The 57,671-nt window shown below is 32.9% G+C and carries 47 protein-coding genes, 1 pseudogene and 1 other annotated feature (2 of these 49 cut by a window edge); of the genes and pseudogenes, 10 read left to right on the forward strand and 38 right to left on the reverse strand.

The window, feature by feature from the left end; genetic code table 11:
• From eno to GMA06_RS00325, 8 genes are all read right to left on the reverse strand, one after another.
• Nucleotides 1–1,059: the 5' portion of a phosphopyruvate hydratase gene (gene eno, locus GMA06_RS00290; protein ID WP_163546740.1), read on the reverse strand. The gene continues 240 nt to the left of window position 1, outside the view; 1,059 of the gene's 1,299 nt are visible here — the first part of the coding sequence; the start codon lies at nt 1,057–1,059; its stop codon lies off the left edge, out of view.
• 96 nt (nt 1,060–1,155) lie between these two features.
• Nucleotides 1,156–2,691 carry a 2,3-bisphosphoglycerate-independent phosphoglycerate mutase gene (gene gpmI / locus GMA06_RS00295; RefSeq protein ID WP_163561306.1) on the reverse strand — a complete coding sequence of 512 codons (1,536 nt, stop codon included), beginning with the start codon at nt 2,689–2,691 and terminating at the stop codon, nt 1,156–1,158.
• Nucleotides 2,691–3,446, reverse strand: coding sequence for a triose-phosphate isomerase (tpiA, locus tag GMA06_RS00300; protein ID WP_163561307.1), 756 nt, complete (start codon nt 3,444–3,446; stop codon nt 2,691–2,693). The genes gpmI and tpiA overlap by 1 nt, the downstream gene beginning before the upstream one ends.
• 17 nt (nt 3,447–3,463) lie before the next feature.
• A complete protein-coding gene (locus tag GMA06_RS00305; protein WP_163546737.1) occupies nt 3,464–4,687 on the reverse strand; it encodes a phosphoglycerate kinase in 1,224 nt (407 codons plus the stop codon).
• 102 nt (nt 4,688–4,789) lie between these two features.
• Entirely contained in the window at nt 4,790–5,797 is a 1,008-nt protein-coding gene (gap, locus tag GMA06_RS00310) for a type I glyceraldehyde-3-phosphate dehydrogenase (protein WP_163561308.1), read from the reverse strand.
• A gap of 31 nt (nt 5,798–5,828) precedes the next feature.
• The gene (locus tag GMA06_RS00315) at nt 5,829–6,866 is read right to left on the reverse strand and encodes a sugar-binding domain-containing protein (RefSeq protein WP_163561309.1); all 1,038 of its coding nucleotides are present in this window, start codon (nt 6,864–6,866) and stop codon (nt 5,829–5,831) included.
• A 158-nt stretch (nt 6,867–7,024) separates the two neighbouring features.
• Nucleotides 7,025–7,198, reverse strand: coding sequence for a hypothetical protein (locus tag GMA06_RS00320; protein ID WP_163546734.1), 174 nt, complete (start codon nt 7,196–7,198; stop codon nt 7,025–7,027).
• Nucleotides 7,198–7,836 carry an NAD(P)H-dependent oxidoreductase gene (locus GMA06_RS00325; protein ID WP_163561310.1) on the reverse strand — a complete coding sequence of 213 codons (639 nt, stop codon included), beginning with the start codon at nt 7,834–7,836 and terminating at the stop codon, nt 7,198–7,200. Before GMA06_RS00325 ends, GMA06_RS00320 begins: the two co-directional genes overlap by 1 nt.
• Nucleotides 7,837–7,912: 76 nt before the next feature.
• Here GMA06_RS00325 and uvrC point away from each other — a divergent pair, with 76 nt between their 5' ends.
• Together uvrC and GMA06_RS00335 are read left to right on the forward strand one after the other, a co-directional pair.
• The gene (uvrC, locus tag GMA06_RS00330) at nt 7,913–9,703 is read left to right on the forward strand and encodes an excinuclease ABC subunit UvrC (RefSeq protein WP_163561311.1); all 1,791 of its coding nucleotides are present in this window, start codon (nt 7,913–7,915) and stop codon (nt 9,701–9,703) included.
• Between the two features lie 63 nt (nt 9,704–9,766).
• On the forward strand, nt 9,767–10,693 hold the full coding sequence (locus GMA06_RS00335; RefSeq protein ID WP_163561312.1) for a peptidylprolyl isomerase: 927 nt from the start codon (nt 9,767–9,769) through the stop codon (nt 10,691–10,693).
• 138 nt (nt 10,694–10,831) lie between these two features.
• Here the strand turns inward: GMA06_RS00335 and GMA06_RS00340 are convergent, their stop codons facing one another.
• Complete coding sequence (locus GMA06_RS00340) at nt 10,832–11,743, reverse strand: pseudouridine-5'-phosphate glycosidase (RefSeq protein ID WP_163546664.1); 912 nt, start codon at nt 11,741–11,743, stop codon at nt 10,832–10,834.
• A gap of 1 nt (nt 11,744) precedes the next feature.
• Entirely contained in the window at nt 11,745–12,839 is a 1,095-nt protein-coding gene (locus tag GMA06_RS00345; RefSeq protein ID WP_163561313.1) for a carbohydrate kinase, read from the reverse strand.
• Between the two features lie 265 nt (nt 12,840–13,104).
• Between GMA06_RS00345 and nrdD the strand changes: the two are divergent.
• Nucleotides 13,105–14,970 (forward strand): annotated as a pseudogene (gene nrdD / locus GMA06_RS00350) (anaerobic ribonucleoside-triphosphate reductase); the annotation flags it as partial.
• Nucleotides 14,951–15,469 carry an anaerobic ribonucleoside-triphosphate reductase activating protein gene (gene nrdG, locus GMA06_RS00355; RefSeq protein ID WP_163546666.1) on the forward strand — a complete coding sequence of 173 codons (519 nt, stop codon included), beginning with the start codon at nt 14,951–14,953 and terminating at the stop codon, nt 15,467–15,469. The pseudogene nrdD and the gene nrdG, both read left to right, overlap by 20 nt.
• A 151-nt stretch (nt 15,470–15,620) precedes the next feature.
• Here the strand turns inward: nrdG and GMA06_RS00360 are convergent, their stop codons facing one another.
• The 5 genes from GMA06_RS00360 to GMA06_RS08555 all read right to left on the reverse strand — a co-directional run bounded on the left by GMA06_RS00360 (nt 15,621) and on the right by GMA06_RS08555 (nt 24,967).
• Nucleotides 15,621–18,257, reverse strand: coding sequence for a valine--tRNA ligase (locus GMA06_RS00360; RefSeq protein WP_163561314.1), 2,637 nt, complete (start codon nt 18,255–18,257; stop codon nt 15,621–15,623).
• Nucleotides 18,258–18,441: 184 nt separating this feature from the next.
• Nucleotides 18,442–18,612: a hypothetical protein gene (locus tag GMA06_RS00365; RefSeq protein ID WP_205426127.1), complete on the reverse strand. Its 171-nt coding sequence runs from the start codon at nt 18,610–18,612 to the stop codon at nt 18,442–18,444.
• Between the two features lie 181 nt (nt 18,613–18,793).
• Complete coding sequence (locus GMA06_RS00370) at nt 18,794–19,402, reverse strand: GNAT family protein (RefSeq protein WP_163561316.1); 609 nt, start codon at nt 19,400–19,402, stop codon at nt 18,794–18,796.
• A 9-nt stretch (nt 19,403–19,411) separates the two neighbouring features.
• Nucleotides 19,412–19,978, reverse strand: coding sequence for a flavin reductase family protein (locus GMA06_RS00375; RefSeq protein ID WP_163546225.1), 567 nt, complete (start codon nt 19,976–19,978; stop codon nt 19,412–19,414).
• A gap of 68 nt (nt 19,979–20,046) precedes the next feature.
• Nucleotides 20,047–20,242, reverse strand: a binding site (T-box leader).
• Nucleotides 20,243–20,281: 39 nt separating this feature from the next.
• Nucleotides 20,282–24,967 (reverse strand): S8 family serine peptidase, encoded by a 4,686-nt coding sequence (locus GMA06_RS08555; RefSeq protein WP_163561317.1) that lies wholly within the window; start codon nt 24,965–24,967, stop codon nt 20,282–20,284.
• Between the two features lie 203 nt (nt 24,968–25,170).
• On the opposite strand from GMA06_RS08555, the gene GMA06_RS00385 reads away from it, so the two are divergent.
• The 4 genes from GMA06_RS00385 to GMA06_RS00400 are packed head-to-tail and all read left to right on the forward strand — an operon-like array spanning nt 25,171 to nt 29,002.
• Nucleotides 25,171–26,292, forward strand: coding sequence for an ABC transporter ATP-binding protein (locus GMA06_RS00385; protein WP_163546223.1), 1,122 nt, complete (start codon nt 25,171–25,173; stop codon nt 26,290–26,292).
• A gap of 12 nt (nt 26,293–26,304) precedes the next feature.
• Entirely contained in the window at nt 26,305–27,120 is an 816-nt protein-coding gene (locus GMA06_RS00390; RefSeq protein WP_163561318.1) for an ABC transporter permease, read from the forward strand.
• A complete protein-coding gene (locus GMA06_RS00395) occupies nt 27,113–27,904 on the forward strand; it encodes an ABC transporter permease (RefSeq protein WP_163561319.1) in 792 nt (263 codons plus the stop codon). The genes GMA06_RS00390 and GMA06_RS00395 overlap by 8 nt, the downstream gene beginning before the upstream one ends.
• A gap of 24 nt (nt 27,905–27,928) precedes the next feature.
• Nucleotides 27,929–29,002, forward strand: coding sequence for an ABC transporter substrate-binding protein (locus GMA06_RS00400; RefSeq protein ID WP_163561320.1), 1,074 nt, complete (start codon nt 27,929–27,931; stop codon nt 29,000–29,002).
• Nucleotides 29,003–29,221: 219 nt separating this feature from the next.
• Here the strand turns inward: GMA06_RS00400 and GMA06_RS00405 are convergent, their stop codons facing one another.
• The 23 genes from GMA06_RS00405 to GMA06_RS00515 form a co-directional block, all read right to left on the reverse strand.
• The gene (locus GMA06_RS00405; RefSeq protein WP_163561321.1) at nt 29,222–32,296 is read right to left on the reverse strand and encodes an SNF2-related protein; all 3,075 of its coding nucleotides are present in this window, start codon (nt 32,294–32,296) and stop codon (nt 29,222–29,224) included.
• 74 nt (nt 32,297–32,370) lie between these two features.
• The gene (locus GMA06_RS00410; protein ID WP_163546218.1) at nt 32,371–33,048 is read right to left on the reverse strand and encodes an MgtC/SapB family protein; all 678 of its coding nucleotides are present in this window, start codon (nt 33,046–33,048) and stop codon (nt 32,371–32,373) included.
• A 167-nt stretch (nt 33,049–33,215) separates the two neighbouring features.
• The gene (locus tag GMA06_RS00415; RefSeq protein WP_163561322.1) at nt 33,216–33,908 is read right to left on the reverse strand and encodes a nicotinamide mononucleotide transporter; all 693 of its coding nucleotides are present in this window, start codon (nt 33,906–33,908) and stop codon (nt 33,216–33,218) included.
• Nucleotides 33,909–33,918: 10 nt separating this feature from the next.
• A complete protein-coding gene (locus GMA06_RS00420; protein WP_163561323.1) occupies nt 33,919–34,455 on the reverse strand; it encodes an NUDIX hydrolase in 537 nt (178 codons plus the stop codon).
• A gap of 14 nt (nt 34,456–34,469) precedes the next feature.
• Complete coding sequence (gene hemW / locus GMA06_RS00425; RefSeq protein ID WP_163561324.1) at nt 34,470–35,600, reverse strand: radical SAM family heme chaperone HemW; 1,131 nt, start codon at nt 35,598–35,600, stop codon at nt 34,470–34,472.
• Nucleotides 35,597–36,541: a riboflavin biosynthesis protein RibF gene (gene ribF / locus GMA06_RS00430; RefSeq protein ID WP_240328810.1), complete on the reverse strand. Its 945-nt coding sequence runs from the start codon at nt 36,539–36,541 to the stop codon at nt 35,597–35,599. The genes hemW and ribF overlap by 4 nt, the downstream gene beginning before the upstream one ends.
• Entirely contained in the window at nt 36,538–37,443 is a 906-nt protein-coding gene (gene truB / locus GMA06_RS00435) for a tRNA pseudouridine(55) synthase TruB (RefSeq protein WP_163546214.1), read from the reverse strand. The genes ribF and truB overlap by 4 nt, the downstream gene beginning before the upstream one ends.
• Nucleotides 37,444–37,922: 479 nt before the next feature.
• Nucleotides 37,923–39,623: a sensor histidine kinase gene (locus tag GMA06_RS00440; RefSeq protein ID WP_163561325.1), complete on the reverse strand. Its 1,701-nt coding sequence runs from the start codon at nt 39,621–39,623 to the stop codon at nt 37,923–37,925.
• Entirely contained in the window at nt 39,623–40,369 is a 747-nt protein-coding gene (locus GMA06_RS00445) for a response regulator (protein ID WP_163546212.1), read from the reverse strand. The genes GMA06_RS00440 and GMA06_RS00445 overlap by 1 nt, the downstream gene beginning before the upstream one ends.
• Before the next feature lie 171 nt (nt 40,370–40,540).
• On the reverse strand, nt 40,541–41,656 hold the full coding sequence (msrB, locus tag GMA06_RS00450; protein ID WP_163561326.1) for a peptide-methionine (R)-S-oxide reductase MsrB: 1,116 nt from the start codon (nt 41,654–41,656) through the stop codon (nt 40,541–40,543).
• Between the two features lie 11 nt (nt 41,657–41,667).
• Nucleotides 41,668–42,351 (reverse strand): redoxin family protein, encoded by a 684-nt coding sequence (locus tag GMA06_RS00455; RefSeq protein WP_163546210.1) that lies wholly within the window; start codon nt 42,349–42,351, stop codon nt 41,668–41,670.
• 32 nt (nt 42,352–42,383) lie between these two features.
• Nucleotides 42,384–43,094, reverse strand: coding sequence for a cytochrome c biogenesis CcdA family protein (locus tag GMA06_RS00460; protein WP_163546209.1), 711 nt, complete (start codon nt 43,092–43,094; stop codon nt 42,384–42,386).
• A 434-nt stretch (nt 43,095–43,528) separates the two neighbouring features.
• Entirely contained in the window at nt 43,529–45,325 is a 1,797-nt protein-coding gene (locus tag GMA06_RS00465; protein WP_163561327.1) for an oligopeptide ABC transporter substrate-binding protein, read from the reverse strand.
• Nucleotides 45,326–45,385: 60 nt separating this feature from the next.
• Nucleotides 45,386–46,291 (reverse strand): ABC transporter permease, encoded by a 906-nt coding sequence (locus GMA06_RS00470; protein WP_163561328.1) that lies wholly within the window; start codon nt 46,289–46,291, stop codon nt 45,386–45,388.
• A gap of 14 nt (nt 46,292–46,305) precedes the next feature.
• Complete coding sequence (opp4B, locus tag GMA06_RS00475) at nt 46,306–47,268, reverse strand: oligopeptide ABC transporter permease (RefSeq protein WP_163546206.1); 963 nt, start codon at nt 47,266–47,268, stop codon at nt 46,306–46,308.
• Nucleotides 47,269–48,222, reverse strand: coding sequence for an ATP-binding cassette domain-containing protein (locus GMA06_RS00480; protein ID WP_163561346.1), 954 nt, complete (start codon nt 48,220–48,222; stop codon nt 47,269–47,271). It lies immediately after the preceding gene.
• A complete protein-coding gene (locus tag GMA06_RS00485) occupies nt 48,222–49,220 on the reverse strand; it encodes an ABC transporter ATP-binding protein (RefSeq protein WP_163546205.1) in 999 nt (332 codons plus the stop codon). The genes GMA06_RS00480 and GMA06_RS00485 overlap by 1 nt, the downstream gene beginning before the upstream one ends.
• Before the next feature lie 238 nt (nt 49,221–49,458).
• Nucleotides 49,459–49,695, reverse strand: coding sequence for an acyl carrier protein (gene acpP / locus GMA06_RS00490; protein ID WP_163546204.1), 237 nt, complete (start codon nt 49,693–49,695; stop codon nt 49,459–49,461).
• Nucleotides 49,695–50,708: a phosphate acyltransferase PlsX gene (plsX, locus tag GMA06_RS00495; RefSeq protein WP_163561329.1), complete on the reverse strand. Its 1,014-nt coding sequence runs from the start codon at nt 50,706–50,708 to the stop codon at nt 49,695–49,697. The genes acpP and plsX overlap by 1 nt, the downstream gene beginning before the upstream one ends.
• Before the next feature lie 19 nt (nt 50,709–50,727).
• Nucleotides 50,728–52,749 (reverse strand): ATP-dependent DNA helicase RecG, encoded by a 2,022-nt coding sequence (gene recG, locus GMA06_RS00500; RefSeq protein WP_163561330.1) that lies wholly within the window; start codon nt 52,747–52,749, stop codon nt 50,728–50,730.
• Between the two features lie 133 nt (nt 52,750–52,882).
• Nucleotides 52,883–54,547, reverse strand: a complete 1,665-nt coding sequence (locus tag GMA06_RS00505; RefSeq protein WP_205426130.1) for a DAK2 domain-containing protein — start codon at nt 54,545–54,547, stop codon at nt 52,883–52,885.
• Nucleotides 54,548–54,598: 51 nt separating this feature from the next.
• The gene (locus GMA06_RS00510) at nt 54,599–54,961 is read right to left on the reverse strand and encodes an Asp23/Gls24 family envelope stress response protein (RefSeq protein ID WP_163546201.1); all 363 of its coding nucleotides are present in this window, start codon (nt 54,959–54,961) and stop codon (nt 54,599–54,601) included.
• A gap of 218 nt (nt 54,962–55,179) precedes the next feature.
• Entirely contained in the window at nt 55,180–55,785 is a 606-nt protein-coding gene (locus GMA06_RS00515) for a superoxide dismutase (protein WP_163561331.1), read from the reverse strand.
• A 236-nt stretch (nt 55,786–56,021) separates the two neighbouring features.
• Here GMA06_RS00515 and GMA06_RS00520 point away from each other — a divergent pair, with 236 nt between their 5' ends.
• Entirely contained in the window at nt 56,022–56,987 is a 966-nt protein-coding gene (locus GMA06_RS00520; protein ID WP_163546199.1) for a rhodanese-related sulfurtransferase, read from the forward strand.
• Between the two features lie 207 nt (nt 56,988–57,194).
• A protein-coding gene (recU, locus tag GMA06_RS00525) for a Holliday junction resolvase RecU (protein ID WP_163561332.1) crosses the window boundary here: on the forward strand, nt 57,195–57,671 show its 5' portion. It continues 126 nt past the right edge of the window; 477 of the gene's 603 nt are visible here — the first part of the coding sequence; its start codon is at nt 57,195–57,197; its stop codon lies off the right edge, out of view.

Below are 57,671 nucleotides of genomic sequence, written 5' to 3' on the forward strand. Positions count from 1 at the left end.
TTCAAATGTTTCTGTTAATGAACCAATTTGATTTACTTTGATTAAGATAGAGTTAGCAATACCTTTTTCGATACCTTCAGATAATTTTTTCGTATTTGTTACGAATAAATCATCCCCAACTAATTGAACACGTTTGCCTAAACGTTCTGTTAATAATTTCCAACCGTCCCAGTCGTTTTCATCCATACCGTCTTCGATTGTGATAATTGGGTATTTGTTTACTAATTCTTCTAAGTAGTCAACTTGTTGTTCAGAAGTACGTTTTGCACCTGTTGAACCTTCAAATTTAGAATAATCATAAACACCATTTTCATAGAATTCAGATGATGCACAGTCAAATCCTAAGAATACATCTTTACCTGGTTCTAAACCAACAGCTTTAATTGCTTCTAAAATTGTTTCAACAGCATCTTCTGTTCCTTCAAATTTAGGAGCGAAACCACCTTCATCACCAACAGCTGTTACTAAACCACGAGATTTTAAAATTTTAGCTAAGTTATGGAAAATTTCTGCTCCCCAGCGTAATCCTTCTTTAAATGATGGAGCCCCTACTGGTAAAATCATAAATTCTTGGAAAGCGATTGGTGCATCTGAGTGAGAACCACCATTTACAATGTTCATCATTGGTGTTGGCAATACTTTTGCATTGAATCCGCCTAAGTATTGGTATAATGGTACATCTAAGTAATCAGCAGCTGCACGAGCAACAGCAATAGATACACCTAAAATAGCGTTAGCACCTAATTTTTCTTTGTTTGGTGTGCCGTCTAATTCAATCATTGTTTTATCAATAGCTAATTGATCACGAACGTCAAAACCTAATAAAGCTTCAGCAATGACATTGTTTACATTATCAACAGCTTTTTGAACACCTTTACCTAAGTAACGAGATTTATCTCCGTCACGTAATTCAATAGCTTCGTATTCACCTGTTGATGCTCCAGATGGAACCATACCACGACCAAATGCTCCACTTTCTGTGTACACTTCAACCTCTACTGTTGGGTTACCACGTGAATCTAACACTTCTCTTGCTAAAATATCTGTAATAAATGGCATTTTTATATCTCCTTTATATTGTAAATTTTTCATTTTATTTACATGCTTATTGTATTGAATTTAGTTTTATTATGCAACTAATATCTATCTAAGTGATTATTTTTTAATTAAACTTTCACCTGTCATTTCCACAGGTTTTTCAATGTTTAATAAGTCTAACATTGTTGGCGCTAAATCGGCTAAACGACCACCGTCACGTAATGTTACACCTTGTTTTGTCACAATAACAGGAACAGGATTTGTCGTATGTGCTGTCATTGGTTTTCCATCTAATGTTAATACTTCATCAGAGTTTCCATGGTCTGCTGTAATAATCGCATAACCACCTTTAGATAAAATCAAATCAACCACTTCACCTAAGCACTCATCTACTGCTTCAATGGCTTTGACTGTTGGTTCTAACATACCTGAATGCCCAACCATATCTGGATTCGCAAAGTTTAAAATAATCGCATCTAATTCATCTTTGTTGATTGCTTCAACTAATGCATCTTTCACTTCATAGGCACTCATTTCTGGTTTCAAGTCATACGTCGCAACCTTTGGAGAAGGAATCAAAATACGACTTTCTCCCTCAAACTCCTCGTGACGTCCACCACTCATAAAGAATGTAACGTGTGGATATTTCTCTGTTTCAGCAATACGTAATTGTTTTTTTCCTGCATTAGATAATACTTCACCGATTGTATTTTTTAAATCTTCTTTTTTGAATGCAATCTCTGCTAGAACATCATCACTATAAAGTGTAAATGTTACAAAGTTTAAATGTGTTGGAGCATTATCTCCTCTATCAAATCCATTAAATGTAGGATTTGTTAAAGCTGTTCCTAATTGAATAGCTCTATCTGGTCTAAAGTTAAAGAAAATCACTGAATCTTCTGATTGGATTGTTGCAACAGGATTATCTTCTTTATCTACAACGACAAATGGAACAACAAATTCATCGTATACTTCTGAATGATAAGAAGCTTCAATACCTTCAACAGCACTTGAAAATTTAGGACCTTTTCCACGAACCATAGCATCGTATGCTAATTCAACACGTTCCCAACGTTTATCACGATCCATTGCGTAATAACGTCCAGAAATCGTTGAGAATTGTCCAACACCAACTTCTTCAAAAACGGTTTGTGTATGTTTTACAAAATCTAATGCTGAAGAAGGAGCTACATCACGACCGTCTAAAAATCCATGAACATATACTTTTTCTAATTCGTACTGTTTAGCTAAACGTAATAATGCAAATAAATGTTCATAATGAGAATGCACACCACCGTCTGACACTAATCCCATTAAATGTAATGCTGTTCCTTTTTCTTTTGCCGTTTTAACAGCTTTTACGAGTTCAGGAATATCGTAAAAAGCACCTTCACGAATTGAAATATTGATACGTGTTAAAGACTGATAAACAATACGTCCTGCACCAATATTCAAATGTCCTACTTCAGAATTTCCCATTTGTCCGTCAGGTAAACCTACATCTTCTCCACTTGCAGCTAATTGATTATGTGGAAATTGAGCGTAGTAACGATCAAAATTAGGTTTATGTGCTGCTTTTACAGCATTTCCAAATTCTTCTTCACGGTTTGCAAAACCATCTAAAATAATTAAAGCTACTGGAGATTTTGTCATTATTTTACTCCTTCTAATAACGCTAAAAATGATTCAGGAACTAACGATGCTCCACCAACTAATGCGCCGTCAACATCTGGACATGCCATGTATTCTGCAATATTTTCAGGTTTTACAGAACCACCATATTGGACACGAACAGCTTCTGCTGCATCTTGACCAAATAATTTTTCAACAACAGAACGAACAGCTTTACACATTTTTTGTGCATCATCTTGTGTGGCAGATTTTCCAGTTCCAATTGCCCAAATTGGTTCATAAGCAATCACTGTTTGTTTTACTTGTTCTTGTGTTAAACCATTTAAAGCTGCACTTACTTGACGAGATACAACTTCTTCAGCTTGGTTTGCTTCATATTGTTCTAATGTTTCACCACAGCAAATAATTGGTACCATACCATTATTAAAAATAGCATGTGCTTTTAAGTTAATTTCTTCATCTGTTTCATGGAAATATTCACGACGTTCAGAATGCCCAATAATGACATAGTCAACGCCCATTGCTGATAATGCCTTTGGACTTGTTTCGCCTGTATACGCACCTTCGTCTTTCCAAAAACAGTTTTGAGCTGCTACTTTTAATGGACTGTCTGCACTAAAGAATTTCACACCATTTAATAATAAAGCTGGTGCACCAACAACAGACTCAACGATGTCTGATGAAGGCAATTTATCTTTTACAGCTTCAACAAAACGAACCGCTTCATCCACTGTTTTGTTCATTTTCCAGTTTCCTGCAATAATTGGTTTACGCATCTGTTTTTTCTCCTTTATTATGCTTTCTTTTTACCACAACCACAGCTTGATTTTTTCTCTGTAATTGCAGCAACACCTGGTAATTCCTTACCTTCTAAGTATTCAAGAGAGGCACCGCCACCTGTTGAAATATGAGTGAATTTATCAGCAAAACCTAATTGAATAGCTGCAGCTGCTGAATCTCCTCCACCGATAATGGTTGTTGCATTGTCTAATTCAGCAATAGCTTGACACACACCAACTGTTCCTTTAGCAAAATTAGGGAACTCGAATACACCCATAGGTCCATTCCATACAACTGTTTTTGCATCTTTTAAATAAGAAGCGAATAATTCAACTGTTTTCGGTCCAATATCTAACCCTTCTTGATCTGCTGGAATTTCAGTAGATGCAACAATGGTTGCTGGTGCATCATTGCTAAAGTCTGGTGCAACTGTTGTGTCAACTGGTAACACTAATTTGTCACCTGCTTTTTCTAAAATAGATTTTGCCAATTCAATACGATCTTCTTCTAATAAAGATTTACCAATTTCTCTACCTTGTGCTTTGAAGAATGTATAAGCCATACCGCCACCGATAAGCACTTTATCTGCTTTATCTAACAAGTTTTCAATAACACCAATTTTATCAGATACTTTTGCACCACCTAAAATTGCCACAAATGGACGCTCTGGTGTATCTACCGCACCTCCAATAAATTTGATTTCTTTTTCCATTAAGAAACCTGCTGCTGTTTTCAAGTGTGTTGAAATACCAACGTTTGATGCATGTGAACGATGTGCTGTACCAAAAGCATCGTTAACAAATACGTCACCTAAACTTGCCCAGTATTGACCTAACTCAGAATCATTTTTAGATTCTTTTTTACCGTCAATATCTTCAAAACGAGTGTTTTCAAATACTAAAACTTCTCCGTCTTGTAAAGCATTGATAGCATTTTCTAAAACTTCTCCTCTTGTTTCAGGAACAAATGTAACATCTTTATTTAATAATTCTGATAAACGTGTTGCTACTGGACGTAAAGATTTTGTTGCTTTGTCTTCTTCTGTCTTCACTTTACCTAAGTGAGAAAATAGAATAACTTTTGCACCTTTTTCAATTAAATATTGAATAGTTGGTAATGCTTGAACGATACGGTTATCATTTGTGATAACACCGTCTTTCATTGGAACGTTAAAGTCTGCACGAACCAATACTTTTTTACCTGCTACATGCAAATCTGATACGATTGTTTTTGCCATAAAATCCTCCAAATTTTGTCAAAATGACTTTTATTTTATACATGAAAATAGCGGAGAAGCATGCCACCTCTCCACTATACTCTATCGCGACATGCGACGTTATTATTTACCTAAGTTTGCAAAGTATTCTAAAGTACGTACTAATTGAGCTGTATAAGACATTTCGTTGTCATACCAAGCAACAGTTTTTACTAATTGTTTGTCACCAACTGTCATAACTTTAGTTTGTGTTGCATCGAATAATGAACCATAAGTAATACCAACAATATCAGTTGATACGATTGGGTCTTCTGTGTATCCATAAGATTCATTTGCTGATTCTTTCATCGCTGCGTTGATTTCTTCAGCTGTTACAGTTTTTTCTAAAACTGTTACTAATTCTGTTAATGATCCTGTTGGCACTGGAACACGTTGAGCCGCACCGTCTAATTTACCATTTAATTCTGGAATAACTAAACCGATTGCTTTAGCAGCACCTGTTGTATTAGGTACAATGTTTGCTGCTGCTGCACGAGCACGACGTAAGTCACCTTTACCATGTGGAGCATCTAATGTGTTTTGGTCACCTGTATAAGCGTGAATTGTTGTCATCAATCCTTCAACAACACCAAATTTATCTTGTAACACTTTAGCCATTGGCGCTAAACAGTTAGTTGTACATGAAGCACCAGAAATAACTGTTTCTTCACCTGTTAAAATGTCATGGTTAACGTTGAATACAACTGTTGGTACATCATTACCACCAGGAGCAGAAATAACAACACGTTTTGCACCTGCTTGTAAGTGTAATTCAGCTTTTACTTTAGATGTGAAGAAACCAGTACATTCTAACACGATGTCAACACCTAATTCACCCCATGGTAATTCTTCAGGGTTGCGGTTTGCTAAAACTTTAACCTCTTTACCATTTACACGGAATGCTCCATCTAATACTTCTACTTCGGCATTGAAACGACCTTGTGTTGAATCATATTTTAACAAATGTGCTAATGTTTTAGCATCTGTTAAGTCGTTGATTGCAACCACTTCAATTCCTTCTACTTCTTGGATACGGCGGAATGCTAAACGTCCGATACGTCCGAATCCATTGATACCAACTTTAACTGTCATATTCTTTTCCTCCTAAGGATGTTTTTATTTTTTAAAGAGTTTCCTCTTTCAAAACCATATTTGCTAATGCCTCATCTAATACTAAAATGGTATTTTTTGGGGCGAGTGTCATATAGGCATTCAATGCTTTTGCTTTTTGACTACCTACCACGACTAAAATTTCATTTGGCAAGTGATGTAAATCTTCTAAGACTAATCCAATTCTTGCCAACCGGTGCACGATGCGTCCTTTTTCATCAAAGAAAACACCTAGCGCTTCACCAACGGCACCTTTTGTTAATATACGTTCAATATCCTGTTTGGATACGCCACGTCTACCTGCCATTATTTTGGCATTTCCAATACTATAAATCAAACAATTTGTCTTTTTTAATAAAGAAATTGTTTCAGAAATAGCAGAATCATTTAATAGAGCTTGATGTAATTCAGCTGTCAGTATATCTGGCACAAACAATGACACACTATTACCTTTTAATTTTTGTGCCAACATATAAGAAACCATATTCGCTTCAATCGTTAACGAAGCATTGCCTCCACCTCTTGCAGGAACAACTGTAAAATAACGATCTTGTGATAAATCACTATTTACATATTCAACTGTTTTTGATAAAGTTGTGCCACCTGTAACGGCTAAAACATTCAACTCTAGTGGTAAAATATCATTTAAAATATCTGATATAGCTTTCCCTAATCGTTTAAAAAACATTTCATCTTTATTAGCATTTCCAGAAACAATGCGACATTGTTTGATGCCAAATTTTTGTTGAATGTCATACTCTTTTTGACGTAAATATTCTTCCAACTGAAAAATAGGTCTTAATGTATCCAATAGCTGTTTTGATTTATTCGTTAAAGAAATACCACTTTTTGATACAATGACTAAGTCAACTTCTCTTAATTGTTCTATTTCTGTACGAAGCGTTCTTTCAGATAATCCTACTTCTGATGCCAACAAACGTCTGCCTATTGGCTCATATAATGAAATTGTATCTAAAATTTTCATACGCTTGGCCACATGACCAATAAATTCAGGAACCAAACTTTCTAATAAAGATATTGTCTGTTCCATTTTTACACCTCTGTTCTTTGGGTCTTTTATCGACCCTCTTGACACAAGTAATACTTACCTCTTATCAAGCACACCATTATTATACCATTCATATTTTCTTTATTCAACAGTTTTAATGTGATTTTAAAAAACAATATATCAGGGACAAAAAACGACCCTTACCATTTGCTTGGACTCCACATATTCCCTTCTAACACCCCTTTAGATTGTTCAATACGTTCGTATTGTTTTTCAATATATCGCTGTACTTGTTTTAGTATTGCCCTATTTTCATATTGCAACTCTTTTTGTATCATATCTTCTAATACACGGTAAATCCATTGCTGTTCCATTACATCATTTCCTTTAACAATTCTTGTAATTCTTCCAATTCTTCTTGATTATGTTCAATCACATCAATAACGGTCTGTATCTCTTCATGTACTATTTTTTTCAACGTATGCACATACCATTTTCCTTGTTCTTGAAACGTCATTGGATATATTGCACTCGTATAATGCATATACTCTACTAATAACGCTTGCTTTTCCTGTTCACTCATATAAGAAAATTGATGTATGGATAATGGTGGTAAATACGTCATTTTTAAATGTCTTGCTAGCATTTCAAACGGTCTTAGCATTTCTGAGACAGTATACATTTCTTTTCCACCGGCTTGATATTGTTTTTGTGCCCCACCCATTAAAGCAACAATTCCAAATTCTTTCCCTTCTAGTTCGTGCATTTGAAACGAAAAAACAGTATCTATCCATTCTTTTAATAGGGAAGGACAACTATACCAATATATAGGAAACTGTAAAATAATTCTATCTACACTTTTTAATAACGCTCTTTCTTGTTCAACATCAATCTGACGATTGGCTAACACATGCCATATAACCTCTTCAATCTGTGCCACACTTTCTTTCAAAAAAACATTTACGTGTGATTCATTTGGTTTTGGATGTCCAATAACCACTAGTGTTTTCAATTATCAGCACCTCCTTTATTGCTTTTTATTGATTATAGCATATACTTAAACATGAAAACATTTTTTAGGTGATAATATGGACTATAAAAAACACATTAAAGAAAAACTATCGTTACTACCAGATTTACCTGGATGCTATATGATGAAAGATGCATTCGGAGAGATTATTTATATTGGTAAAGCAAAAAATTTAAAAAATCGTGTCAATAGTTATTTTAGAGGTGCTCACGACGGAAAAACATTGCTTTTAGTCAATGATATTCGCACATTTGAAACTATTGTAACACGGACAAATAAAGAAGCTCTTTTACTCGAAATAAATTTAATTCAGAAATACCAACCAAAATATAATATTAAGTTAAAAGAAACAACGATGTATCCTTATTTAAAAATCACAAAGGAAAAAGACCCCCAGATGATGATTACAAATCATGTCGAAAAAGACGGCGGTTTATATTTTGGACCTTATCCAAATGTAGGAGCAGCAAATCAGACTTTACAATTACTACAAAAGAGCTATCCGTTGAGAAGATGCTCCAAACAAGAAAAAAGAGCCTGTTTTTATTACCACATCCATCAATGTATTGGTTGTTGTGACCACCCTGTCCCAAAAGAAGAATACGATAAACGCATTAAACTTATCCAACGCTTTCTAAACGGGGATGTATCACAAATCAAAAAAGAATTACGCATGAAAATGCAAGAAGCTGCTGAAGAACTTGCCTTTGAACGTGCTGGAGATTACCGAGATCAAATTCACTATATTGAAACAACTGTTGAAAAACAAATTATTTTGTCAAAAGACTATTCAAACCATGATGTTTTTGGGTATTTCATCAAAAATGGTCTTTTATCAATTCAAGTCTTTTTATTAAGACAATCAAGTATTATTAAACGTGAAGCTACCATTTTTGAGTGCTATGGTAACCCAGAAGACGAGGTATTATCTTATATCTTACAATTTTATCTCGATAAAGGACATATTTTACCAAAAGAAATTATTGTTCCAGACACTCTTGATAAAGACTTATTAGCTGATACACTCGGTGTCAAAGTCATCACACCAAAACGAAATAAAAAACGTAGTTTACTCGATTTAACGATTAAAAATAGTGAAATTGCTGTTAATGAACGCATTCATTTAGAAACATTGAAAGACACTAGAAGTATTAAAGCCGTAGATGAACTAGCGCATTATTTAGGTATCCAAAGTGCAAATACGATTGAATCATTTGACCATTCTAATACTCAAGGAACAAATCCTGTATCAGCCATGGTCGTTTATAAAAATGGTATCCCTGACAAAAAAGCTTATCGTAAGTTTAAAATTAAAACCGTAGTAGGAAGTCATGAATTTGCCACAACACAAGAAGTCATTAGAAGACGATACTCTCGTTTACTAAAAGAAAATAAACCTATGCCTGATTTAATTTTAATGGACGGTGGTGCTATTCAAGTAAATGCCGCTAAAGAAGTTTTAGAAGACGAATTAGGCTTACAGATTGCTATTGCTGGAATGGTAAAAAACGATAAACATCAGACAGCATCTTTAATTTTTGGAGATGATTTACACGTCGTTGATTTACCTATTCAAAGCCCAGCATTTAGACTAATCCAACGTATACAAGAAGAAGTCCATCGTTTTGCCATTACATTCCATAGACAATTACGAAGTAAACACTCTCTTTCATCACAATTAGACAATATTGAGGGAGTTGGACCAAAAACAAAGAAAAAATTACTAGTGCATTTTAGAACATTAAAAGAGTTAAAAGAAGCTTCTCTTGAAGATTTCAAACATCTTGGTATATCAAAAAATGTAGCGAATAATCTTTATCATTATTTTAAATCTATTGATAATGGATAAACCTTGACAACATGTGATATAATATCTAAAGGGCAATAACAATTTTTAGAATAGGAGTCTTATATGAAGAAAAAATGGTTAGTTTTAACAACTGCCGCAGCAGTTGTTACATTATCTGCATGTTCAAACGAGAATATTGCAACAACAAAAGCAGGTAATATTACAAAAAATGAATTATACGATTCAATGCGTACAACAGCTGGTAAACAAGCACTATATAGTTTGCTTGTTCAAAAAATCGCTGTTAATTCAGTAAAAGATAAAGCCGCTGTCACAAAACAAACAGATGAGCTTATCGCTACTCGTAAACAAACTGCTGGTGGGGATGCAGCATTTAAAAAAGTATTATTACAAAATGGCTATGATTCAGAAGAAGCATTTAAACAAACTATCTATGCAAACTACGCTGTTTTACAAGTTGTAAAAGAACATGTTACACCAACAGATGAAGAATTAGAAAAAGCATATGAATCATGGGAACCAAAAGTAACAGCATCTCATATTTTAGTAAAAGATGAAGAAACAGCTAAAAAAGTACTTGAAGAATTAAACAATGGTGGCGATTGGAACGCTTTAGCGAAACAATACTCAACCGATAAAAGCAATAGTGAAAAAGGTGGTTCTTTAGGTTCATTTAAACCGAGCGCTATGGTTGCTGAATTTGCAACAGCTGTGAGAGATATGAAAGAAGGCGAAACATCTTCTACACCTGTTAAAACAACATTTGGTTACCACATTATTAAAATGGAATCAAAACCAGCTAAAACAACATTTGATGCTGATAAAGAAAAATTTAAAACAGAATATATTGATGACCAAGCATCTGATAAAACAACACAACAAAATGTCATTGAAGAATTGTTAAAAGATGCTGATATTAAAATCTCTGATGTCTTTTTAAATGAAGCATTAAGCTCACTTTTACAAAAACCAACAGCTAATGAACAATCTGTATCACAACAAGGAACAACAACTGAAAGTAAAAAATAAAACTCAAAACACCGGACAGTCGTTTTTACGACTGTCCGGTGTTTTATTAGTGTCCCCAAAAAGTTAGATTTTCTATCTAACTTTTTGGGGACACTATTCAAAATTTATTCACAACACAATTTTCTATAAAGTTAGTTTTTAATGATTAAAATAATGTACCGCTAATTGTGTACCGATTTTCGCATTGTTTTTCACTAATTTAATATTTGCTTCTAAGCTTTTTCCGTCTGTTAATTCAACGATTTTTCCTAATAAGAATGGTGTAATATCTTTTCCAACAATACCTTTTTCTTCTGCTTCTTTTACAGCAGATGCGATAATACCATTGATGTATTCTGGATCCATTGCATCTTCTTCACGAATTGGATTTGCTACGACAACGCCACCTTCTAAACCTAATGCCCATTTTGTGCGAATCATATCAGCAATATTTTCTAATTTATCATGTGATAAAGCTAATGGTAATCCACTATCACGTGTAAAGAATGCCGGTAAGTTTTTCACACCATACCCTACAACTGGTACACCTTTTGTTTCTAAATATTCTAATGTTGCTGGTAAATCTAAAATAGATTTAGCACCTGCACAAATAACAGTAACGCTTGTTTGTGCTAATTCGTCCATATCAGCTGAAATATCCAATGTTGTTTCCCAGCCACGATGCACACCACCTAATCCTCCTGTAACGAAGAATTTGATACCTGCTAAAGCTGCACAAATCATTGTTGAAGCAACAGTTGTTGCACCTAAACGTTTGCTTGCCACAACATCTGCTAAATCACGTCTTGATACTTTAGCAATGCCTTTACTACTACCAAACATTTCTAATTCTTCATCGGATAAGCCGATTTTAATTTTACCATCTACAATCGCAATCGTTGCTGGAACACCCCCATTATCACGAACGATTTGTTCTACTTCACGAGCCATTGCAACGTTTTGTGGATATGGCATACCATGTGAAATAATTGTTGATTCTAATGCAACAATTGGTAAACCTTTTTGCATCCCTTCTTGTACTTCTTTTGAAAACACTAAATATTTTTCCATATTAATACTCCTTCATTTCTTTTAATAAACGATTTTTTGTTAATTGTGGTCTAACAGTTTGAATAGATTGAATCGTGTGATAAGAATTTGTTCTTCCCGCCAATGCACACGTATCATCATCTTCATCTAAGAGCCATGCATCAATATACGCCGCAGTAAATGAATCTCCTGCACCAGTCACATCAATGATATTTTCTGCATTTAATGCTTTAATAGGATACCATTTAGGGTTTGGTGACATCACAAGTAAATCATTTGAACCTTGTGTTAAAACAACTCTTTTGACACCAAGAGATAACCACTTCTCTCCCGCTTTTTCTAAGTCCTGTTTTGTGTTGTATTGTTCATTAAAAAAGGCTTGTGTTTCACCTTTATTCACAATTAAACAATCAACAGCTTGCAAATTTTGTGGTAATCTTTCCATTTTTGGCTCAGATACGGTTATTAATACGAGTTTTATATTATTTTTTGCAGAAAAAGAACATATAAACTCAATAGATTCTTTAGGACAATTTAAATCCATAATAATACAACTAGCGTGTTGTAAAATCGCTGTTTGTTTCATCAATAATTCAGGCGTTAAATAATCATAAATCGACATATCTGCCAAACCTAAATACATTTCTCCGTCTGCATCTAATAAAGCGGTATACGTTCCAGTAGACTGCCCTTCAATCGTGACAACACTATTCGTATTCATGAACGGACTAGACATTTCACGAATACGTGCCCATTCTGCATCATTCCCAGAAACAGATAATAACGACACTTCATTACCTAATCTTCCTAAATTTTCTGCGACATTTCTAGCAACACCACCTACTGATGCCATGGATGTTACGGGATTAGACGTATAGCTAATGAGTTTTTCTGTAGTTTTAATCTTCTTATCGACATTGGCTGCTCCGATACAAACAATACCATTGCGTTCATTGACAATATAGGCTTTCCCTAATAAATATTTTTTCTTTACTAAAGATGAAATAATATTGGCAACAGCCGGTCTAGATAAGCCTACGATGTCTGCAATTTCTTGTTGAGAAATATAGGGATTTTGTTCAATTAAACGAAAGATAATTTTCTCATTTTCTTTCATATTCCCGCCTCCTCTCTTCAAACAAATGTTCAGTTTTAAAAACTTATGTTTAAATAATACGCTTTATTTTAAAAAAAGTCAATACTTTTTCACAAGATAAAAGACGGTTTTATTCATTTTCTGACAATATTCTTCTCTTTTTTCACAATCTATATATACGTACATAACTTTAGACAAGATACTATATATTGTGTTTTTAGTTGATTTTTTTATTTTTTTGTTTAAAATGATAGATGAGGTGAAAGCAATGACTGATTTACTAGAAAGAGCAACTAATATTGAACAGGCTATTGATAAATTACGAAATAATGATGTGACAATCGTGAATGAAAACGCAAATAAAGACAGTAGAGTTTATAATACTGAAAGAGATTTAACGGCGGGCATTGTCGGAAAAACATTGGGGTTAAAAATGTTACCAAAACATGTTGCTCATGCCCATTTAAATGGAGATATTCATTACCACGATTTAGACTATCATCCCTATCAACCAATGACAAATTGTTGCTTAATTGATTTTAAAACAATGTTTGCACAAGGATTTCAAATTGGGAATGCACAAGTTGATTCTCCAAAATCTATTCAAACAGCGACTGCTCAAATGGCACAAATCATTGCCAATGTTGCCTCTAGTCAATATGGAGGTTGTAGTGCTAATCGAATTGATGAAGTGTTGGCTCCCTACGCACAATTAAATTACAATAAGCATTTAAAAACAGCTGAAAAATGGATTGATGATACATCTAAACATCATGCTTATGCACGTGAAAAAACAGAAAAAGATATTTATGATGCAATGCAAAGTTTAGAATATGAAATCAATACACTCTATACATCCCAAGGTCAAACACCTTTCACAACATTAGGATTCGGACTTGGTACAAACTGGATAGAACGTGCTATCCAAAAAGCAATTTTAACGGTACGTTTAATTGGTTTAGGAAAAGAAAAACGGACGGCTATTTTCCCTAAATTAGTTTTCACATTAAAAGACGGAACAAACTTAAAACCAAAAGACCCTAACTATGATTTAAAACAATTAGCTATTGAATGTGCGACACATCGTATGTACCCTGATGTCTTAATGTACGACAAAATTATTGATATTACTGGTAGTTTTAAAGCACCAATGGGTTGTCGCTCTTTTTTACATGGCTGGCAAAATAAAGACGGTATTTCTATCAATTCGGGTCGTATGAATTTAGGTGTTGTGACTTTAAATTTACCTCGTATTGCTTTAGAAAGTAAGTCTTTAGAGGAATTTTGGACACTTTTAATGGATAAATTAACCATTTGTCACGATGCACTTGTTTATCGTATCGAACGTGTAAAGCAAGCCCGTCCAACAAATGCACCTATTTTATATCAACATGGTGCATTTGGTGTAAAGCTAAATCAAAACGATAAAGTTGATACACTTTTCAATCAAGATAGAGCAACTATTTCTTTAGGTTATATTGGTTTATATGAAGTGGCAACAAAATTTTTTGGTGAAAACTGGGAATCTAACACTTCTGCTAAAGCGTTCACCATTGATATTTTAAAAGCACTTGATACAAAAACAAAAGAATGGAGTAAACAATACGGATATCATTTTAGCGTGTATGCAACTCCTAGCGAAAGTTTAACGGATCGTTTTTGTCGATTGGATAAAGAGATGTTTGGAGATGTTCCTAATATTACAGACAAGGGATACTACATGAACAGTTTCCATTATGATGTGCGTAAAAAGCCAACTCCGTTTGAGAAAATTTTATTTGAAAGTGAGTATCCTAAATATTCACCTGGTGGTTTTATTCATTATTGTGAATACCCTAATATGATACAAAATCCGAAAGCTTTAGAAGCCGTATGGGATTTTGCATACGATAAAGTGGGCTATTTAGGGACGAATACACCTATTGATAAATGTTATGAGTGCGCATTTACTGGAGATTTCAAACCGACAGAACATGGATTTGAATGCCCAAGCTGTAGAAATAGAAATCCCGAGACATGTGATGTTGTCAAACGAACATGTGGGTATTTAGGAAATCCTCAAGCTCGTCCAATGATTGCCGGTCGACACAAAGAAATTGTGGCACGACAAAAGCATTTGGAGATACATATTTATGAAAACAAAGATTGCTGATTATAAACCATTTAATTTTGTAGACGGCGAAGGTGTTCGTTGTAGTTTATATGTGAGTGGTTGCTTATTTAATTGCAAAGGATGCTACAATAAATGTGCACAAGACTTTCAATATGGGACCGATTATTCTGATACTTTAAAATCACAAATTTTACAAGACATTGGACAAAGTTATTGTCAAGGCTTATCTTTACTAGGTGGTGAACCATTTTTACATACGTCAGTTTTAACTGATTTATGTCGTGACATACGATCATTATACGGTCATTCAAAAGATATTTGGCTTTGGAGTGGCTATACATGGGAGGAACTACAAGAAGAAACTACAGATAAACAAGAATTACTATCTTATCTTGATATTTTAGTAGACGGTCGCTTTGTACTGTCACAATTAGATTTAACATTACAATTTAGAGGTAGCAGAAACCAACGTATTATTGATGTGCAGCAATCCTTAACATCACAAACGATCAAATTATGGGAACATTTAAAAAAATAAAGACTGACACTAAGAATAACGAAAATGGACATATAACACTATAAATCAAATGAGATTAACTCAAAATACCACCACAATTTATTATAGAACACAAAAACGCTTGACGTCAAAAAAGGACGTCAAGCGTTTTTGATTTTTAAAGTATGGCAGACTACATTTGTTTCAAATCAGAAATACGTTTGATTACAGTTTCTAATTGTTGTTTGTAATCATCGCCTTTTTGTTTTTCGGATTCAATGACATGTGCGGGTGCTTTCGCTACAAAACCTTCATTTGCTAGTTTATTTTCGACACGCGCCACTTCTTTTTCTAATTTTTCTTTTTCTTTTTCAAGACGTTTGATTTCATCTTCAATATTGATTAAGCCAGCCAGTGGTAATAATACTTCTGCACCACTGATAACAGCTGTCATCACTTCCTCATCTAAGGAAATCTCTGTATCAATCGTTAGTGTAGACGGATTGCAGAAACGTGTGATGTAATCTTTATTGTCGATGAGTAAATCACTGATTTCTTTTGTATTTGCTTTAATGTATATTGGTACTGCTTTGGACAATGGCGTATTTACTTCGTTACGAATATTGCGTACCGTACGAATTAACTCGATTAAGCGTTCCATACTATCTAATGACACAGCGTCTATTTGCGCTTCATTTACAACTGGATAGCTTGCAATAACAATGGATTGCTCAGGATATAATTGTTGCCAAATTTCTTCTGTTACAAATGGCATCATTGGGTGCAACAAACGTAATGTATTGTCTAAAACATAGAGTAAAATACTGCGTGTTGTATGTTTTGCTTGTTCATTGGTACCATTTAATGTTTCTTTCGACATTTCAATGTACCAATCACAAAAATCATCCCAAACAAAGTTATATAGTTGACGTCCCGCCTCACCAAATTCAAATTTATCAAATAAATCTGTCACACGTTCTACTATTTGATTAAATCGTGTTAAAATCCAGCGATCTGCTAATGTTTTTTCACCAGATAAGTCAATATTTTCTGGTTTTAAGCCTCCTAAGTTCATCAATGTGTAACGACTTGCATTCCAAATTTTATTGATGAAGTTCCAAGCAGCTTCGACTTTCTCTTCCATATAGCGAACATCTTGACCTGGAGCAGAACCATTTAATAAGAACCAACGTAATGAGTCAACACCATGTTGTTCAATCACATCCATTGGATCAATTCCATTTCCAAGTGATTTACTCATTTTACGACCGTCTTTATCACGAATCAGTCCGTGAATCAACACATTTTGGAATGGTTTTTGTCCAGTAAATTCTAAACTTTGGAAAATCATACGACTTACCCAGAAGAAAATAATATCATAACCTGTTACTAATGTATTTGTTGGGAAATAACGTTGGTAATCTGATGCTTGTATATCAGGCCAGCCCATTGTTGAAAATGGCCATAAAGCAGAACTAAACCATGTATCTAAAACATCTTCATCTTGTACCCAATGTTGACTATCTTCTGGTGCTTGCATACCTACATATAATTCACCTGTTTCTTTGTGATACCACGCTGGAATTTGATGCCCCCACCATAATTGACGAGAAATAACCCAGTCATGAACATTTTCCATCCATGTTAAATACGTCTGTTCAAAACGTGGCGGATAAAAATCTACTCTATCTGCTGTTTCTTGTGCTTTTATTGCCTGCTTAGCCAAGTCTTTCATTCTCACAAACCATTGTGTAGATAATCTCGGCTCTACAACAACTCCCGTACGTTCTGAATGTCCAACACTATGTATCATTTTTTCGATTTTTACAAGATAACCTTGTTCTTGTAAATCTGCAACTACACGTTTACGTGCTTCAACATTCGTTAATCCTTGATAACGTTCACCTGCCAATTCATTCATCGTTGCATCATCGTGCATGATGTTAATCATTGGTAATTGATGGCGTAATCCTAGCTCAAAGTCATTTGGATCATGTGCAGGTGTTACTTTCATAACGCCCGTACCAAATTCTTTATCAACATAGTCATCTGCAATAACCGGAATTTCTTTATTAACAAGTGGTAAAATAACTGTTTTTCCGATGAAATCTTTATAACGTTCATCTTCTGGATGTACCACAACAGCTGTATCTCCCAACATTGTTTCTGGTCGTGTCGTTGCCAATTCTACTGAACCACTTCCGTCTGCTAAATCATAACGAATATGATAGAAAGCTCCTTCAACATCTTTATGAATCACTTCAATATCCGATAGAGCTGTTTTTGCAGCTGGATCCCAGTTAATAATATATTCACCACGATAAATAATACCTTTATGATACAAATCCACGAATACTTTACGAACAGCTTCTGAAAGACCACTATCTAATGTAAAACGTTCACGATCGTAGTCAACAGACACCCCCATTTTTGCCCATTGTGAACGAATAGTTTGAGCATACTCCTCTTTCCATTCCCATGTTTTTTCAAGGAATTTTTCACGACCTAAATCGTATCGAGAAACACCTTCTCCACGTAATTTTTCTTCTACCTTCGCTTGTGTCGCGATGCCGGCGTGATCCATCCCCGGTAACCATAATGTGTCATATCCTTGCATACGTTTTTGACGAATAATCGCATCTTGCAATGTCACATCCCACGCATGCCCTAAATGCAATTTACCTGTCACATTTGGTGGTGGAATAACGATGGAGTAGGGTTTTGCATCAGGATTGGCATTTGGTTTAAAAACGCCACTTTCTACCCATGTCGTATATTTTCCTTCTTCTACTTCTTTTGGATTATATTTTGTTGATAAGTCCTTTGTCATTAGTTTCTCCTTTTGTCTTTTATAAATTACTTTTTCTATAAAGCACTTAAATAAACAGTTATCATTTTATATGTCGTACTTTATCCACTTTATAATAAACGTTATTTTTTAATCCATTCTCTTTCTTCTTTTAAACATTTTTTCATGTTTTTACTGCATCTGATTGATAATGATAGTAACGTTTTTACCGTCCCGTATAAGAAATCGTTTCAAAGACTCCCCCTAAAAATACATTGTTTTCCATTAGCATATTCGATACTAAATGTTTTGTAATTAAGGCAATAAAATTCACATAATTACCACATTCTACAATGTCTACAACTTTACATTCAATGGATATATCAAGCAAGAGCATCAATCGCTTTCGATTTTTGATATTAAGTCAAATCTATCCCGTTCAATTTCTGCATCATGTCTTTCTTCGATAAATTCCCGTAAATTCTTTATGTAAACTCATTTGTTTTGTACTCTTATTACCATTAAATAAACCAATGCCCGTTGTGTCACCTTTATATCCTAAGAAAAAGATGAAAATTTTATTGATCATATTTTTCTTCGTTTTTCGTATTTTGTTCTTGCCATTCTGATTTTAATAATCCATAGCGTAATTCATCACATATTTGATTGGCATACTTATCACGCAAACGCAGGCGAGCTTCTAATGTAAATCCTAATTTTTCTGCAACTTTTTGACTTCGTTCATTCAATGAATGACACGCAATTTCCATTTTAGAAACATTTAACAAAGTAAAGCCTATATCTATCAATGCTTTAGCTGCTTCTGGCACATAGCCACGTCCCCAAAAATCTGGATGTAACACATAGCCAATCTCTAAAATATCTCTATTGGCACCATGTCTGCGATTAAAATCAACTGAACCTATCACTCGGTCACTTCCCTTAATCGTAATACCATATCCGTCAGGAATATCGTGCTCTTGATGACTTTTTGGAAGATTTTTCATAAATTCTATTTCATCATCTAATGTTTTTATAACTGGAAACCCACAATTATCAGCAACATCTTCAATACTCGCATACAAAAACATATCCTCAACATCATCGAACGTTCGTGTTCTTAATATTAAACGATCCGTTTCCAGTTTAGGTAAATGGTAGCCGTCATATTCTCCAATAATGTTCATACTCTTTTCCTACTTATCTAAATAACGTTTAAATGCTCCTACTTCTTGAACATCCGATGTCAAATAACGATAGGCACGTTTTTTAGAATCTCCAACAAACTCAACCGGATTGACTTTTCCATGTATTAAATGCCCATTTTCGTCAACACACTCTTCATCAATCCATCTCTCTTCAATCGTCGCAAGAATATGCGTATACACACCAACTTCTGTCATGCTCACAACTTGGCATTCAACATTATAAAAACACTCTGTTAAAATTGGAGCATCTACTTTTTCGCCTATCGTAAAATGTGTGTTCGCTTGGTTTAATTTATCTTTTCCGCGATTAAATCCGAATAATTCAATCAATTCCATTTGATTTTTATCAGGTACATTTAAGGTAAACTGACCTGTTTTTTTGATTTCTTCAAAAGAATGATTACCATTATATAATGCAATCGCTACTGTATTAGATACTGTATAAGCAGCGTTAATTGTTGTCACATTATAACCATACAATTCATCTTTATATCCAATCAACACGACTGGTGACCCGTAAAATAATTTATTTGTTTCAATATGTACTTTTTTCAAATGTATTCTCCTTTATCCTATTCCTCTAAGTTGATTATAAAAAAACGTCCTAAACAGATAGTTTATCTGTTTAGGACGCAAAACGTGGTACCACCTAAATGTTATACTTTTTATTAGTAACGAAGTATCTCTCCGAACAAACTTACTCATATTCAGTTTGTTAACTCATAAGCTACCTTCATTTTTTTTATGTAGACAGATTTCACCAAGACTGTCCTCTCTAAAACATATCCAAAAACTACTCCTCTTAATCAACGTAAGTAAATTTTAACATACTCTTTATTAAATGTGAATGAAAAAGATTTACTTTTCTTGATTTTTACGGTTTTTTCTGACATAAATCAAACCACTCATAAATACGGCTATAAATCCAACAGTTGTGATATTTGTTTCACCTGTTTTTGGTAAACTATTTTTATTTTCTACTTGTTTTTGTTGTGTTTCTTGTGCATTTTCTGATGTACTTACTGTGTTGTTTGATACATGATAACGTGATAAACCTTTACCAGTATGATATTGTGTTGTTACCTCACGAGCAATTGTAACTGGTTGACTAACAACAGGCAAACCAACTTTTTCTGTTGATGTTTCTGTTGATGTTTCTCCTGCTGCTCCCTCTGATGCTTGTTCATCATTTTTTGGGTTAGGTGCAACACCATTTAAAGCTGTTTGTGCTGCTTTTAATTGATTTAAGGCTTCATTAACTTCTTCTTGCGTTGCTAATTCATTTTTCAATACAGATTGTGCTTTTGCTACTGCTTGATTATAAGCTTCTTGTTTTTCTTTTGTATCATATTTATAAGCATCGCTTGTTGTCACTTTATCATATTGATCATACGTTTCTTGTAAAACGGATTTATCAACAACTGGTTTATTTTCTGGCTGAGTAATCGCAAAAATACTAAATCCTGATGTTTCAAAACTTAATTGTCCACCTTCAATTTTAGTAAATAATTGTTCAAATGTACCATCTTCTTTTTGGTGATACACTTTTGTTCCTTCTGGATAAGTACCTGATAACGTCACTGTACGATTACCATCTACTTTTATTTTATTACCATTTTTTGTTAAGTAAATATCATAGAATGTTACAGTTTGATTTTTTGGATTTACTTGTTGATTAAACTGTGTAGTTAAGTCGGTTACAACAGTGTCTTCTGTTTGTTCTTCAACAACAAGTTTTACAGTATTCACAACAGGATTTGTTAACGTCACAGTACCGGCTACTTTATCATCCGCATTTGTACCAACAATATTTACATATTCTGGCACAATCAATGATACATCTTTACGATTTGATTTATGTTCTACTGTGAATGTAAAATCATTTTCTGATGCTGCATAATCTTCTGGTAATTCAATGTGAACTGTATAATCCCCTACTGGTAATTTTCTTTCAAAAATGAACGGATTATATTTACTTTGTGGTAATTCTGTTTTTTCACCATTCGCATCTATTGCAAAAACACGTGCACCTTCTGGAAGTGGCTTATCAAATAATACACCAAATTTATTACGGAAGATTTCTTGCATTTCAAATGTTGCGACTTGGTCTGGATTTTCTTTTGTTAACTGAACTATCACAACTTTATTACCAACAAGTTTCACATCGTCTGTTAATAGAACCAATTCCACTGTATATGTGCCATAAGGTAATGCATAAACAGATTTACCATTTCTTGTAAATGTATCTGTCACAATTTCGCCTTTATCATTTTTAATCACATGACGTGAAATCACACCGTGTAAATCAAATGCTTCTCCGTCTAATATAAATGATAATCCGATTGTTCCTTTTTCTTCTGAAGGGAATTTATCTGATAATTTAAATGATGTTGTGTTGCCTGCATAGTCTATAATCTCAAATGTGAATTTAGATGGATCAACATTTTCTGGTAATGTGTATGAACCGTCATCATTTGGTTCAACTTCTATTTCTTCATTTTTATCATTTTTATAAGTTAATCCTTCATAACTAATGCCACTACCGTCTTCTGTAATGCGAGAAGGTTTAAATGTTCTTGTTTCTTTATCGTATGTTCCACCGACACCATCATACATTGGTGCTTTTGTATCAATTTTTACATTAAAACTTGTTTCTTGCATTTCAGAGCCAGAAACATCTGCACGATATGTTACAACATATTGATAATCGCCGTCTGGTAAAACACGATCATCATTGTCTTTACCGTTCCATTCTGTTTCACTTAGAATAGTTGATTTTACATTTTGACCACCGTCATAATATGTTTTTGCACCTTGTCCATTTCCTGTTTCAAAAACAGGATGTTCACGTTTCACATCGTCTTTTTTATAAACTGCTAAGTGCATGTTTTCATAGTTTCTAAGCACCACAGCTTTTAGTGCTACTGCATCTTGTTTTCCATCGCCATTTGGAGAAAAGGCAATTTTTGAATCATCAAATTCAGGTTCAGTGTCTGTTTCTCCTAAAACCACTTCATTTTTACCATATTTACTTACTAAGGCTGTAAAATGATTTTCTGGATCTCTTTGTTTTTCTTCTTCTGAAGCATTAGGATCTGCATAGAAGTAGAAAGGTTTTTCTGATTCTTTAAATGCATAGATTGGTTTTTCTAAAACTGGTAAGTTTTCAAAATGACCTTTAAACCCAACATAAGGTAAGCTAATCACGTGGTCTTGTGCTTGTGGATCAGAGAACACAACAAAGCCTTCGATATATGTACCATTTTCAAATGTTTGGCTTAATTTTTCATTAAATTCAGAAATATCGACAGGAATTTGAACACTCGCTGTACCATTTGCTGGAACAACAATTGTTTGTCCTTCAACTGTTTTCAATAAACTTGGTTTTAGCGTCACAAGCCCATTTTCAACATCATCTGTATTAACAGTCGTTTTATAATGTAATGTTTTATCTTGATTAGATACATTGTGTACAACTAAATTCAACACAAATTGATTATCAATATTTCCTAAAACAACACTACCATAATCATTTGTACCTGTTACATATAAATCGCCATAAGCAGCTTTATCTACATCAATAATACCTGCACCTTGTTGTCTTGGTGATGTATATGTTCCTTTTTCCGTATTCACATGAGGATTTGCGGTACTCATCACTAAATGCTTCAATAAAGCTTGCAATGACTCAGGTGATAATTCTGAAAAACGTTGTTTTAATACTTGTTTGACTAATGCTACGGCACCGGCAACGTGTGGAGAAGCCATACTTGTTCCACTTTCTGTTCCGTATGTACCATTGTTAAATGAAGAATAGATAGAACCACCTGGTGCTGTTACGTCTGGTTTTAACTCTCCATCAGATGACATTCCCCAACTTGTGAAATCTGTTAGTGTATTTGCTTTGTCATTTGGAATTTTAGCTAATTCTTTTTTAAAGACTAGTTTATAATCACCTGAATGTTCTGACAATTCTTTCCCAAAAGAATGCCCTAAAGAAACAATTGGAATTTCTTTATCTAAATCATTTAAAATCATTCCCATTGTGTCTTCTCCACCTACTTCGTGGTTAAAGATAACAACTCCTGCAACTTCTCTTAACATTGCACGTATAACTTTTTCAGTAAATGGAATTTCTCCACGTTGAATTAGTGCAACTTTATCTTTTAAATCATTTTCGCCAAATTGTTCAAAATCTTCTTCTTTACCCAAATTTACATAAACATATTCATATTCTTTTGTTGGATCGAATAATTTTTGATATGTACGGATCGGTGCTATACCATTATGTTTTGTTGCATCATTTGCTAATTGTGGCACACTAACAACAGATGAATTTAAAACTGAATTGTTCATCGCTGCAACAGAGATAGAATCATACGCAATAGATGGATCCCCTACTAAACCATAATCTGGATTACTTGCTAGAGGTGCTCTATATCCAAACCCAAATGTATTACTATTCCCTGCTGCAATAACAACAGTGATACCGGCTTTTCTAGCTAAATCAATAGCACCAGATACCGCTTGTCCTATTTCTAAAGTAGATCCTGCTGATGACCCTAAACTCATGTTAATTGAGTCAGCACCTAATTTTACTGAATCTTCAATGGCTTTCACATAAATAAAGGAGCTTGTTCCTTTCCCTCTTTTATCTGAGAACACACGCATAAACATCAGTTGCGATTCAGGAGCAACTCCTGCTACGTAATCGCCATTTGGTGCTGGTTTTGTTGGATTCCCAACGGCTGTCCCCGTTACGTGCATACCGTGTGAGTCTTCTTTTTCTTCTTTTATATCATCGTTCCAATCATTATAGTTAAACGCATAAACCAATTTATCACTATACCATTTTCCATAAGTAATACCGGCTTTTTGCTTTGCATCTTCTAATTCTTGTTTAGATTTATATTTTGCCGTTGATGTATCTGTAAGATGCAAGACATCATGTTCTGGATCAATACCAGAGTCTATAATAGATACTAATTGTCCTTGCCCTTTTATATTTTTATCCCATAGTGCTTGAACATTGATCAGTTGATTACTGTCAATTGCTTTTCCATAGTTGACCGGCGTATTAGATTCATTCGAATCTGCATTTAATGTCGGCACTTCGTAATCAACAGATACATCTACTGATTCAACATCATTCAAGGCTTTAATTTCTTTTGCTTGTTTATAAGTTGTTTCTAATGAAACTCCATTAAATAATAGATCGTATTCAAATAATTTTTTATACTCAATTCCTTTTGCTTGTAATGTTTTCAAAAATGCTTCACGTGCTGGTTTAGTTTGCGCTTCACGATTAGCACGACCTTCAGGTGTTTTTAAACTATTTGGATCAACTGCTGCTTCTTTTAATTTAACGATAACTTGTACAGTATCATTATCTTGATAAGGTTTTTCACCAGCAGTAATATTCGACAATTCCTCTTGTGCGTAGGCAATGTATTGCGTTGTTGGTAACACCAATGGTTGAACAATGCCAAACCCTAAAGTCAACGTCATCATACTTACCGTCAATTTTTTAGAAAATTTCAACATTCCCACTCCTTTATTAAAAATAAATAACAAAAATGTTATTTTGATTACTGGTAAATTAAATTAAACACCTTAAAATGAAAAAAGTCAACATTTTTTATGGTAAAATTTTCATTTTTTATAAAAAATGAAAAAAAAAGTAACATTTCTATATTATTTAATGCTTTTCAATTTATATATGTTATAATCGTTCTTGTCATAATGAAATGGCAAATTTATTTGTAAAGGAGAAATGTATAGTGGCAGAAAAATACAGTGTTGTTTTAAAGCACGTTACAAAATCTTATGATAACCAAGATATATTAAAATCCATTGATATGGAATTAGAAAAAGGTAAATTTTATACCTTGCTAGGTCCATCTGGTTGTGGTAAAACAACAATTTTGAGGCTAATTGCTGGTTTTAGTTCTGCAACGAGTGGAGAAATTTATTTAGACGGAGAACAAGTCAATAAAATTCCTGCTCATCAACGAAAAGTAAATACCGTTTTCCAAGATTATGCATTATTCCCACATATGAACGTTTTTGATAATATTGCATTTGGTCTATCTGTTAAAAAAATAGATAAAGAAACCATTAAAGAAAAAGTAACAACCGCTTTAAAAATGGTACGTCTAAGTGGTTATGAAACACGCAAAATATCAGAAATGTCAGGTGGACAACGTCAACGTGTTGCCATCGCTCGTGCCCTTGTGAATGAGCCAGAGGTACTATTACTAGACGAACCCTTATCAGCGCTTGACTTAAAGCTCCGTACAGATATGCAATACGAATTACGTGAATTGCAACGTCGCTTAGGTATCACATTCGTTTTTGTCACACATGATCAAGAAGAAGCATTGGCAATGTCTGATTGGATTTTTGTCATGAACAATGGAGAAATTGTCCAATCAGGAACTCCAGTAGATATTTATGACGAACCAATCAATCGCTATGTAGCTGATTTTATTGGTGAGAGTAATATTATTGATGCAAAGATGATTGAAGATTACAAAGTAGAATTTGTTGGTAAAATTTTCGATTGTGAAGATGCTGGTATTCCAAGTGGAGAAGCCGTTGAAATCGTTATTCGTCCTGAAGATATTGATATTACAACACCAGAAAAAGGAAAATTAGTTGCAACTGTAGATACCATGTTATTTAGAGGTGTATTTAATGAAATTATCGCTTATGACGAAGACGGCAATGAGTGGATGATTCACACAACCGATAAAGTAAAACCTGGTGCGAAAGTAGGATTAAATTTTGAACCTGACGATATTCATGTTATGAGATTCAATGAATCTGAAGAAGACTTTGATGCTCGTCTTGAACAATACGAAGACTGAGGAGGCTGAAAATTGAAAAAGAAACACTATAATTATGCTATTCCTTATTTATTATGGATTGTGTTATTTGTCATTGCCCCACTTGTATTAGTTCTTTATCAATCTTTTTTTGATAGCAATGGACAATTTACTTTAAATAATTATATTCACTATTTTACCTCGGCTAATTATGTCAAAATGACGATCAATTCTTTTTTGTATGCATCTCTTGTTACACTAGTGACCTTGGCTTTCAGTTATCCTATGGCTTATTTATTAAGTAGAACAAAACATAAACAGTTATGGATTCTACTCATTATTTTACCAACATGGATCAATTTATTATTAAAAGCATACGCCTTTATTGGTTTATTTAGTCAAACAGGTACGATCAATGAATTTTTAACATTTATTGGTGTTGGACCTCAACAATTATTATTTACAGATGCTGCATTTTTAATTGTTGCAGCGTATATTGAATTGCCATTTATGATTATGCCTATTTTCAATTCTATTAACGATATTCCTTATTCAATGATTGAAGCTAGTGAAGATTTAGGAGCTTCTCGATTAACAACATTACGTCGGGTTATTTTTCCTTTATCTTTACCAGGCGTTCGAAGTGGTATTCAAGCTGTATTCATTCCCTCATTATCTTTATTCATGTTAACACGTTTAATTGGGGGAAATCGTGTCATTACATTAGGAACAGCCGTTGAACAACATTTCCTTGTCACACAAAACTGGGGAATGGGATCTGCTATTGGCGTTGTTTTAATGGTACTCATGATTATTGTTATGTTCTTGACACGTGATAAAAATGAAGCAGGAGGACTAAGAGATGAATAAATTTAAATGGCAAAATATATATTTATGGTTTATGTTTGCTGTACTTTATTTACCTATCTTCTACTTGATTTTTTATTCATTTAATGCCGGTAATGATATGAACCGTTTTACCGAATTTACATTAGAACATTATACAAAAGTCTTTGAAGATAGCCGCTTGATGATTTTTATTATCAATACGTTTATTTTAGCTTTATTATCTGCATTGATTGCAACTGTAATTGGGACCTTCGGTGCAATTATGATTTATTACTTTAAAAAGAATACAACAAGACAAACTTTTTTAAATTTAAATAATATTTTAATGGTAACACCTGATGTTATGATTGGGGCAAGTTTACTGATGCTATTTACATTTTTGCTTCCTATAAAATTAGGATTCTTTAGTGTATTGATAGCCCATGTTGCCTTCAATATTCCAATTGTTGTGTTAATGGTTCTACCAAGATTATACGATATGAATGACACAATGATTACTGCCGCTCAAGATTTAGGGGCAAACGCTCGTCAAATCATGGGACGCGTTATTTTACCAAGTATTTCAAGTGGTATTTTTGCCGGATTTTTCATGGCATTTACTTACTCATTAGATGATTTCGCTGTGACATTCTTCGTCACAGGGAATGGATTCAGTACCCTTTCTGTTGAAATTTATTCTCGTGCTAGACATGGTATTAGTTTAGAAATCAACGCTTTAAGTACGTTAATGTTTTTATTATCCTTTGTACTAGTTATTGGATATTACATTATTCAAACAACAGAACAAAGACGAAAAAAACGATAATATAACATAGAAACGGGGTACAATATGAAAAAATTATATCAGAGTGTTTTGCTTATTCTTGTGATATGCATCGGACTATTTGGTATTAAATATCAAGTAGAACATACACAAGGATTAACCGGAGATAAAGTCATTCATTTTTTTAACTGGGGAGATTACATTAACCCTGAACTCATTGGGGAATTTGAAGAAGAAACAGGCTATAAAGTCGTTTATGAAACTTTTGATTCTAATGAAGCAATGCTGGCAAAAATTAAACAAGGTGGGACATCTTATGATGTTGCTGTGCCAAGTGAATATATGATTCAAACAATGATTCATGAAAACATGTTAAACACCTTGGATTACTCAAAATTAGATAATATACGTCATATTGATGAACGATTTCTAAACATGCCATTTGATCCAAACAATCGTTACTCTATTCCTTATTTTTGGGGAACTTTAGGAATTTTGTATAATACAAAATTTGTTGATGAAGAAGAACTTCAAACATGGAATGACTTGTGGGCTCCAAAATTTAAAAATAATATTTTAATGTATGATGGTGCTAGAGAAACGTTAGGTATAGGTCTGCAATCTCAAGGATATTCCTTAAATGAAACAAATACAGATGCTTTATTACAAGCTACACAAAAAATGAAGCAACTTATGCCAAATATTCGTGCAATCGTTGCTGATGAAATTAAAATGTATATGGCAAAAAATGAAGCAGCCATTGCGGTTACTTTTTCAGGAGAAGCATCTACTGCTCTAGATGAAAATGAAGATTTAGCCTATACTATTCCAAAAGAAGGATCAAATATTTGGTTTGATAATATTGTTATTCCAAAAACAGCAGATAACTTGGACGGTGCTTACGCACTCATCAACTTCTTATTACGTCCAGATATTGCGGCACGTAATGCAGAATACATTGGTTATGCCACACCAAATAAAGATGCAAAAGAACTGATAGATCCTGAAATCACATCTAACAAATCATTTTATCCAGATGATGATTTGATTAGTCGATTAGAAGCCTATAAAGGATTATCCAGAGAAAAAAATAATCAGTTTAATGATTTATTTTTAGAAATAAAAATTGAAAATAAATAGATTTACTCTATAATACAAAAGAGGTAAATTGATGCTGAAAAACGTCAATTCACCTCTTTTATCTACAATAAATTGTGTAAGTTTAGTTACCATGCAATAAAATACTAAGTTTCAGTATTTTAATTATTCTCAATAGTAAAAAAGGCAGCGAGTGGCTAATGCCATTCACTGCCTTTTTCACTATTTCTTTATACAATACAATTTGATGAAAAGTCTATTTTATTCAATACCTAAAATATCTTTAATATCATCATTTGTTAACTCATGACGCATCATCACATCATTGACAACTTCATCAAAAATAGCTTTCTTTTGTTGTTGCATATCATTCATCTTATCTTCAATAGTTCCTTGAGAAATCAATCGGTATACTTGTACCGTTTTTTTCTGACCAATACGATGCGAGCGTCCCATTGCCTGTTCTTCAACAGCAGGATTCCACCATAAATCATACAAAATAATGGTATCGGCACTCGTTAAGTTTAATCCTGTTCCTCCAGCTCGTAATGAGATAAAAAAGACATCGTGTTTTCCAGCATTAAATGCTTTAACCATATCCATTCGTTGTTTTGTATTTGTTTGCCCCGTTAACATAAAACTATCGTGTCCCATGTTTTTTAAAGCATCTTGTAAGATAGCAAGCATACTTGTAAATTGAGAAAAAACTAATAAACGATGCCCTCCAGCAATAGCCGTTTCAACAAGTGTTAAAAATTGTTCTAATTTACCAACATCACCGACATAATCATCCATAATCAATTTTGGATGACAACAAATTTGGCGTAAGCGTGTTAATCCAGATAAAATTTCTAATTTATTTTTTGTAAATTCTTCACTAGAATAATGCGCTACTCTTGTTTGAATATTTTGCAAATACCCTAAATATAATGCTTTTTGTTCTTTACTCAGTTCATTATACAAAACTGTTTCAATTTTTTCGGGTAATTCTGTTAATACATCTGATTTTAATCGGCGTAATAAAAATGGTTTTGCCATTTTTGCGATTGTTTTTGTATCTAATTTTTTATAATCTCGAACATGTGGAAATAAACCTGGTAGAATAAGTGAAAAAATAGACCAAAAGTCTTCTTTTCTATTTTCAATAGGTGTACCACTCAATGCAAAAATAACATGCGCAGATAAATGGCGTAAACTACGATGTAGTTTTGTCGTGTAATTTTTAACCATTTGTGATTCATCTAATACAATGGCATGCCACTGTTTTTCTTTATATGAACGTTCATCTTGTCTAAAACTTTGATAAGATGTGATATATATTTGCACATCTTTTTTCAAGTTATCTAATCTATCTTGTTTTAACCCATTTACAATTTCTACTGATAGATTAGGTGCAAATGTATCAAATTCGTGCTTCCAATTATAAACTAACGAAGCTGGACACACAATTAAGTTCGGCCGATTATTCGTTTTCTGTTCTTCTATCTCACTTAATAAATAAGCTATCGTTTGGATTGTTTTACCTAGTCCCATGTCATCTGCTAAAATACCGCCAAATTGATGTGCAGATAACATTTTTAACCATTTAAATCCATAAACTTGATAATCTTTTAATGTTGTTTTTAAACTCTTTGGTATAGATGCACGAAATAACTCTGGATGCGTTAAGTCATAGACTAAATTAGAAAAATAATCATCCATATTAATATTTTTGTGTAAATCAGATACTAAGTGTAGTGCTTGTGTTTGATGTAATTGAATATGGCCGTCTTTTAACACATCTTTTGAGCGTAACTGATTTAAAATATGATGAACATCTTGAAAAACATCATCTCTTAAATCAATAAATTGCCCATTATCCAACTGATAATAGTGATCATTTTCTTGAATATGCTGTAAAATCTTAGAAATATCTTTATCAGAAATACCATCAATATTAAAAGATATATCGAGTAAAGAACCTTGTGTATCAAATCGTATCATTGGTATATCAACTTGAAAGGCTTTATCTTGTAAATCTTCAGACAAAATAACATGACTAAAATCATTCAACTGTGTTTTTTCACGTGATAGAAAATCATAGAATGTATCTGTAGAATGTAAATACTTTTCAAATCGCTCTCCTTTTTTAGAAAAACCTAATGTTAACAATTTATTTTCCAATCGAATAGCATCTTCTACATTATACTGATCGAATACATCTGTATTTGTTTGTATATCAATCCATAATGTATCGTCTTCTTTCGTCACATAAAGATCTGGCCTATATGTTTGTTTTTTCACAATATAACTACCATCATAATGGATATGTGTAATTTGTTCCAATAAAGGTATTGTATAATTTATAAAATCAGAAATATTTTCTGTTTTTATCAGAATAGGTTTTATTTTACGACTATCAAAAATATCTAATAATAACTCATAAATCGGCAATAAATCTTTATCTATTTTATAGAAATGAGTTTCTATTCTAAGTAACATAAAATCATCTAATATATCCAATAAATGAGGATGTTCTAAAGAACATTCTAACCCTAAACGATGTTTATTCACATAAAAATGAAGAGGCGCTTTTTCTTCAGAATAATGATAAGTTTCAACAACATGGTCATTTAATACAAATATTACATTTTTTAAATGAGAGGTAATTTCCAAACATTCTGCTACTACCAATGGATGAATTTGAAGATATTTTAAACTAGGTACATACACATCAGGTTCAGAATACGAAAATACTTTTTTCAAAAAAACAAATAAGTGATGTGTCTGTTGATCGACTGCATAATCTTGCCAATCAATCGCATCTTTACTACCTAATGTATACGTCCTACGCTCAAAATACGTATATATTAACTCTGGTATACTTTTTACGACATATAATTTCTGTTTCCCAATTTTTAAAGAAATCAATAATCGTCTATCTCGCCATTGTGTTGTCATATTCAATGTTACTTCTACTTTGATAAAAGACGTATCAATTTCCATTTTTTTAGTTTGTGTATATAACGACTTACTTAAACGATTTAATCGAGCTGCTGTGTCAACAACTTGATGCTTTAATTGATGAGATACACTTCTTTCATATCCTTGCATATTTAAATATAATTCAGCAGCTAAAATATGTTTACAATAGCCATGTTCTTTAGAGTATTGACAATCACAAATATCCTTTCCTGTACTTGTTGCATCTAAGTAAACAGAAAATAATTGATTGTGGTCTAAAATTTCTGAGAACCATACCGTTGAGGTCGGATACTTCACAATACTCAAGACCCTATTTTCTTGTACTAATTGCTTTGCTTCATCTATCATTTTATTTGATATACCATTGCTCATCGTATCCTCCTCACTCAACTAAATTGTAATTTTATCATACCATACTTTTGACCATTACAGTAGTAACTACTCTTTTACTCAACAATAGACACTAGCCTGATTTTCATAATATCTTTATGTAAGGATAAATCCTCAACAATATTGACTAAAGAAATATCTTTTGGCAAATGAATTGTAAAAATATTACGATACACATTTCTACCGTCCACATTTTGTACATCGAATAAAACATCATTCAATTCAATAGAATATTTTGAAAAATATTCATTTAAAAAGGCTTTTGTTTCTAGTCTATGCACAAATTGAACTTCTAATCTTTTCACATTCGGAACATGTACAATAAAACGGATGATTGTTAAAGAAAAAACAACTGCTAGAAAACTTAAACAAGCAATTTTATAATATCCCATACCTAAAGCAATACCAATGCCTGCCGATGTCCATAAAGAAGCCGCCGTTGTTAACCCCGCTACTCTTTGTTTCGTCACAACAATTGTGCCCGCACCTAAAAAACCTATCCCACTTACAATAGGGGCTAATAAACGTACTTGGTCAACATCTATTTCTGGATGAATACTTAATTTCTCATAAAAAACTGCACTTTGAATAAGAGCAACTGTCGTTGCACCTACACATACTAAAATATGTGTTCTAAGTCCTGCCGGTCTACTTTTTCGTTGTCTGTCATAGCCTATAACACCTGCAAAAATAATAGCTAAAACTAATCGAATCGCAATATCTTGCGTTGTCATCTATATATCCTCCTTTATGATAACGCTTAATTTCGTAAACTTTAGTATACCATAAACGGTAAAAAATATCATCTATGAAAACATCTAGACAAGAGCATATTGTTGTACTTTAAAAATAAGGCTCTTCGCCAACTGAGGTTGGCGAAGAGCCTTCATATAGATTACATTCATTGTTGTTGCTGTTTATGTTCAAATGCTTTTTTTTGCCATATATAACATGCTTTTGAGTCAATCACTAATAGCATAAATGTATTAATTAAAATAACAATAACATCATTATTTTGTTTTATCAGATATGTCTGTATTTCTACTAGAATCGTAACAATATCAACAATAATAAAGAAAATATACGATGCAGATTTTCCTCTAATTAACAAAAAACGTGCCAACATTCCTAGTATAAAAACTAAAAAATTACCAATAATTAACACGATGTTTTGTTTGTCTTCTACAATATATGTATATAAAACAAAGAATAAAATACATCCTCCAATAGCATTGTAAATCAATGGTTTTAAATCATGTTTATCGGTGTACGTAATGGTGTCTTCAAATTCAATGTAGCCAATAATCGCATACACAGCTCCAATTAAGGCACTGATTACGCCACCTACTAAATCATATTGAAATTTCACAAAAGCAGTCACAAAACATCCTATAATTGTCACAATATAATAATGACGCTTTAATCCATTTGAAAAAACAACACCCATATACGCATCAAAAATATTATTTAAAATAAGCCCAACTACTAAAAAATTCATGCCACGATAGTCTTGAAAAACTGTATAAAATGTAAGTAGTAAAAACACGAGAAACCAAATTTTATCAAAATAACTTACCCATTTAGGCTCATCCATGTTCTTCCTCCTATTGTAACGCTAAATATTGTAAGGCCATAATTGTTTTTGCATCAATAATCGTACCGTCTTCAACCATTTCTAAAGCTTTAGATATCTCTATCCATACAATATCTAAAAACTCATCTTCATCTAATGAAAGTGGATTTTCAACTTCTATTAATTCTGTTGCTTCAAATAACGTAATTTTTTCTGTACAATATCCTGGAGAAACAACAAAAGTGTAAACTTCTTTCCAGTGTCTTGCTTGATAGTTTGTTTCTTCTTCTAATTCTCGTTTAGCTGCACTTAATGGTTCTTCTTTTGGAGAATCTAATTTTCCAGCAGGCACTTCAAAAAGTGATTGCTCAATCGCTTTTCTATATTGTCTAACAAGCAATACTTTATTGTCTTTTGTAGCAAGAATACATACAGCACCATGGTGTTTAATAATATCTCTTTTGGATATATTTCCATTTGGTAAGCGAACATCATGACTTTCTACATCAAAAATAGCACCATGATACACATTTTTTGATTGTAAGGTTGTTTCTATATAATCATTCATACGTATACTTCTCCTTATTTTAAAAATGATTGAAATACGGTATCTCCTAAAAAAATACCTCTTTTTGTTAATCGAATAAAATCATGTTTCATTTCCAATAATCCAACACTCATTAAATATTGGATTGTCTTTCCATAGACACTTTCTAATGAAATACCATATTTTTTTTGAAACTGCTGTCGGTTAACACCTTCTATTTTTCGCAATCCTAAAAACAATTCTTCTTCCATAATCTGTTCTTTTGTTAATGTTTCTTTTGAAAAAATAGGAAGTTGCTTTTGTCGTAAAGGTTCTAAATAGTGCTGAATGGGTCCATTATTTTTATAACGTATTTGATGAATATAGCCATGTGCTCCTGCTCCAAATCCAAAATAATGTCCGTTATTCCAATATGTTTTATTATGGATGGATTGATAGCCGTCCAAAGCAAAATTACTAATTTCATATTGCTTTCTTCCTGCTTTGTCTAACATTTCCATAGCCAGTTCATACATGTCTGCATCATCATCTTCGCTTGGTAAAGGAAGTTTTCCTTTTCTCATCAACTGATAAAAAATCGTTTTATTTTCTAAAATCAAAGAATAGACTGCATAATGTGGTAAATCCAATGCTAGTGCTTGTTCTAAACTATTTTTAAAAATAGACAATGTCTGATATGGTAGTCTAAAAATCAAATCAATACTAATATTATCAAACCCTGCTTTACGTGCATTTGATACAGATTGATACACATCATCAACACGATGACTACGTCCTATTTTTTCTAAAATACGATTATCAAAAGATTGAACACCCATACTCAAACGATTAGCACCATGCATTTTTAATACAGCCATTTTTTCTAAATTAACATCACCTGGATTAGCTTCTACACTAAATTCTGCTTGTGGATGAATAGATAAATATTTATGCATACCTGTTAATAGTGTATCCAGTTGTTTAGCTGTTAAACTTGTAGGTGTGCCTCCACCAATATACACCGTTTTTATTTCTGTTTTAGGATATTGTTGCATCGTTAACGCTATCTCATCAATCAATAACTGAACATATTCATCAACTGGTTGTCCTTCAATATAAACTTTATTAAAATCACAATAATAACAAATATGTTCACAAAACGGAATATGGATATAGACTGACGTCATATTTGTCCTCTACTTTCAAAATACTCTCTTGCTGAAATTTCATCCATTCGTAATTGAGCGATTAAGCTCTTCACGCTATGGAATTTAATTTCTTCTCGTACATATTTTAACCATTCAATTGTAACTTCTTCGTCATAAATATCTTCACTAAAATCAAGTACATGTACTTCTACACTTACGACACGATTTTGTTCAAACGTTATATTACGTCCGATAGACGCCATTCCTTTATACCATACGTCTTTGACTTTTATACGCACAATATAAACCCCTTCAGCAAGTCTGTATTGTTTTTCATCTACTTTAATATTCACCGTTGGAAATCCTATTTGTCGTCCTCGTGCATCACCATGAATGACATAACCACTAGTCGCATACACTCTACCTAATAATGCATTTGCTTTTTCAATAGTTCCAGTTGATAGCGCTTGACGAATAGCTGTAGAACTTACTTTCTCATAATCTTGTGTTTGTTGTTCCACAATAATGACGTCAAATGTTCCTTGACTATGTTCGGCTAATGTTTCAATAGTTCCATTTGCACCTTTTCCATAACGATAATCAAATCCTGCCACAACATATTTTGTATTAAGATTGATAACATAATCTTGAATAAATTGATGAGGTTCAATCGATGCAAATGCCTCTGTAAATGAAACAAGATAGAAAATATCAACACCCATTTGTTGCAATAAAACAGCTTTTTCTTCCACACTTGTTAAATACACTTCTTTTTGCTTTGTAAATATAACGGACGGATGCTGATTAAAACTTAACACAGCCAATTTATATCCTTTTTCCCTAGCAATATCTCTTCCTGTTTCAATGACTTTTTGATGCCCTAAATGTACACCATCAAAAAAACCAAGTACTAAAACAATACCTTCTTTTTCAACCTCAACAGGCTGAAATGGATAGGTTAATTTTATAATATTCATCATGTTGATTCTCCATTACTTAATAACATTTTTTTAGGTTTGATATACCCCGCTCTTTCAGGGTGTTTGTCGTATAACGCTATAATTTTGTCACGATAAACGAAAAAAACAGGATACTGAACATGGGGCATTTCTTGTAAAATAGCACCATTTTGTACACGTGCATATACCTCATCATCAATCTCACATCGCGGATAATCTAAGAAAGCTTGTTCAACAGGAATAAGTGCCATTGAAGCATCACTCAATACTTCAAGCTGATGTAATGTAAAACATTGTTCCTGTTTAAATCCTGCACTTTGTGTACGTGTCAAATCACTCATAAATGCAGGGTATCCCATTTTCGCACCTAAATCAACAGCCAGTGTACGTACATACGTCCCTTTACTACATGTCACAGAAAATCGCCACGACACTGTATGATTATCATGTACACTTACATCAGATATACGCTTAAAGTCATATATCACGACTTGACGAACTGGTCGTTCAACCGTTTCATGATTTCGTGCATATTCATATAATTTTTTGCCATTTACTTTTACGGCTGAGTACATAGGCGGGATTTGTTGTATACGACCTAACATTGATGCCATTATTGCATCAATCTCGTCTGTTGTTGGTATTTTATCAATATTTTTAACAGCCACAATATCGCCGTCACTATCTTCTGTACTTGTTGCTATTCCTAATGTGATTTCTCCCTCGTATTGCTTTTCAGCATTCAACATAAATTCTACCATTTTCGTTGCACTACCAATGCAAATTGGTAATACACCATCAACATTAGGATCCAATGTCCCTGTATGTCCTACTTTTTTTGTTTTCAATATTTTTCTTAATTTAAAAACGCAGTCATGACTGGTCATGCCACGTTCTTTCCACAATGGTAATATCCCGTTCATTTTCTTACCTCATTTCTTAGACAGTATATCACTTTTTACTCATTTTTTCATTATCTAGGTTTCTTCCTCTTTTACAGAAAAATTTTTTGTATACAAAAACAAGCGTACATATCTCCTAAAATGATATTTTATACATTTTAAAACTTTTTTATATAATTAAAATCATTTTTATACTTTTCATTTTCCTGATATTTTTAACCCTATTGAAAGTCATAAAAAAAAAGCGTATAATATAAAATAAGATTGATTTTAAAAGACTTATAGACGAGTAAATAAAAAATGATGAATCATCAAAAAGTCCACTAATCCATTCATCACATAAACATTTCTATGTATTTTTATTCACTTTTCTGTATGTAGCATTACCTTAAAACCACAATCTTATAGCAGAATGTTTATAAGACTTTAAAATCAATCTCCTTTTTCTAATTATCTCTCATCCTAATTCCAAAAACCTATAGAAATTGCTCCCACAATTTCTATAGGTTTTGGTTTTTTGGCAACCATAATGTGATTGCTGTATATGTATTTTCTTGTGATACTATATCCATTTTATAAGGCTGACCATAATATAATCTTAAACGTTCATCAACGTTTTGCAATCCCACACCACCTAATCGTTTGTGAGATGTCATATCCTTTGTGGTTTGTTTTATACCACGCCCATTATCCTCAATATTAATACCATAATGTGTATCTGTTTCTGTCATAAAAACACGAATCATCCCTTTTCTATCTAAACCTTTAATACCATGATAAATCGCATTTTCAACGATTGGTTGTAAAATAAGACGTGGTACTTTGATGTCTTTACATTTTTCTAAAAGTGTAATCTCATATTCTAATTGTTCTTCATAACGTTGTTTTTGAATAAATAAATATTGACGAATGTGGTCAAACTCATTTTCTAAAGTCATCAATTCATTTCCTGCATTTAAAGATAATCTAAAAAATTGTGCCAGCGCTTTTGTCATACTCACCACTTTTTGACTATCATTAAATTCTGCCATCCAAATAATCGTATCCAATGTATTATAAAGAAAATGTGGGTTAATTTGACTTGTTAGTGCCTGTAATTCAAAATAACGAATATCTCTTTCTTTTTCTTTAATTCCTTCTAGTAAACGATTGATTTCATCAAGCATACGGTTAAAATATAAGGATAAATCTTGTACTTCTTCACTTCCTTGAATGACCGCTCTTGCTGAATAATCCCCATGTTCAATTTGATGCATTGTTTGTTGTAATTCTTTTAATGGTCTTGTCCACTTTCTAATCAGAATAAGCAGAACACCACCCGTTACAACAAAAATAAAAATCCCCGACAAACTAAAGGCAACAAGCAAATGTAATTGAACATCTTTTAATTCAGAAAGTGGTACAACAGCAACCAATTCCCATGTGGATTTACCTAGTTTATTTGATTGCACATAAGTATACTGCCCATTCATATACCCCATTTCTGTTTCTTTAATACGCATGATTTCAGATAAATTATGACGGACTTCTTCTGTTTGATTAGCGGATTGATACAAAATACGATTGGTTTGGTCTACAATAAATAATTCACCATTATCTTGTAAATTTAATTGTTGCAAATAATCATCAATACTATCTGATGAAACATCCATTCGTAAGACACCTATGTTTTCTCCTTTTTCATCGTGAATATCTTGTGTCATGGAAATCACTTGTATCTCTTTATTATCTTGCTTTCTTTTCATAGACGTTAATACCGCAACGCCTTTTTGTTTAATGGCTTCTGTATACCATTCTTCTTCCATCATATTTTTAGATAAAGACATATCCATACTATCTAAATTTGATAAAACGCGTCCGTCTTTTGTAATGAGTACAATGGATAAAAATTGACTATCTGTTTTTAAAAAAGTATGAATAATTTCTAGTGATATGTTTTTATTTTCTGTTGTTTCATGCAACATATAAGACCGAATGGATTCATTATTTGATAAAGCATACGTACTTTGCCGTAATCTCTCTAAATAAGAAGATAAATCATGATTGACTCTATCCAATACTTGTTTCGTATTTTTTTCTGTCATATCCACAATAATTTGAGATGCCATGGCATAATAAAAACCACCTATTCCAACAAGAAATATAACCATTATCGTAAAGACATACAAAGAAACTTTGTAAGCTAAAGATTTTCGTTTCATCACTCACTATCTCCTTTTTGAAATTTCTTAGGTGACATACCAACAATTTGTTTAAATCGAATAGAAAAATAATTCACATCATCATACCCGACTTTTTGAGCCACTTCATAAATTTTTAATTCACTTGATAACAATAAAATTTTGGCATACGCAATACGTTTTTCTGTTACATAATCTTGAAAAGACATACCGAATTGCTTTTTGATGAGTGTGCTTGTATACGTCGATGCAAACCCCAACCAATTTGCTAATTTCACTAATGAAAAGTCAGGTTCTGTAAAATGCTCATTAATGATTTGTTGCATTTGATTTTGTTTAGAATCATTTATTTGTGTATCCACAACTTCTAAAAGAATTTTATCTTTTTGCTCTTTTTGAATATTTAAAATAACCTTTTTTAAAATAGTTTCAACATCTTTTTTAGATACTGGTTTTAAAATATAATCATCAGCCCCTAATTTCAAAGCAGCCAAAGCATAATCAAAATAGTCGTATCCTGTTAAAAAAACAATATGTATTTCTGGATAATATTCTTTTGTTTTTGTTGCCAATGTAATGCCATCCATATTGGGCATATTGATATCTGTTAATAAAATATCTACATGGTTTTCTTCTAAAATATTTAATGCTTTTTCTCCTGAACTCGCTTCAAGAATCGTTGTAATACCTAATGACTGATAATCTACGAGTTGCGTTAATCCTTTTCGAATAAATGATTCATCTTCTACAATTAAAATCGTGTACATCTGTTCACCTTCTTTGTTCTTATTATATCACAAATTGAATGATCCTTTTATCAATCAATATTAGATAACTGCTATGATTCTGTACTATTAAAAAATTTTATCACCAATATTATTTACTATAAAATCAAAAATAGACTACACCACAATAATCAATGGGTGTAGTCTACTTTTTTATTCCATATACGGTAATAGATAGTCATATCCTTTTTCTGCCATTTCCATTTTTGAAATAAATTTAATAGATAAACTGTTGATACAAAAACGTAAACCACCTTTATCTTTTGGACCGTCATCAAATACATGTCCTAAATGCGAATTACCTGCACGACTTCTCACTTCAATACGTGTCATATTATAACTTGTATCTTTATGATATGTTACCACTTCTGTGTTAATTGGTTTTGTAAAACTAGGCCATCCACAACCTGATTGAAACTTATCTTTTGAGAAGAATAGCGGTTCTCCAGTTGCAACATCAACATAAATACCTTCTTCAAAAAAGTCCCAATATTGATTTGAAAATGCTTGTTCTGTTTTATTTTCTTGAGTGACTTGATATTGGTCTTTTGTTAATGTTTGTTTTAATTCTTCTTGAGATGGTTTTGGGTATTTTGTCACATCAACAAGAGGCACGTTCGCTTCTGATACATCTATATGACAATATCCACCCGGATTTTTTTTCAAGTAATCTTGATGGTACTCTTCTGCTAAAATATAGTGTCTCAATGGTTCGATTTCAATCGCAGTTTTTTGTCCAAGTTCTTTTTCTTTTTCAGCAATAGCTTCATCAATCACTTTTTTATCATCGTCATTTTGATAGTAAATACCTGTACGGTATTGTCTACCTCTATCATTACCTTGTTTATCAACACTTGTTGGATCAATCACACGGAAATAATACAAGAGTAATTCTCTTAAACTTACTTTAGAGGCATCATATTGAATATGTACCGTTTCTGCATGATCTGTTTGAGAAATCAAATGATAATTTGTAACATCACTTTTTCCATTAGCGTATCCAGATGTCACATCAATTACACCATTGATTCTAGAAAAATATTCTTCTAATCCCCAAAAACAGCCTCCTGCTAAGTAAAGATCTTTTAACATACTTTTATCCACAGTTTCTCCTCCTTTTTGCATTGATTTACTTTCTGAAGTTACTTGTTCTTTAACTCTATTTTCAATAGATTGTGTACTTGCATTTTTTGCACTTACATAGCGTTGTAAGAACAGTACACCTAACACAGCAACAATTACCGCTCCTATAATGACGCCTTTCTTCATAGTTCACCTCATTAGTTCACTGTTTTCATAAATTCTTTAATATCCATTGCTGACATATAACCTGTTTGTTGTTTAACAAGTGTACCATCTGATCCTATGAACAATTCTGATGGATAGCCTACGACACCTAATTTTTGGAAATACTCACCATTTTCATCGAATAGTACTGGTAAATCTGTATAAGATGTGCCATTAAACCATTTCAAGAAATCTTCTTTTGATTTTTCATTACGATAATTTGGTGCAACAATCGTCAAGACAACAAAGTCTTTTTCATTTTTAGCTAATTCTTGAGTTTCTTGTAGTGTGGACAAACAAATTGAACACCATGAAGCCCATGCTTTGATAAATACTTTTTTACCTTTATATTCTTCCAGTGTATGTACTTTGCCATTAACATCCATCAATTTAAAACTTGGTGCCATCTCACCTTTATTTTTCATCATATCATCTTTCATATTTGATTTATCAGACATAGACGAACTTTCCATCATTTTATCATCTTTCATTTTGTTGTCACTCATATTTTTATCATCCATTTTTTTGTCGTCCATTTTTTTATCGTCCATTTTACCGTCTTTCATCATGGATGAGCTTTCCATCATTTTATCATCTTTCATTGCAGCTTGTCCGCAACCTGCTAATAATACACATGCTGTTGCTACTGTTCCTAATTGTTTCATATATTTTTTCATTTTATTTTCTCTCCTTATTTATTATTTATTGTTTAATGAAAAAGTGTTGATAAAAAGTTAGCTTGTCCAAATATCAATAATACGCCCATTAAAATAATCAACCAACCACCAACTTTTTTAATGCGTAACATATATTTTTTAACTTTGGCAATATGTTTTAAAAATAGTGTAGATGCTAATGAAATACACATAAATGGTAATGCTAAACCTAATGCATAGACAGCCATTAACATAACTCCTAAAAGACTATTGCTTCCTCCAGATGAGGATAATGCAAAAATCGCACTCAAAACTGGACCAATACAAGGTGTCCATCCAAAACTAAATGTAAATCCTAATAAATAAGCATTTAGTAAATGATTTTTATTACTAGACATCGTTGTCGATTTTTGTCTTTCTAAAAATGGAATATGAATATATTCAGCATGGTGTAACCCAAGAATAATAACAATAATCCCCATAATAATTGGTGTATACGGGCTTGCAATAAGTTTTCCTAAAAAACTTGCTCCAAAACCTAATGTAATGAAAACCGTTGAAATACCAAACACAAAAGCCAATGTGGTATAAACAGGTTTTGTATAAATTTTAAATCGCCCTATTTTAATAGCTTTATCACCTGTTTCCTCCATTAAAATCCCCGTATATACAGGTAATAACGGTAAAATACACGGTGAAAAAAACGATAAAATACCGGCTAAAAATGTCGTCCAAAGAAAAACGGCATCTAATTGTTGAACCATACGCTCAACTCCTTTCCTTGTTTACATGTATACTATACTAAACTATCTCTCATAAAAACATAGAATAAGATATTAAAAAACTTGAATTTAATATGAATTTTATTGAATGACGCACAAAACTAGAAAATAGTGCAAAACTCACACTACTATCAAAAAGCGGTGAGCGAACATTGTAAAATGTCCGTTCACCGCTTCATTTATTAAAAGCTACAACTTAACAAAGAATCTAATTTTCTTATAGAACAATTTATGAGAAATACCTCTTTATTTAAAAATCGTGTTGGTGGATTGCTCCACCAACACGATTTTAGAGCCTAAAACTCTTAATTTTTTGTCCCTAACATAAAACAAAAAGATAGTGACTTAACTTGTATTAAATCACTATCTTTCATAGCTATCAGCCCTATTTGACAGACAACTAGTATTTTATTTAATTATTTTGAAGCTGCTGGAGCATCTGCTGTTAACTGGATTTTATGTAAGTTGTAACCCCAGTTACCTTCATAATCTTTAACATCTAAGTTTTTCACACGTGTATTAACAGCTGTTAATGATAAGATATTGAACAATGGTAAACCAAATGCTTCTTCATTAGCATATTTTTGCCATGCATCAAAAATTTCTTTTTGTTTTTTAGAATCAAATGCTTCTGCTGAACCCATTTTAGCTAATAATTCATCATTTTTCTCAGATACATAACGTGTCATATTTAATTGAGTATTACCCCATGTATGTGATTGATTTGGGTCACCAGATAATGACCAACCAGCAACGAATAAGTCTACTTCTGGATCATCGTTTTCTAAACGATCAAAGAATGAGTTACCTTCGATTAAGCGTCCGCCTACTAATTGAACGTCTAAACCAACTTCTTTCCAGTATTTGATGTATGCTTGAGAAATCGGTTCATTATCGCCACCAGCAGACATCGCTAAATTAATCGTTAATTTTTCACCTTTTGGATTTTCACGTAATCCATCACCGTCTTTATCTTTATAGCCTGCTTCATCTAAGATTTTTTTAGCTTTTTCTGGATCATGTGGGAAACCAGGTAATGTGCTGTCATGTAATGAGCCAAATGTTGGTGCTAACATTGAGTTTGCACGAACACGTAAACCGTTGTAGAATGTTTGACCAATTTCTTCTAAGTTTAATGCATACCCCATTGCTTGACGTAATGCTTTATCGTTGATTTTTTCGTTTGTAATAACACTTGTTTCTTTTTCTGCATCCCATTTACCGAATTTAAATCCGATGTATTGGTAAGCATGACGCCATTTACCAGCTAAAGTTGCATTGTTTAATTCTTTAAATGAATCGTAAATAGCTGTTAATGTTGATACTGACATAATGTCATATTTACCTGCTTTAAATTCATCTGGAGAGTTTGTTGAGTTAACAACTTCAATGATAACACCATCTAAGTTTGGTTGACCTTTCCAGTAGTATGGGTTTGCTTCTAATTCAACAGATTCACCTGTTACGATTTTTTTGAATTTAAATGCACCTAAACCAGCTGGATTTTTACGAACTGCATCAGATGCTGATTGATCTTTAATTGCAATATCTTTCAACTGATGTTTAGGGAATGGTGTAGACCAAAATCCGCCAACATGATTCAATGATGGAGATACTTCTTTTAATTGGAATGTTACAGAATGATCATCATTTTTCTTGATACCTGAAATTGTTTCAGATTTTCCTTCATGATACTCATCCATACCAACGATATTTTTAAATGTATCGTTATATCTTTCACCTGTGTAATCTTTATGTCCAATCACTTCAAATGCATAGATATAATCATCAATTGTAAATGGTTCGCCATCTGACCATTTTACGTTTTCTTTAACTTTGATTGTGATCGTTTTTGCATCTTTGTCAATTGCTAAAGTTCCTAAACCACCTTCGACAATTTTGTAGTCACTATTAGCTACAAATAAGCCTTCTTCTGTAAATGCTGTTACTTCTGAATCAGATGCTTCTTTTTGGTAAAGACCACTGAATACACCTGGAATAGGACTATCACTGATCAATGCATATTTTAATACGCCACCTTTAATTGGTGTACCTTCATGCTCTATTTTAGACGGAAATTTTGCTAATGTTTCTGCAACATTACTGTCTGCTGACTTTGTTTCTTCTTTTTTTGCAGTATCTGTGTTATTGCCACAAGCTGCTAATACAGCAACTGATGCTAAACCTAAAAACCATTTTGCTTTTTTTGCCATTGTAATTACTCCCTTAATAAATATTTTTACTATCTACTTTTTATAAAGTAGTTTAATAAACTAACCTAAACGTTGTTTTGCATCTGATGAACGTTTCAACGCTTCACCAATATAGTTAACACAAAGCATTAACACCAAAACAAGTAATGATGCGGGTAGCCACACCCACACTTTGTTTTTAATAATATCTGAGTTGGTTGCATATCCAATCAATGTCCCTAAACTTGGCGTAGAACTTGGTAAACCAAATCCTAAATAACTCAAACCTGTTTCTAAACCAATATTTCCTGCTAAGGATAATGTTGTATTTACAATAATAATAGAACTCATATTCGGTAATAATTCACGTGTCATAATACGCAAATCACTTTCACCTAATGTTTTAGCAGCTTTTATATACTCCATTGAAGATTCTGCTAAAGCTTTCCCACGATATAATCTTGCATTCCCTACCCATGAGAAAACACTCATGATAAAAATGAACGCAAGCATTGAATAGTTTGGTACAACTTGTAAAAATGCAATGATTAGCAATAATCTTGGTAAAATACTGATGAAATCAACAATACGCATCACAACAGCATCAACCCATCCACCATAGTATCCTGAAATCGTTCCAATAAACAACCCGGCAAGAGTTGTTAAAACAGTTACGCTAAAAGCAATTGTCAATGAATTTCTTGCACCAATAATCAACTGGAATAAAATCTCACGACCACCTTCATCGGCACCCATAATGTAACCTTTTGTACCTGGTTTGGCAAAACGATTTGTAATAAATACTTCCATTGCTTTTTTACTATCTAAAAACATTGATGTAATAAAAATACCTAAAATCAATGTCGCAAAGATAATAAAAGCTGTCATCGCAACTTTATCACGTTTAAATTCACGAACAATAACACCAAAACCAACAACGGCTTTTTTGTTATCTTTTTCTTGTTTTAATTTATCTTTTTTAGCCACTTTTAGTCTCCTTTCTACTGAATGCGAATGCGTGGATCAACTAATGCAAGTGCCACATCCGATAGTAAGGAACCAAATAAACCGGCTAATCCATACATTAAAATCAGTGCTGTCATTAGTGAGTAGTCACGTCCATTGATTGAATCGATAAATAATTTACCCATCCCAGGGAATGAGAAAATGTTCTCAATAAAAATTGAACCAGATAAAATACCTGTAATATCATATCCAATAAATGTCACAATCGGTAAAATAGAGTTTCTAAAAATATGTCTTGAATATACTTTATTCAAAGGAACACCTTTTGCACGTGCTGTACGTACATAGTCTAAAGATTTCGCATCAATAATACCTGATCTTAAATATTGAATGGTACCAACTGTTGATAAAATACCCATAATTAAGGATGGTAATAAAATGTGATGGAATCTATCCCAGAAGTACGCTAGACCAGTTAAAACAACACCAGATGTTTCAGTACCACGAGTTGGGAACCAACCTAATGAATATCCGAATAGCCAAATAGCCAATAATCCGGCAACAAACCCTGGAATTGAAAAGTTTAAAAAGTTTAAGAAAACAATAATTTTATCAGCCCATGAATTTTGGTAACGACCAGCTATCATACCTAAAGGAATAGCTACTAAATACATAATCACAACTGTTAAGATAGATAACCACACCGTATTACTCAAACGTTCACCAATAATATCAACAACAGGACGTTGGTTTTGATAACTGTTTCCTAAATCTCCATGAAATGCTTTACTAATCCAACGACCATATTGTACATACCACGGATCATTCCAACCATTTGCTTGTCGAATTGCTTCAATGTCTTTTATCGTTAATGAAGCACTCGCTTTCCCAGATAACGCATCCCCAGGCATCATTTTAGCCAATATGAAAATTAATAGGCTTAAAATTAAAATTTGAGGAATCATGACCAATATTCTTCGTAAAATCACTTTCCACATTTACATCGTACCTCCTTTTTGAACTGAAGATAGTGCGACTTTATGTGTATTGCTAATATTTTCTAAATCATACACACGCCCATTTTTATCGAAGTATTCTGCTTGATTTTTTGCATACTCACTTTCAACTTTCAAACGTTTTATTTTATTTTCTTCAGCTGAATCAGGATTAACAGATGGAATTGCGGATAATAAACGTTGTGTATAAATATGTTTTGGATTTTCATAAATATCTTTTTTGTTACCATACTCTACAAATCGTCCACGATACATGATAGCTAAATCATCTGACATGTGTTTGACAACACCTAAATCATGAGAAATAAATAAATAAGCAATACCATATTCATCTTGAATACGTTTCATGTAGTTTAATACTTGCGCTTGTACAGATAAGTCCAATGCAGATACCGGTTCATCAGCAATCACTAATTTCGGTTTGGATGCAATAGCACGTGCCACCCCAATACGTTGACGTTGACCACCTGAAAATTCATGTGGATATTTCGTTAAAATATCTTCCGTAAATCCGATAATGTCTAATAATTCTAAAATACGACGTCTTTCTTCATCTGGTGATAATTTTTCAAAATTACGTAATGGTTCTGATAAAATATCTTGAATACGTTTTTTAGGATTAAAACTTGATAAAGAGTCTTGGAAAATCATTTGAACGTTACGGTTGTATTCAGATGTACGTTTTTTTACTTGTTTTGTAATGTCTTCTCCATTGTAATAAATTTTACCAGAAGTAATTTTTTCTAAACCAATAATAGCTTTACCAATAGTTGATTTACCTGATCCAGATTCACCAACTAAACCATACGTTTTACCTTCTTCAATATCTAAGTTAACACCATCCACGGCATACACATGATCTGTGACACGATTCCAAAATCCACTACGAATTGGATAATGTACTTTTAAATTTTCAACTTGGATAATACCCACGATTATTCTCCTTCCCCATCAAAATGAAAATGTTTGTAACAAGAACATCTCACAAAATGACCAGGCGATACTTCGTGTAAAACTGGATCTTTTTCGTGTGCGTCTTCGGAAATCCACGGAATACGTGGTGCAAAACGGCACCCTGTACGATCTAAGTTAATTAAAGACGGTACGCTACCTTGAATCACATGTAAGTCTTCTTCACTATCATCTTGAGGCATTGACTGTAATAATGAACGTGTATACGGATGTAACGGATTATTAAATAATTCATTTACTGGAGCTACTTCAACAAATTGTCCTGCATACATAACAGCTACTTTATCGGCTGTTTCAGCCACTACCCCTAAGTCATGGGTAATTAAAATAATTCCTGCTTCGGTTTCTTCTTGTAAATCATTTAATAAGTCAAGAATTTGCGCTTGGATTGTTACGTCTAACGCTGTTGTTGGTTCATCAGCAATAATAATTGGTGGTTTACAAGCCAAAGCTATCGCAATAACGACACGTTGGCGCATCCCACCGGATAATTCATGTGGATATTGCTTTGCCACACGCTCTGGATTAGGAATACCTACTTGAGTTAATAATTCCAACACACGTTGACGACGTTCTTCTTTGTTCATTGTCGTATGATAAATCAGTGTTTCTTCAATTTGTTTAAAAATCGTCATCAATGGATTTAATGCTGACAATGGATCTTGGAAAATAACACCAATGTCGTTACCACGGATTTTTTCAAATTGTTTATCTGTAAATTCTGCTAAGTTATCTTGTCTATATAAAATTTCACCAGATATACGTGTGTTTTTTGCATCATGCAATCCAACAATTGTTGTTGCTAATGTACTTTTACCACAACCTGACTCACCTACAATAGCTAAAATTTCATTATTTGATAATGTAAATGATACACCATCTACTGCATCATAAAATTGATCGTTGTAACGAAATCCTGTATGTAAATCACGTACATCTAATAACGTTTTTTCATACGTCAAAATAATTCCTCCTTCTTCATTTAACTTCTCTATACTATCCTATCATCACGACGAATACATAACATGTATAACAACATTATATAGATTATGCTCATCAAAAGCAACTTATATTTTCATTTTTTTTTAATAAAAAACAATTTAGTCAATAATATAGCCATATTATTATACTACAAATTGTCTGAATATTCTATCCTATTTTATATTTTTTATAAAAAAAGCTAAGCAAAGTGCCTAGCTTTTATGATTTAGAAGCAATATACGAAACAATATCTCCTATTGTTTGAATATGTTCTGATTCTTCATCAGAAATTGTTCCCCCAAATTCTTGTTCAAAAGCCATAATCAATTCAACGACCGAAATAGAATCTGCTTGTAAATCTTCTTTAAATCGTGTTTCTTTTGATAAATCGCTTTTATCTGTATTAAACTGTTCAGACACAATGTCTAAAACTTTCTCATAAATTTTTTCTTCCATTAATTATCACTCTCTTTCTCATTATCGAAATGATTTGCTAAATCTTCAATCACATGGGAGTCTAAAATTGTTCGAATTTGCTTTAATGTGTAATAAACAGCTGTGCTGTCTGCTGAACCATGTGTTTTCACAACAGGTGCTTTTAAACCAAATAAAACAGCACCACCGTGTTTAGAATAGTCTAACACATCTTTTACGCCACTTAAAGCATTTTTAACGAGTAATCCACCTAGTTTTGTTTTAAGGTCACCTTGTTTAATCGTTGATTTAATTAACTGAACCATGGACAAAGCTGTTCCTTCAACGGATTTCAAGACAGCATTTCCCGTAAAACCGTCTGTTACAACAACATCAGCTTCTCCTAATAACAAATCTCTTGCTTCAATATTTCCAATAAAATGAATATCCTCTAATTGCAATAATTGTTGATACGCCTGCTTCGTTAACTCATTTCCTTTTGAAGCCTCCGCTCCATTGTTTAACAATGCTATTCTTGGTTTATCTATTTTTTGTACAAAACGTGCATAGTACGAACCTAAAATAGCAAATTGAACGAGATGATGTGGTTTACAATCCGCATTAGCACCAACATCCATAAATACAAACGTACGACTTGGATCTGTTATAACAGGTAAAGTTGGCATTAAGCCCGGACGTTCAATACCTTTAATTCTTCCAACGATAAATAACCCCGCAGCTAACAATGCGCCTGTATTCCCTGCCGAAAACATGGCATCTGCTTGCTTATCTTTAACAGCTTGTGCCGCCAATACCATGGAAGCATTTTTCTTTTGTCTAATAGATTTTACTGGTTCATCATCACTATTTATTTTTTCATCTGTATGTACAATGTCAATTCTTGTATCATCTATTAAATATTCTTTTATTTTTGTTTCATCACCATATAAAACAAAGGTAATATCTTGAAATTCTTTTGCTGCACGCATCACACCTTCAACGACTGATTGCGGCGCAAAATCGCCTCCCATTGCATCTACTGCAATTTTTTTCATGAAGCACCTCCTTTAATCACTACAACTTTATCTTATCAAAAGTCTTTTTTCTTAACAACTCATACGCATTTTTTATATAAGGATTTTGTGAATGCACAATGTCCATTGCATCTTGTCTAGCTTGATTTAATATGTGAACATCTCGAATAATATCTGCACAAGAAAAATCTGGAATACCAGATTGTTTTAATCCAAAAATATCTCCTGTTCCTCTCATTTCTAAGTCTTTTTGACTCAGATAAAAGCCATCTTGACTTTCAACCATGATTGCCATACGTTGTTTTCCTTGTTCTGTTTTAGGATTAGCAACTAAAATACAATAAGATTGTTTATCCCCTCGTCCAACACGTCCACGTAATTGGTGTAATTGTGCCAATCCAAATCTTTCTGCATCTTGAATAACCATAATTGTTGCATTAGGTACATCCACACCCACTTCAATAACGGTTGTAGAAACTAAAATGTGAATATTATTTTGTTTAAATCGTTTCATGACATCGTCTTTTTCATCAGCTTTCATTTTACCGTGCAATAAACCGACCGAATACTCATAAAAATACTCTGAAATATATTCATACATTTTTTGTGCATTTTGTACATCTTCTAATGCTTCAGACTCTTCAATTAGAGGTGTAATCATATATGCTTGGTATCCTTTATCTATTTCTCGTTTCATAAATTCAAGTACTTTTTCCATTTCCTGCTCTTTTACCCATCTTGTAATAATTTTTTGCCGTCCAGCAGGTAATTCATCAATAACGGATACATCCATTTCACCAAATAATGTCATTGAAAGTGTTCGTGGAATTGGGGTAGCCGTCATATACAGTACATTTTGAAAAATAGCTTTTTCATTTAACTTTTGTCTTTGCATCACACCAAAGCGATGCTGTTCATCAATAATAATTAAACCTAACTCATAAAACTGAATATCTTCTTGAATAAGTGCATGTGTCCCAATCAAGCAATCTAATTGACCATTCAATACATCTAATAACATTTGTTTTCTTTCTTTTACTGTCGTACTACTTGTCAATAATCCTATTTTTATCGAGGTACCTTGAAATAATGTTTGAATGGTTTTGTAATGCTGTTGTGCTAATATTTCTGTTGGCACCATAAAAGCAACCTGTTTCCCGCTAAATACACACGCTGCTATGGCAATACTTGCCACAACTGTTTTACCACTTCCAACATCTCCTTGTAGCAAACGATTCATATCAAATGGAGCAAGTAAATCTCTACAAATATCATTGCTTACTTTTTTTTGTGCATTGGTTAAAGAAAATGGAATAGTATCAATATAAGCTTTCAACTTATTTGTGTCGTATTTTAAAGAACCTGTTTTTGTTTTGTGCCTTTCGTATTTTAACAAGTTTAATTTTAGTTGGTAGAAAAACAATTCTTGATAAATCATTCTTCTTCGTGCTTCATTTGCCGATTGCTGATTTTCAGGAAAGTGCATGTTTTCAATAGCGTGCATATAATCCATAAAAGCATATTTATCCAAAATCTCATCGGGTAAGACTTCTTCAATAACATCTTTATAATCATCAAAAGACTGTTTAATCAATTTCACTAAAGTTGCTTGCTTCATTGATTTTGTTGTGTGATAAACAGCTGAAAATTCAGTATCTTGATTAGCTGTGCCGAGCAATTTCATACCTAATAATGTTTGTCTTTTTTCTTCCCACTTCCCATATATAGCAATTTCTAATCCAATTTGACATTTATCTTTTAAATAATGTTGATTAAAAAAAACAACATTTATCACTTGTGCACCTATACCTAAACGGAACGATAATCTATTCTTTCTCCCTGCATAGAAACTAACCACTGGATCTGTTAAAATCGTTCCTTTTAAACTAATTTTATCTTGATCTAACACTTCTGTTAAATCACGAATTTGAATATCTTCATAGCGAAATGGAAAATGTAAAAGTAAGTCTTCTACGGTTTCAATACCTAATTGATTTAAATCTTGCACTCTTTTGGGACCAACTGACTTTAATGTATCGACACGATCATAAATACTTTTCATACCATTCTCCTTTACTTTTTATATATCATATCAAAACAAGAAAAAAAAATCACCCAATACAAATGAAAAAAGAGGCAAATGACGTCTTTAAACATCCATTCACCTCTTTACTTATAGTCCCAATTTTTATTGGTTATTCACTTGCCAACAAGAAGTGATATACTGGTTGATCTCCTAATTGAATATCAAATTCAATATCTTCAAATTCTTGTTCTAAAACAGAAACAATTTCTTCAGCTTCTTCTTGTGTTGCGTCTTCTCCGATTAAGATTGTGACAATTTCAGTATCATCAGAAATCATTTGACGTAATGTATCAAGCGTTACTTCTTGTTTATCTTTTTGAGAAAAGACGATTTTACCGTCAATCAATCCCATAAAATCATTTTCTTTAATGTCTATGCCGTCAATTTGTGTATCACGTACCGCTATTGTAACTTGACCACTAACAACAGAAGATAAAGCATTTGTCATGTTCTCTTTATTTTCTTCTAATTGGTTTAGTGGATTAAATGCAAGTAGAGCTGTCATACCTTGTGGAATTGTTTTTGTCGGAACAACAACAGCAGGTGTATCGCTCACTTGAGCAGCTTGATCTGCTGCCATTTGGATATTTTTATTATTTGGTAGAATAATCACTTTTTCTGCATGTGCTTCTTCAATAGCTTTTAAAATATCCTCTGTACTTGGATTCATTGTTTGTCCACCATTGATAATGACTGTAGCACCCATATCTTTTAATAACGTTTGTACACCATTTCCAGCAGCAATTGCAATAATACCATATTCTGCTTTTTCAACTGGTTTTTGTTTTGTTGCTTTATTTGTTAATACATCTTCATGTTGCAAACGCATATTATCTACTTTAATTTTAATAAGTGAACCAAATTTTTGACCATAATTCATGACTTCTCCTGGTCGTTCTGTATGTACATGAACTTTAATGATTTCATCATCTGCTACAACTAATAAAGAATCTCCTAAGTCATTTAAATAATTACGGAATGTATCATAATCAAATGTATCTGTAACAGTTTCTCCTTCTCCAATACGTACCATAATTTCTGTACAGTAACCAAATTGAATATCTTTTGTATCCACTGCATGTGCAACATTAGAAAAGTTTTCATGATGCGCAACAGATGCTAAGTTCGCTGAAATACCTTTTCCAAATGATGTTGGTAATTTTTCACCTGTTAAAGATTCTAAAAATCCTTCATAAACAAATAGTAATCCTTGTCCACCACTATCGACAACACCAACTTCTTTTAAAACTGGCAATAATTCTGGTGTGTTATCTAATGATACTCTAGCACCTTCAACAATAGCACGCATAACATCAATAATATTATCTGTTGTTTTTGCTTTTTCCTCTCCTGCTTTTGCAGATTCTCTAGCAACAGTTAAAATAGTACCTTCAACTGGTTTCATTACAGCTTTATAAGCTGTTTCAACACCGTGTGTAAATCCTTGTGCAAATTGTTCAGCAGTTAAAGAGCTATATGTTTCAACCGATTTTGAAAACCCTCTAAATAATTGCGATAAAATAACACCTGAATTTCCTCGTGCTCCCATCAATAAACCTTTTGCTAAATCAACAGCTAAAGCACCTACTTCTTCTTCTTGAGATTGAGCGACACGTTGTGCTCCTGATGTAAAGGACATGTTCATATTTGTTCCAGTATCTCCGTCTGGGACAGGAAACACATTCAAAGAGTTTACTAATTCAGCATTTTCATGTAGACGTTCACAGCCTACTTGCACCATATCTTTAAATGCTTGTCCTTTTAGTTCTTTCATTTCCAATTCAAAATCCTCCTAATAGTCATGTCATTGACTTTCTCAAAAATACTAGTCCTGTACGATACGTACACCTTGTACATAAACATTTACTGAATGTACATCAATACCCAATAAATGTTTTAAATCATAGCTAACTTTAGATTGTACATTACGGCAAATTTCAGAAATTTTTGTTCCATAGTTAACAAAAATATAAACATCTACCATGACTTGATTGTCTATTTGACGAATGACCACACCACGAGAATAATTTTCTTTTTTCAAAATAACATTGATATTATCTCGAATTTGATGCTTACTTGCCATACCAACAACACCATAGTTGTCTGTAACAGCTGTTCCAACAACTGTTGCAATAACCTCCTGTGTTAAATCAATATGACCATTTTTTGTTTCGATTTTTACTGACATATAAATCCTCCTTTATCATACGATTTATAGCATATCATCTTGATAATAACATACTTTATTATCTATATCTATCTTTTTTATAGAAAAATATTAGGCTCTTCCGTTCATAGAAAGCATTCTATGAACGAAAGAGCCTTTTTTATGTATTTAAATGATGATTTTTCTCATTGTAAATATATTTTATCTTTATTTCAAACCTAATTTACGAATGAGATAAACTACTTTGCTGCAGTAAAGCGGTCGTTTGCTTTATTCCAGTCTACTAAATTCCAGTATGCATCAACATAGTCTGGACGTCTGTTTTGATAGTTTAAATAGTATGCATGTTCCCAAACATCTAAAGCTAAAATTGGTGTTTTACCTTCCATGATTGGTGAATCTTGATTCGCTGTTGATAACACTTCTAATTCTCCATTATTTAATGCCAACCATGCCCAACCAGAACCAAAACGTGTTTTAGCGGCAGTATTAAACGCTTCTTTCATTGCCTCTACACTACCAAATTTTGCTTCAATTTCTGCTTTTAATTCGCCAACTGGTTCAGTCTTAGCTGGTGTTAAAGATGTCCAAAAGAATGAATGATTAGCATGTCCACCACCATTGTTTCTGACTGCAGTTTGAATGCTTTCTGGTAATTTATCTAAATGTGCAATAATTTCTTCAACTGATTTCCCAAAAAATTCAGGTGCTTTTTCTAATGCAGCATTTAAATTTGTTACATACGCTTGATGATGTTTTTCATGATGCAAATGCATTGTCGCTGCATCGAAATGTGGCTCAAGTGCCTCATAAGCATAAGGTAATTTTGGTAATTCAAAAGTCATAATACTCCTCCTAAGGTGTGTACAAACACACGCGTTTTTTATATGTTTTTAGCATACCATACTTTCACAAACATGAAAAGGCTTTTGCTTTTGTATGACGCCATTTTTAAACATTTAAAGTTTATTATTTCACAAGCAAATCACTTGTTTTTTTCTATTCTTTTCATCTATATTTACGTCGTGCGAAATGCACAAATACAGTTTCAAAATATTTGGACTATTTTGGAGGAATCATTATGTCAAAAGAAATTCGTGTACTATTGTATTATCAATATGTACCAATCGAAAATGCAGAACAATTTGCAAAAGAACATCTTGCATTTTGTAAAGAAATTGGTATTAAAGGTCGTATTTTAATTGCCAATGAAGGTATCAATGGTACTTGTTCAGGAACCATTGAACAAACACAACAATACATGGATCACATGCACAAAGATCCAAGATTTGCCAATATGGTATTCAAAATTGATGAAGAAAATAATATGGCATTCCGTAAAATTTTTGTGAGATATCGTCCAGAACTCGTTAATTTAGGTTTAGAAGAGGATGTTAATCCTTTAGAATTAACAGGACAATATTTATCCCCACAAGAATTTAGAGAAGCTCTGCTAGATGAGGATACAATCGTTTTAGATACACGTAATGACTATGAATATGATTTAGGTCATTTTAGAGGTTCTGTTCGTCCTGATATACGTAATTTTAGAGAATTACCTCAATGGGTATTAGACAACAAAGAAAAATTTATGGAAAAACGTTTAGTTGTATATTGCACAGGTGGTATCCGCTGTGAAAAATTCTCTGGCTGGTTAGTACGTGAAGGATTTAAAGATGTTGGGCAATTACACGGCGGTATCGCAACTTATGGAAAAGATCCAGAAGTACGTGGTGATTTATGGGACGGAAAAATGTATGTATTTGATGACCGTATCGCTGTAGATATCAATCAAAATGAACATATTGTCGTTGGTCGTGACTGGTTTGACAACACACCTTGCGAACGTTATGTCAACTGTGCTAACCCTCGTTGTAATCGTCAAATTCTATGTTCAGTTGAAAATGAAGAAAAATATTTAAAGAGCTGTTCACACGAATGCCGTATTCATCCAGAAAATCTTTACGTCAAACGTCATGAGCTAACACGTGATGAATTAGAACAACGTCTACAAAAAATTGGTGAAACATTAGCAACAAATGCATAAATAAGAAGTTAACCTAAAAACAAAGGTTTTACTTCTTAAATAAAAAAGACTTGAAATCAACATTTTTAATGAGTTGGTTTCAAGTCTTTTTGAGTAATTTCGCTTCTTAATAGAGTAGTTCTTATGATCAAATATGCTCTAAAATTGTTTATTTAATCCGTTTTTGGTATAATGAAATCGTTTATGAAGTGAAAAAGGAGTCTTATCATGCCAATACAATACCCTGCGGGTACTGTTTTATCTACTAAAACATCTCAAAATAATATCATACACGGCAAACGGGGCATGATTTTTGAGGAACAAATCAATCAGTCGAATCTTTACTATTTACAAAAGAAAATTGCAGTGATTCATAAAAAGCCAACACCTGTTCAAGTTGTAAAAGTAGACTACCCCAAACGTAGTGCTGCTAAAATAACAGAAGCCTACTTCCGTCATGCTTCAACAACAGATTATAATGGTGTGTACCAAGGTTTTTATATTGATTTTGAAGCAAAAGAAACGAAAAATAAAACGTCTTTTCCTCTGACAAATTTTCATGAGCATCAAGTACAACACATGGAGCAATGTCTTGAACAACAAGGAATAACGTTTGTTCTTTTTAAATTTTCTTTCCATAATCGTGTCTTTTTATTAAAGGCTCAACACTTTATTCAATTTTGGAGAGAAAAACATAAAGATGGC

Origin of the sequence: Granulicatella sp. zg-84 (genome assembly GCF_010892375.1) — a bacterium.
Classification (GTDB): domain Bacteria; phylum Bacillota; class Bacilli; order Lactobacillales; family Aerococcaceae; genus WM01.

Coding starts and splice junctions, on each gene's coding strand:
- gpmI (WP_163561306.1), bottom strand. CDS start 2,691: ATGACAAAATCTCCAGTAGCTTTAATTATTTTAGATGGTTTTGCAAAC.
- tpiA (WP_163561307.1), bottom strand. CDS start 3,446: ATGCGTAAACCAATTATTGCAGGAAACTGGAAAATGAACAAAACAGTG.
- GMA06_RS00305 (WP_163546737.1), bottom strand. CDS start 4,687: ATGGCAAAAACAATCGTATCAGATTTGCATGTAGCAGGTAAAAAAGTA.
- gap (WP_163561308.1), bottom strand. CDS start 5,797: ATGACAGTTAAAGTTGGTATCAATGGATTCGGACGTATCGGACGTTTA.
- GMA06_RS00315 (WP_163561309.1), bottom strand. CDS start 6,866: ATGGAACAGACAATATCTTTATTAGAAAGTTTGGTTCCTGAATTTATT.
- GMA06_RS00320 (WP_163546734.1), bottom strand. CDS start 7,198: ATGGAACAGCAATGGATTTACCGTGTATTAGAAGATATGATACAAAAA.
- uvrC (WP_163561311.1), top strand. CDS start 7,913: ATGGACTATAAAAAACACATTAAAGAAAAACTATCGTTACTACCAGAT.
- GMA06_RS00335 (WP_163561312.1), top strand. CDS start 9,767: ATGAAGAAAAAATGGTTAGTTTTAACAACTGCCGCAGCAGTTGTTACA.
- GMA06_RS00340 (WP_163546664.1), bottom strand. CDS start 11,743: ATGGAAAAATATTTAGTGTTTTCAAAAGAAGTACAAGAAGGGATGCAA.
- GMA06_RS00345 (WP_163561313.1), bottom strand. CDS start 12,839: ATGAAAGAAAATGAGAAAATTATCTTTCGTTTAATTGAACAAAATCCC.
- nrdG (WP_163546666.1), top strand. CDS start 14,951: ATGAAAACAAAGATTGCTGATTATAAACCATTTAATTTTGTAGACGGC.
- GMA06_RS00360 (WP_163561314.1), bottom strand. CDS start 18,257: ATGACAAAGGACTTATCAACAAAATATAATCCAAAAGAAGTAGAAGAA.
- GMA06_RS00365 (WP_205426127.1), bottom strand. CDS start 18,612: ATGCTCTTGCTTGATATATCCATTGAATGTAAAGTTGTAGACATTGTA.
- GMA06_RS00370 (WP_163561316.1), bottom strand. CDS start 19,402: ATGAACATTATTGGAGAATATGACGGCTACCATTTACCTAAACTGGAA.
- GMA06_RS08555 (WP_163561317.1), bottom strand. CDS start 24,967: ATGTTGAAATTTTCTAAAAAATTGACGGTAAGTATGATGACGTTGACT.
- GMA06_RS00385 (WP_163546223.1), top strand. CDS start 25,171: ATGGCAAATTTATTTGTAAAGGAGAAATGTATAGTGGCAGAAAAATAC.
- GMA06_RS00395 (WP_163561319.1), top strand. CDS start 27,113: ATGAATAAATTTAAATGGCAAAATATATATTTATGGTTTATGTTTGCT.
- GMA06_RS00400 (WP_163561320.1), top strand. CDS start 27,929: ATGAAAAAATTATATCAGAGTGTTTTGCTTATTCTTGTGATATGCATC.
- GMA06_RS00405 (WP_163561321.1), bottom strand. CDS start 32,296: ATGAGCAATGGTATATCAAATAAAATGATAGATGAAGCAAAGCAATTA.
- GMA06_RS00410 (WP_163546218.1), bottom strand. CDS start 33,048: ATGACAACGCAAGATATTGCGATTCGATTAGTTTTAGCTATTATTTTT.
- GMA06_RS00415 (WP_163561322.1), bottom strand. CDS start 33,908: ATGGATGAGCCTAAATGGGTAAGTTATTTTGATAAAATTTGGTTTCTC.
- GMA06_RS00420 (WP_163561323.1), bottom strand. CDS start 34,455: ATGAATGATTATATAGAAACAACCTTACAATCAAAAAATGTGTATCAT.
- hemW (WP_163561324.1), bottom strand. CDS start 35,600: ATGACGTCAGTCTATATCCATATTCCGTTTTGTGAACATATTTGTTAT.
- ribF (WP_240328810.1), bottom strand. CDS start 36,541: ATGATGAATATTATAAAATTAACCTATCCATTTCAGCCTGTTGAGGTT.
- truB (WP_163546214.1), bottom strand. CDS start 37,443: ATGAACGGGATATTACCATTGTGGAAAGAACGTGGCATGACCAGTCAT.
- GMA06_RS00440 (WP_163561325.1), bottom strand. CDS start 39,623: ATGAAACGAAAATCTTTAGCTTACAAAGTTTCTTTGTATGTCTTTACG.
- GMA06_RS00445 (WP_163546212.1), bottom strand. CDS start 40,369: ATGTACACGATTTTAATTGTAGAAGATGAATCATTTATTCGAAAAGGA.
- msrB (WP_163561326.1), bottom strand. CDS start 41,656: ATGAAGAAAGGCGTCATTATAGGAGCGGTAATTGTTGCTGTGTTAGGT.
- GMA06_RS00455 (WP_163546210.1), bottom strand. CDS start 42,351: ATGAAAAAATATATGAAACAATTAGGAACAGTAGCAACAGCATGTGTA.
- GMA06_RS00460 (WP_163546209.1), bottom strand. CDS start 43,094: ATGGTTCAACAATTAGATGCCGTTTTTCTTTGGACGACATTTTTAGCC.
- GMA06_RS00465 (WP_163561327.1), bottom strand. CDS start 45,325: ATGGCAAAAAAAGCAAAATGGTTTTTAGGTTTAGCATCAGTTGCTGTA.
- opp4B (WP_163546206.1), bottom strand. CDS start 47,268: ATGTGGAAAGTGATTTTACGAAGAATATTGGTCATGATTCCTCAAATT.
- acpP (WP_163546204.1), bottom strand. CDS start 49,695: ATGGAAGAAAAAATTTATGAGAAAGTTTTAGACATTGTGTCTGAACAG.
- plsX (WP_163561329.1), bottom strand. CDS start 50,708: ATGAAAAAAATTGCAGTAGATGCAATGGGAGGCGATTTTGCGCCGCAA.
- recG (WP_163561330.1), bottom strand. CDS start 52,749: ATGAAAAGTATTTATGATCGTGTCGATACATTAAAGTCAGTTGGTCCC.
- GMA06_RS00505 (WP_205426130.1), bottom strand. CDS start 54,547: ATGAAAGAACTAAAAGGACAAGCATTTAAAGATATGGTGCAAGTAGGC.
- GMA06_RS00510 (WP_163546201.1), bottom strand. CDS start 54,961: ATGTCAGTAAAAATCGAAACAAAAAATGGTCATATTGATTTAACACAG.
- GMA06_RS00515 (WP_163561331.1), bottom strand. CDS start 55,785: ATGACTTTTGAATTACCAAAATTACCTTATGCTTATGAGGCACTTGAG.
- GMA06_RS00520 (WP_163546199.1), top strand. CDS start 56,022: ATGTCAAAAGAAATTCGTGTACTATTGTATTATCAATATGTACCAATC.